General features: G+C 69.7%; 48 protein-coding genes and 2 pseudogenes (2 of these 50 cut by a window edge). 23 read left to right on the top strand and 27 right to left on the bottom strand.

Annotated elements, in window-relative coordinates:
* The 3 genes in view from ACZ7M2_RS30745 to ACZ7M2_RS30735 are tightly spaced (at most 7 nt apart) and all read left to right on the top strand, a layout consistent with a single transcriptional unit that may run on beyond the window.
* Positions 1-1105: the 3' portion of a polysaccharide pyruvyl transferase family protein gene (locus tag ACZ7M2_RS30745; RefSeq protein ID WP_471598060.1), read on the top strand. Its footprint begins 125 nt before the window's first position; only the last 1105 of its 1230 coding nucleotides appear in the window; its start codon lies beyond the left edge, outside the window; its stop codon occupies positions 1103-1105.
* Positions 1102-1653 (top strand): dTDP-4-dehydrorhamnose 3,5-epimerase, encoded by a 552-nt coding sequence (rfbC, locus tag ACZ7M2_RS30740; protein WP_352049652.1) that lies wholly within the window; start codon positions 1102-1104, stop codon positions 1651-1653. The genes ACZ7M2_RS30745 and rfbC overlap by 4 nt, the downstream gene beginning before the upstream one ends.
* Before the next feature lie 7 nt (positions 1654-1660).
* The gene (locus ACZ7M2_RS30735; RefSeq protein WP_471598059.1) at positions 1661-2986 is read left to right on the top strand and encodes a glutamate-1-semialdehyde 2,1-aminomutase; all 1326 of its coding nucleotides are present in this window, start codon (positions 1661-1663) and stop codon (positions 2984-2986) included.
* Between the two features lie 7 nt (positions 2987-2993).
* Here ACZ7M2_RS30735 and ACZ7M2_RS30730 read toward each other — a convergent pair whose 3' ends face one another.
* The 4 genes from ACZ7M2_RS30730 to ACZ7M2_RS30715 form a co-directional block, all read right to left on the bottom strand.
* Positions 2994-3656: a phosphatase PAP2 family protein gene (locus ACZ7M2_RS30730; protein WP_471598058.1), complete on the bottom strand. Its 663-nt coding sequence runs from the start codon at positions 3654-3656 to the stop codon at positions 2994-2996.
* A 929-nt stretch (positions 3657-4585) separates the two neighbouring features.
* On the bottom strand, positions 4586-5758 hold the full coding sequence (locus ACZ7M2_RS30725) for an MBL fold metallo-hydrolase (protein ID WP_471598057.1): 1173 nt from the start codon (positions 5756-5758) through the stop codon (positions 4586-4588).
* Positions 5759-6305: 547 nt separating this feature from the next.
* Entirely contained in the window at positions 6306-7217 is a 912-nt protein-coding gene (locus ACZ7M2_RS30720) for a LysR family transcriptional regulator (protein ID WP_471598056.1), read from the bottom strand.
* Positions 7218-7412: 195 nt separating this feature from the next.
* A complete protein-coding gene (locus ACZ7M2_RS30715; RefSeq protein ID WP_471598055.1) occupies positions 7413-8054 on the bottom strand; it encodes a TetR/AcrR family transcriptional regulator in 642 nt (213 codons plus the stop codon).
* 329 nt (positions 8055-8383) lie between these two features.
* Between ACZ7M2_RS30715 and ACZ7M2_RS30710 the strand changes: the two genes are divergently transcribed.
* The 10 genes from ACZ7M2_RS30710 (at position 8384) to ACZ7M2_RS30665 (ending at position 20386) form a co-directional block, all read left to right on the top strand.
* Positions 8384-9730, top strand: coding sequence for an aminomethyl transferase family protein (locus ACZ7M2_RS30710; protein ID WP_471598054.1), 1347 nt, complete (start codon positions 8384-8386; stop codon positions 9728-9730).
* A gap of 356 nt (positions 9731-10086) precedes the next feature.
* A complete protein-coding gene (folP, locus tag ACZ7M2_RS30705) occupies positions 10087-10980 on the top strand; it encodes a dihydropteroate synthase (protein WP_471598053.1) in 894 nt (297 codons plus the stop codon).
* A gap of 165 nt (positions 10981-11145) precedes the next feature.
* Positions 11146-12489 (top strand): aminomethyl transferase family protein, encoded by a 1344-nt coding sequence (locus ACZ7M2_RS30700; protein WP_471598052.1) that lies wholly within the window; start codon positions 11146-11148, stop codon positions 12487-12489.
* Between the two features lie 134 nt (positions 12490-12623).
* A complete protein-coding gene (locus ACZ7M2_RS30695) occupies positions 12624-13496 on the top strand; it encodes a methylenetetrahydrofolate reductase (protein WP_471598051.1) in 873 nt (290 codons plus the stop codon).
* Positions 13493-14398 (top strand): formyltetrahydrofolate deformylase, encoded by a 906-nt coding sequence (gene purU, locus ACZ7M2_RS30690; RefSeq protein WP_471598050.1) that lies wholly within the window; start codon positions 13493-13495, stop codon positions 14396-14398. Before ACZ7M2_RS30695 ends, purU begins: the two co-directional genes overlap by 4 nt.
* A gap of 322 nt (positions 14399-14720) precedes the next feature.
* Positions 14721-15590 (top strand): bifunctional 5,10-methylenetetrahydrofolate dehydrogenase/5,10-methenyltetrahydrofolate cyclohydrolase, encoded by an 870-nt coding sequence (locus ACZ7M2_RS30685; RefSeq protein WP_471598049.1) that lies wholly within the window; start codon positions 14721-14723, stop codon positions 15588-15590.
* A 129-nt stretch (positions 15591-15719) separates the two neighbouring features.
* Positions 15720-16763: a chorismate-binding protein gene (locus tag ACZ7M2_RS30680; protein ID WP_471598048.1), complete on the top strand. Its 1044-nt coding sequence runs from the start codon at positions 15720-15722 to the stop codon at positions 16761-16763.
* A 334-nt stretch (positions 16764-17097) separates the two neighbouring features.
* Positions 17098-18024 (top strand): LacI family DNA-binding transcriptional regulator, encoded by a 927-nt coding sequence (locus ACZ7M2_RS30675; protein WP_471598047.1) that lies wholly within the window; start codon positions 17098-17100, stop codon positions 18022-18024.
* Between the two features lie 342 nt (positions 18025-18366).
* Positions 18367-19728, top strand: a complete 1362-nt coding sequence (locus ACZ7M2_RS30670) for an aminomethyl transferase family protein (RefSeq protein WP_471598046.1) — start codon at positions 18367-18369, stop codon at positions 19726-19728.
* A gap of 115 nt (positions 19729-19843) precedes the next feature.
* Entirely contained in the window at positions 19844-20386 is a 543-nt protein-coding gene (locus tag ACZ7M2_RS30665; protein WP_471598045.1) for a hypothetical protein, read from the top strand.
* A 332-nt stretch (positions 20387-20718) separates the two neighbouring features.
* On the opposite strand, the gene ACZ7M2_RS30660 is transcribed toward ACZ7M2_RS30665, so the two are convergent.
* Positions 20719-22110: a hypothetical protein gene (locus ACZ7M2_RS30660; protein WP_471598044.1), complete on the bottom strand. Its 1392-nt coding sequence runs from the start codon at positions 22108-22110 to the stop codon at positions 20719-20721.
* 297 nt (positions 22111-22407) lie between these two features.
* Here ACZ7M2_RS30660 and ACZ7M2_RS30655 point away from each other — a divergent pair, with 297 nt between their 5' ends.
* Positions 22408-23796, top strand: a complete 1389-nt coding sequence (locus ACZ7M2_RS30655) for an alpha/beta hydrolase-fold protein (protein WP_471598043.1) — start codon at positions 22408-22410, stop codon at positions 23794-23796.
* Positions 23797-23825: 29 nt separating this feature from the next.
* Here ACZ7M2_RS30655 and ACZ7M2_RS30650 read toward each other — a convergent pair whose 3' ends face one another.
* Positions 23826-24017 (bottom strand): hypothetical protein, encoded by a 192-nt coding sequence (locus ACZ7M2_RS30650; protein ID WP_471598042.1) that lies wholly within the window; start codon positions 24015-24017, stop codon positions 23826-23828.
* A gap of 148 nt (positions 24018-24165) precedes the next feature.
* Between ACZ7M2_RS30650 and ACZ7M2_RS30645 the strand changes: the two genes are divergently transcribed.
* Positions 24166-25806 carry an MFS transporter gene (locus ACZ7M2_RS30645; protein ID WP_471598041.1) on the top strand — a complete coding sequence of 547 codons (1641 nt, stop codon included), beginning with the start codon at positions 24166-24168 and terminating at the stop codon, positions 25804-25806.
* Positions 25807-25912: 106 nt separating this feature from the next.
* On the opposite strand, the gene ACZ7M2_RS30640 is transcribed toward ACZ7M2_RS30645, so the two are convergent.
* Positions 25913-26851 carry a muconolactone Delta-isomerase family protein gene (locus ACZ7M2_RS30640; RefSeq protein ID WP_471598040.1) on the bottom strand — a complete coding sequence of 313 codons (939 nt, stop codon included), beginning with the start codon at positions 26849-26851 and terminating at the stop codon, positions 25913-25915.
* Positions 26852-27137: 286 nt separating this feature from the next.
* Here ACZ7M2_RS30640 and ACZ7M2_RS30635 point away from each other — a divergent pair.
* Both ACZ7M2_RS30635 and ACZ7M2_RS30630 read left to right on the top strand, forming a co-directional pair.
* Positions 27138-27311: pseudogene (locus tag ACZ7M2_RS30635) on the top strand (IS5/IS1182 family transposase); the annotation flags it as partial.
* 105 nt (positions 27312-27416) lie between these two features.
* Positions 27417-27938: a hypothetical protein gene (locus ACZ7M2_RS30630; RefSeq protein ID WP_471598039.1), complete on the top strand. Its 522-nt coding sequence runs from the start codon at positions 27417-27419 to the stop codon at positions 27936-27938.
* 636 nt (positions 27939-28574) lie between these two features.
* Here ACZ7M2_RS30630 and ACZ7M2_RS30625 read toward each other — a convergent pair.
* The 6 genes and pseudogenes from ACZ7M2_RS30625 to ACZ7M2_RS30600 all read right to left on the bottom strand — a co-directional run bounded on the left by ACZ7M2_RS30625 (position 28575) and on the right by ACZ7M2_RS30600 (position 31567).
* The gene (locus ACZ7M2_RS30625) at positions 28575-28739 is read right to left on the bottom strand and encodes a hypothetical protein (protein ID WP_471598038.1); all 165 of its coding nucleotides are present in this window, start codon (positions 28737-28739) and stop codon (positions 28575-28577) included.
* Positions 28740-28791: 52 nt separating this feature from the next.
* A complete protein-coding gene (locus tag ACZ7M2_RS30620) occupies positions 28792-29055 on the bottom strand; it encodes a hypothetical protein (protein WP_471598037.1) in 264 nt (87 codons plus the stop codon).
* 81 nt (positions 29056-29136) lie between these two features.
* The gene (locus ACZ7M2_RS30615) at positions 29137-29388 is read right to left on the bottom strand and encodes a zinc-binding dehydrogenase (RefSeq protein WP_471598036.1); all 252 of its coding nucleotides are present in this window, start codon (positions 29386-29388) and stop codon (positions 29137-29139) included.
* 228 nt (positions 29389-29616) lie between these two features.
* Positions 29617-30345 (bottom strand): annotated as a pseudogene (locus ACZ7M2_RS30610) (ISKra4 family transposase); the annotation flags it as partial.
* Complete coding sequence (locus ACZ7M2_RS30605) at positions 30284-30523, bottom strand: hypothetical protein (RefSeq protein ID WP_471598171.1); 240 nt, start codon at positions 30521-30523, stop codon at positions 30284-30286. The pseudogene ACZ7M2_RS30610 and the gene ACZ7M2_RS30605, both read right to left, overlap by 62 nt.
* Before the next feature lie 336 nt (positions 30524-30859).
* Positions 30860-31567, bottom strand: coding sequence for an alpha/beta fold hydrolase (locus ACZ7M2_RS30600; protein WP_471598035.1), 708 nt, complete (start codon positions 31565-31567; stop codon positions 30860-30862).
* Positions 31568-31692: 125 nt separating this feature from the next.
* On the opposite strand from ACZ7M2_RS30600, the gene ACZ7M2_RS30595 reads away from it, so the two are divergent.
* The 5 genes from ACZ7M2_RS30595 to ACZ7M2_RS30575 all read left to right on the top strand — a co-directional run bounded on the left by ACZ7M2_RS30595 (position 31693) and on the right by ACZ7M2_RS30575 (position 34974).
* Positions 31693-32262 (top strand): TetR/AcrR family transcriptional regulator, encoded by a 570-nt coding sequence (locus ACZ7M2_RS30595; protein WP_471598034.1) that lies wholly within the window; start codon positions 31693-31695, stop codon positions 32260-32262.
* A 376-nt stretch (positions 32263-32638) separates the two neighbouring features.
* A complete protein-coding gene (locus ACZ7M2_RS30590; protein WP_471598033.1) occupies positions 32639-32860 on the top strand; it encodes a hypothetical protein in 222 nt (73 codons plus the stop codon).
* Positions 32847-34157, top strand: a complete 1311-nt coding sequence (locus ACZ7M2_RS30585; RefSeq protein WP_471598032.1) for a helix-turn-helix domain-containing protein — start codon at positions 32847-32849, stop codon at positions 34155-34157. Before ACZ7M2_RS30590 ends, ACZ7M2_RS30585 begins: the two co-directional genes overlap by 14 nt.
* Positions 34158-34185: 28 nt before the next feature.
* The gene (locus tag ACZ7M2_RS30580) at positions 34186-34500 is read left to right on the top strand and encodes an SRPBCC family protein (RefSeq protein ID WP_471598031.1); all 315 of its coding nucleotides are present in this window, start codon (positions 34186-34188) and stop codon (positions 34498-34500) included.
* 93 nt (positions 34501-34593) lie between these two features.
* Positions 34594-34974: a hypothetical protein gene (locus ACZ7M2_RS30575; protein ID WP_471598030.1), complete on the top strand. Its 381-nt coding sequence runs from the start codon at positions 34594-34596 to the stop codon at positions 34972-34974.
* A 246-nt stretch (positions 34975-35220) separates the two neighbouring features.
* Here ACZ7M2_RS30575 and ACZ7M2_RS30570 read toward each other — a convergent pair whose 3' ends face one another.
* The 9 genes from ACZ7M2_RS30570 to ACZ7M2_RS30530 all read right to left on the bottom strand — a co-directional run bounded on the left by ACZ7M2_RS30570 (position 35221) and on the right by ACZ7M2_RS30530 (position 50823).
* On the bottom strand, positions 35221-36402 hold the full coding sequence (locus tag ACZ7M2_RS30570; RefSeq protein WP_471598029.1) for a glycoside hydrolase family 43 protein: 1182 nt from the start codon (positions 36400-36402) through the stop codon (positions 35221-35223).
* A gap of 71 nt (positions 36403-36473) precedes the next feature.
* Positions 36474-38570 carry a hypothetical protein gene (locus tag ACZ7M2_RS30565; protein ID WP_471598028.1) on the bottom strand — a complete coding sequence of 699 codons (2097 nt, stop codon included), beginning with the start codon at positions 38568-38570 and terminating at the stop codon, positions 36474-36476.
* A gap of 11 nt (positions 38571-38581) precedes the next feature.
* Positions 38582-41032: a glycoside hydrolase family 2 TIM barrel-domain containing protein gene (locus ACZ7M2_RS30560; RefSeq protein ID WP_471598027.1), complete on the bottom strand. Its 2451-nt coding sequence runs from the start codon at positions 41030-41032 to the stop codon at positions 38582-38584.
* Positions 41033-41109: 77 nt separating this feature from the next.
* On the bottom strand, positions 41110-42573 hold the full coding sequence (locus tag ACZ7M2_RS30555; protein ID WP_471598026.1) for an MFS transporter: 1464 nt from the start codon (positions 42571-42573) through the stop codon (positions 41110-41112).
* Positions 42574-42926: 353 nt separating this feature from the next.
* A complete protein-coding gene (locus tag ACZ7M2_RS30550; RefSeq protein ID WP_352050689.1) occupies positions 42927-43907 on the bottom strand; it encodes a LacI family DNA-binding transcriptional regulator in 981 nt (326 codons plus the stop codon).
* Positions 43908-44168: 261 nt separating this feature from the next.
* Positions 44169-46439: a glycoside hydrolase family 3 C-terminal domain-containing protein gene (locus ACZ7M2_RS30545; RefSeq protein ID WP_471598164.1), complete on the bottom strand. Its 2271-nt coding sequence runs from the start codon at positions 46437-46439 to the stop codon at positions 44169-44171.
* Positions 46440-47990: 1551 nt separating this feature from the next.
* The gene (locus ACZ7M2_RS30540) at positions 47991-49283 is read right to left on the bottom strand and encodes an amidohydrolase family protein (protein WP_471598025.1); all 1293 of its coding nucleotides are present in this window, start codon (positions 49281-49283) and stop codon (positions 47991-47993) included.
* A gap of 84 nt (positions 49284-49367) precedes the next feature.
* On the bottom strand, positions 49368-49541 hold the full coding sequence (locus ACZ7M2_RS30535) for a hypothetical protein (protein WP_471598024.1): 174 nt from the start codon (positions 49539-49541) through the stop codon (positions 49368-49370).
* Positions 49542-49638: 97 nt separating this feature from the next.
* Positions 49639-50823 (bottom strand): trans-sulfuration enzyme family protein, encoded by a 1185-nt coding sequence (locus ACZ7M2_RS30530; protein WP_471598023.1) that lies wholly within the window; start codon positions 50821-50823, stop codon positions 49639-49641.
* A gap of 153 nt (positions 50824-50976) precedes the next feature.
* On the opposite strand from ACZ7M2_RS30530, the gene ACZ7M2_RS30525 reads away from it, so the two are divergent.
* Positions 50977-51420, top strand: coding sequence for an Lrp/AsnC family transcriptional regulator (locus ACZ7M2_RS30525; RefSeq protein ID WP_471598022.1), 444 nt, complete (start codon positions 50977-50979; stop codon positions 51418-51420).
* Between the two features lie 106 nt (positions 51421-51526).
* Here the strand turns inward: ACZ7M2_RS30525 and ACZ7M2_RS30520 are convergent, their stop codons facing one another.
* The 5 genes from ACZ7M2_RS30520 to ACZ7M2_RS30500 form a co-directional block, all read right to left on the bottom strand.
* On the bottom strand, positions 51527-52369 hold the full coding sequence (locus ACZ7M2_RS30520; protein WP_471598021.1) for a PhzF family phenazine biosynthesis protein: 843 nt from the start codon (positions 52367-52369) through the stop codon (positions 51527-51529).
* A 224-nt stretch (positions 52370-52593) separates the two neighbouring features.
* Positions 52594-54213, bottom strand: coding sequence for an amidohydrolase (locus ACZ7M2_RS30515; protein ID WP_471598020.1), 1620 nt, complete (start codon positions 54211-54213; stop codon positions 52594-52596).
* A 430-nt stretch (positions 54214-54643) separates the two neighbouring features.
* Complete coding sequence (locus ACZ7M2_RS30510; RefSeq protein ID WP_471598019.1) at positions 54644-55591, bottom strand: RNA polymerase sigma factor; 948 nt, start codon at positions 55589-55591, stop codon at positions 54644-54646.
* A 100-nt stretch (positions 55592-55691) separates the two neighbouring features.
* On the bottom strand, positions 55692-57041 hold the full coding sequence (locus ACZ7M2_RS30505; RefSeq protein WP_471598018.1) for a carotenoid oxygenase family protein: 1350 nt from the start codon (positions 57039-57041) through the stop codon (positions 55692-55694).
* On the bottom strand, positions 57038-57291 hold the 3' end of the coding sequence (locus ACZ7M2_RS30500) for an alpha/beta fold hydrolase (RefSeq protein ID WP_471598017.1). Its footprint extends 445 nt past the window's final position; the window shows 254 of its 699 coding nt (coding positions 446-699); the start codon falls outside the window, past its right edge — the gene reads right to left on this strand; the stop codon is at positions 57038-57040. Before ACZ7M2_RS30500 ends, ACZ7M2_RS30505 begins: the two co-directional genes overlap by 4 nt.

Raw genomic sequence — 57291 nt, 5'->3', positions numbered from 1 at the left:
CGTGGACGCGCTGTGCGGCGGACCCGAGGCGGTGACGGCCAAGTTCGGGATCCCCGCGACGCGGCTGCACTGGAACCGCGCGGAGTACCGGACCGCGTCCCGTGCGGGCGCGATCGCGTCCAAGGGACTCGGCAAGCTCGTCGACGTCTTCCGCACCGCCGCCTGGGTACGCCGGCACGACGTGGTGATCGTGCCCGGCATGGGCGTCCTGGAGGCCACGCTGCCGCTGCGGCCGTGGGGCTTCCCGTACTCGCTGTTCCTGCTCTGCGCGAGCGGCCGGCTGCTGGGCACCAGGGTCGCGCTGGTCAGCGTCGGCGCCGCCGAGATCCGCAACCGCCCGACCCGGGCCCTGGTGCGCTGGTCGGCACGGCTGGCCTCGTACCGCTCGTACCGGGACGCCCAGTCCCGTGACGCGATGCGGGCGATGGGCGTGGACACCGCGCGCGACGAGGTCTACCCCGACCTCGCGTTCTCCCTGCCGACACCACGGGCGAGTACGCCCACAGGCGCGCCGGGTCCCGTCTGCCTCGGCGTCATGGACTTCCACGGCGGCAACGACGACCGCGCCCGGGCCGAGGAGATATACCAGCGCTACCTCGACGGGACGATCCGGTTCGTCCGCACGCTCGTCGAGGAGGGCAGGCCGGTCCGGCTGCTCACCGGCGACCAGTGCGACCTGTCGGTGGTCGCCGCGATCCTCGACGCGGTCGACTCACCGCTGGTCACCGCGGCCGAACCGGACTCACTGGCCGACCTGATGAACGAGATGGCGGCCGCCGACACCGTGGTGGCCGTCCGCTACCACAACCTGATCTGCGCGCTGAAGACCGGAACGCCCGTGCTCGCCCTCTGCTACGCGGCGAAGAGCGACGCGCTCATGGACCGGATGGGCCTCGGCGCGTACTGCCACCCGGCACGCGAGGTCGACGCCGACCGGCTGCTCGAACAGTTCCGGGACCTGGAGAAGCACGCGGCGGAGCTACGACAGACCCTCACCGACCGGAACCGGGTCGCCGCACAGCAACTCGCCCAACAGTTCGCCGACTTGACCACGACCCTGTTCCCGGCGAACGACCACGACCACGCCCCGCGGAAGGCTCCATGAAAGCGACCGAAGTCCCGGAGATCGCCGGCGCGTACCTGTTCGAGCCGACGCCGTACGCCGACGAACGCGGCTTCTTCTGCCGCACCTTCGACGTCGACGTGGTCCGCTCGGTGGGCCTCGACCCGCACGCCTTCGTCCAGGACAGCGTGTCCCGCTCGGTCCGGGGCGTGCTGCGCGGCCTGCACCTGCGCTCCGGCGCGGGCGAGGCCAAGCTGGTGCGGTGCTCGTACGGGGAGATCTTCGACGTCGTCGTGGACCTGCGCCCGGACTCGCCGACCTACCGCAACGTGGCCTCTTTCGAGCTGTCCGGTGAGACGCAGAAGACCCTGTACATCCCGGCGGGGTGCGCGCACGGCTTCCAGGCGCTGACCGAGACCGCCGACACCTCGTACCGGATCGACCGCCCGCACGACCCGTCCGAGGACGTGACGATCGCCTTCGACGACCCGGAGCTCGCCATTGACTGGCCGCTGCCGGTCGCAATGATGTCCCAACGGGACCGGGAGGCGCCAAGCCTCGCCGAGGTCCTGAAGCACAAAGAAAGTTGAGGTCCGCGTGGACACCGAAGAGCTCCGCCTGCCCCTCTCGCGGACGGCGAACGAGCGACTGCACGCCCTGATCCCCGGGGGCGCGCACACCTACGCCAAGGGCGACGACCAGTACCCCAAGGGCCTGGCCCCCGTCATCAGCCACGGCAGCGGTGCCCACGTGTGGGACGTCGACGGCAACCGCTACATCGAGTACGGCTCCGGCCTGCGGTCGGTCAGCCTCGGCCACGCCCACCCACGCGTGACCGAGGCGGTCCGGCGGGAAATCGACCGCGGCAGCAACTTCGTACGACCGTCCATCGTCGAAGTCGAGGCCGCGGAACGTTTCCTGGCCACGGTGCCGACCGCCGAGATGGTGAAGTTCGCGAAGAACGGCTCCGACGCCACCACCGCCGCGGTACGCCTCGCCCGCGCCGCCACCGGGCGCGCGAGGGTAGCCATCTGCGCCGACCATCCGTTCTTCTCCGTCGACGACTGGTTCATCGGCACCACGCCGATGTCCGCCGGCATTCCGGCGGCGACCAACGAGCTCACCGTGGCGTTCCCTTACGGGGACCTGGCCGCCACGGAGGAGCTGCTCACCCGGTACCAGGACGAGGTCGCCTGTCTGATCCTCGAACCCGCCACCCACACCGAGCCGCCGCCCGGGTACCTCGCCGGCCTGCGCGAGCTGGCCGACCGGCACGGCTGCGTACTGATCTTCGATGAGATGATCACCGGCTTCCGCTGGTCGGAGGCGGGCGCCCAGGGCCTGTACGGCGTCGTCCCCGACCTCTCCACGTTCGGCAAGGCGCTGGGCAACGGATTCGCCGTCTCCGCGCTGGCCGGGCGCCGCGATCTGATGGAGCGGGGCGGGCTGCGTCACTCCGGCGACCGGGTGTTCCTGCTGTCCACCACGCACGGTGCGGAAACGCACTCGCTGGCCGCCGCGATGGCCGTGCAGACCATCTACGCCGAGGAGGGCGTCACCGCGCGGCTGCACGCCCTCGGGGAGCGGTTGGCCGCCGGTGTCCGCGACGCTGCGGCCGGCATGGGCGTCGGCGACCACATCGTCGTCCGGGGCCGGGCCAGCAACCTGGTCTTCGCCACCCTCGACGAGAACGGGCAGCCGTCGCAGCAGTACCGCACCCTGTTCCTGCGCCGGCTCCTCGCGGGCGGAGTGCTGGCCCCGTCGTTCGTGGTGAGCAGCGCGCTCAGCGACGCCGACATCGATCACACCGTCGACGTGGTGGCCCAGGCCTGTGCGGTGTACCGGAAGGCACTGGACGCCGCTGACCCCACCCCCTGGGTGGGCGGACGACCCGTGAAGCCCGTATTCCGCCGCTTGGCGTGACGTGACGTCAGCGACGCTCGTGCCGACGGGCGTCGGCCGTCCGATCGACCAGCCACGCCGTCGCCGGAATCACCGCCAGCGCGGTGCACCAGCCGCCGAGGACGTCGGTCGGATAGTGCGCGCCCAGGGCGACCTGCGCCCATCCCATCGCGGCGCCGGCCACGAGCGCCGCGGCGAGGACGAGTGACGTGCCGGCCGTCCTGCCCAGGCCGAGCCGGCCGGTCGCGAGCAGCGCCGCGATGAGGGCGAGCGCGGTGAAGAAGGCGGTGTGCCCGCTCGGATAGGACAGGTTGCCGGCGCCGTGGATGGTGCGTCCCACCAGATGCTTGAGCAGCGTCGCCGTCCCCACGGCCACGGCGGCGCCGGCAACGAAGAGCACCGCCGCGCGAGGGCGCCGAAGCAGCAGGCAGCCCGCGACGACGGCCACGACCAGCATCGCCGATCCGGCGGGCTCCCCCAAGAAGTCCAGGGCCAGAGCGACCCGCCTCCAAGGCCCCCGCACACTGTCCGCCGTCGGCTCGACGATCCACCTGTCCACCCTGCCGGGCTCGCTGTGACCGGCGTACAGCACCCCGAGCATGCCCACCACCAGCGCGGCGAGGACCGCGATCGACCCGAGCCACGCGCGCAGCGACCGGGGCAGCACCGCGGGCGCCGGCCGGCCGGTCACACGCCCACCGCGTCCGGTCGACCTGCGATAGTGACCTGCTGACGCTGACCGTGGCGGAGCCGGTGACCGCGTCCCACGACGTCGGGGCGTTGTTCCAGGACGACCCCGATGCCCGGAAGTCCGGGAACGCCCGGGCCCGCGCCAAGGGCATCGCGTTTCGGGCACTGATCGCCGGCTGCTTCCACGGCCGCGGCGAAAGCCCGCCCTTCATCGCCGAACTCGACCGCGCCGCAAGCCCCTACGTGGCCGCGGTCGAGCCCCGTAAGAACTGCCAGGCGATCCAACTCGAGCCCCCCGTCATGTCCGACTCACCCTCCAGCGACCATAACTGCCCCGCGGACACCCGTTCTTGGTCTGTACGACTCCGCAGGAGTCGTCGGCCTGTGCAGCCCCGAACTCGCCGGCCTGGCCATCGCCCTGGTCAGGGGCATTGGGATCCGTCTCCGCTTGTCACCCTAACCAACAATCCGCAAGGAAATAGCGGAGTTGAAGCGGGCCGACAAGATCTTGAAGGCCGCTTTGGTGTTTCTTGCCCACGAGAAGCTGAACCGGCAAGCGCCCGTTCCCATCCCGCCGCAGTTCGCCCGTGCTCATCGAGCAATCCATGCAGGAGTGGGAGCGCGTCAGCCACATCGGAGAACCCGAGCTTCCGCGCCGAGTACGACACCGGCAGGTTCTTGGTGCGCTGATGGTGCAGCGATGTCACCCCGTTGGCCAGGAATTCGGCCAGGAATAGGGTTGGCCTTCGCCGTGCGCGTCCGGGTGCGGCCCGTGCCTGGTCCGGATCCTGGCCGCGCGGCCGTCTGATGTTGGCGTCAGGTGCAGCGCTTTGCCCCGGGAGTACGCCGCCAGCTCTTTGACGTAGTCGAGCGGGATGCCGTACTCCCAGCCGGGCGACCTCAACTGGTTCTGGTCGCGCGCCGGCGCTCCTATCCCCGGCGGGTCCTGCCGCGCCGCACCGGGACGCGTAGCAGGTCCGTCCCGAGGGCCATACGGCCGCCGTAGTCGGACCGGTGTGCGCTCTCACGCAGCAGGCGGCGCCATGTCGCGTCGGGGACGGCGGCCGGGTCCCCCGGGCCGAGGTGCGTGGCGATCAGTGCACCGGCACCGGCCTCGGCGGCGATCCGGCCGAGTTCGGCCACGTCGGTGTGAGTGGCCAGGATGTGGTCGATGAGGGACTGCGGCAGGCCCAGGCCGGCCAGTCCGGCGGGGTAGACGGCCTCGTGTACGAGTACGTCCGCGTCCCGGGCCAGGGTGATGATGTTGGGGGAGAGGGTCGTGTCGCCGGAGAAGACGACGCTGCCGTGGTCGGTGTCGAAGCGGTAGGCGTAGGCGGGGAACACCGCGCCGTGCGGGACGAGGACGGCGCTGACCTTGACGTCGTCGTTCTCCATCACGGTGAAGGGCCGCATGGCGGGTGCGGTGTTCGTCGCGGAGGCGCCGGCTGCAGCCGGCGGCAGCACGTCGTGGACGTCCAGCAGGGTGGCAGGGTCGATGCCTATGTGTTCGGTCATGAAGAAGGTGGGGGCGGCTGCGTACGCCTGCCCGGCCAGCTTGGTCATCGCGACAGTGCCGGGCAGGGGGCCCGGGGCACCGGCCACGGTGGAGGGGATGCCGGCGGGGCCGGGGCCGTAGACGGGCACCGGTGTCCGGAACCCCTGGGCACCGGATGCCCCGGCCGACAGCAGGGGGAACGCGTAGTAGTCGACGATGTGGTCGGCGTGCAGGTGGGTCAGGAAGATGCCGGCCAGCGAGGGCATCGACAGTCCTGCGCGCAGGTACTGCGTCACCGCACCGCGACCACAGTCGACGACGTACGTCCTGCCGTTCACGACCAGGGCGGAGGAGATCCCGTATCGGCCCGCCAGCGGCGGCGGCCCGGAATTGGTTCCGAGCAGGACGAGCGACAAGGCCCCGTCGGAGCCGCTCGCAGGTGTCGCGGCCGCGGCCGGCGCCGCTGAGAGCAACGGTGTGGCGGCGACGGCCGAGGCCGCCACGGCACCCAGTACCGCTCTGCGGGAGGTGTGCTGCGCCTCTCCCTGCGGCGAGATCGCCCCCAGCTCCTGGTGGATCTGCTGTTCGTTCTCTACGGCTCGGCACATGATGGGGCGGCTCCTCTACGGTGCGCCGGATGTGAGGAGGGCGGGCAGGGCGCGGGACACGGCGGGGCCCGACCCACGCTTCGTCCTCGCGCCGCGTACTGCGCCCGCGATCACTTGGCGGAATGCTGCCTGCCGCCGCGCACGGAAGGGGAGAGCACGTCACGCAACCTAAGCTTCCGATCCGTCACCTTGAGCATGTGCCGAGGACGTCTGCGGTGCCGCATGAGTGGAGCGGTCCTCGTCGAAGCAGGCCGAGAGACCAGGCGGGCACCCGTCCCAGAGGCCCCGGGGTGGCCTTCGCGCATGAACTCGTCGGCTCCGCAGCGCAGTTCGTCGATGAGCCAGGCGTTCGTCCCCGTCGGCGTTGGCGTCGGCGCACCGCGTCACCTGGCCATGGCGTGGAGCGAGGTGCCGGCAATCAGCGCGATGGTCGAGCGATGGTCGGCGAGCGCCGCAACAGCCGGGCCAGGGGGCATCCGCGCAGCGGGACGCAGGGCACGAACGTGATGTGCCGCACGCCCAGGTCGACGACCGCACGCAGTACGCCTCACGTCCCGATCACGGGAATGGGATTCTCCTTGAACCAGCGCGAGAGGAATTCGAGCAGGATGACGACCTTGCGCGGCACGGTCCGACCGGGACCGTAGATCGCGTACAGCGGGCGGTCGGGGACGGGAACCTGGGGGAGTTGGACTTGGAGCGCTCCGGAGACCAGGTCCTCGTACGCCGACCGCTGCGGGAGCAAGGCGACGCCGCGGCCCTGGACGGCGGCCTTCTGCAGGGCGATGTACGAGTTCGAGGAGAAGGCCACGTTACGGATCTTGTGCAGGCTGGAGGTGGGGCCGTGCCCGAGCCGCCACACGGGCTCGTTCACATGCACAAGGCAGTCGTGGTCGGCCAGATCGCGGGGGTGGTCGAGGGCGCCGTGTCGTTCGACGTACTCCTCCGACGCGCACAGCGTGAAGGGGAGGGACGTGATCTTCTTGAGATGCACCCGGGAATCCCGCAGGTCACGGGTGTGCAGGGCCACGTCGAATCCGCTGTCCAGGAAGTCGTATGTGCGCTCCGACAGCCCGCCCAGCTCGAACCGCACGGCGATCTTCGGGTGCGCGGCGGCGAAGGAGGCGATGGCGTCCCCGACGTCCAGACTCCCGATCCACTTCGGGCAGATGACATTGAGGGAGCCCTCCGCCAGGTCGTGCAGGTGCCCGAGGAGGGCCTCCTCGGCGTCGACCTCGGCGAGGATGCGGGCGGCGAACTCGGAGTAGCGCAGGCCCGGTTCGGTCAGGCTGACGGAACGGGACGTGCGGTTGACGAGGCGGACACCGATCTGTCGCTCCAGTTCCGCTACGTGGCGTGAGACGAGGGAGCCGGACGAGCCCAGTGCTCGAGCGGCTCCACTGAAACTGCCGAGCTGCGCGACGGTGACGAAGCAGCGCATCAGAAGCAAGCGGTCCATGGAAGTCCTCCAGCGGCCACGGCTCGGGCGTCCCTCCGACCGTGTTGGACATGGGTGGGGAGGTGCTGGAGCACCTTCTTAACTAGAACGTTCTAGTTCGACGCTAACAGAGTGCTGCCGCTTCACGCGAGAGTGAGGAAATATCCCAGGCGACCCGCGACCCGCGACTGGCAGCCGGCGACCGGCGCTTCCGGGTTACGTCGCGTCGCCGTCCGTGGCCATCGAGTCGGCCATGGCGGGCCGCGTGGCCGTGCCGTGGAGGAACACCCGGACCGCGACGGAGATGCTCTCCCGGACCTCCTCGTCGTCGGGCCTGTGCGGCGAGTTCGTCAGCAGCCGCATCTGGGCGTCGCCCAGCATCGCCTGGTAGAGCTGGGCCGCGGCGCGTGCGGGGTTGGTGACGTCGATCTCGCCGGCGTCGCGCGCCTGGCGCAGGTACTTGGCGAGAACGGCCTGGCCGGCGGCGGGGCCGTGTTCGAAGAAGGCGCGGCCCACTTCCGGCATGCGTTCGGCTTCGGCTGTGACCAGGCGGTGCAGGGCGATGGCCTGGGGGGTGAGGACCAGGTTGGCGAAGTGTCCGCCCAAGGCCGTGAGCGTGGTCGCGAGATCGGCGTCGGGAGGGGTGAAGGAGTGCACCGGCTTCGACCATTCGTCGCACAGGGTCTCCACCGCGGCCTGGAACAGTTCGGCCTTGTCGGTGAAGTGGCGGTACAGCGTCGCCTTCGAGCCGCCGACCTCCGTCAGCACGTCCTCCATGGTGACGCCTGAGTAACCCCGGGCGATGAACAGTTCGCTTGCCGCGCGCAGGATCAGCTTCCGCCGGTCTGCCGCCCTCATCCTCTGCACGGTCGACATCGTATAAGTCGCTCTCTGGGCGGGTGGGCATGTGCCTCGCCGTCTCACGTCCATTGCCCGCGCAACGTCTCTTGTGCATCCATGCGACGGAACGGTACTGTACGGTACAGTACCGCTGCTGGTCGGGGTGTGTCCGGCCCGTGCCGCATGAGCACGTCCAGACGAAGACGTTGGCCGAACGGACATCCACGGGGTCGCGCCGCTGCTCCGGCGTCCCTGCCCGAACACCGGCCAGGGTGCCCGGCGACACCCCCCCTTCCCACCCGCTGTCGAAGCGCCCGCAGCCGCGTTGGCACTACATGGAGGAAGCAATGGCACATCTCGAGGATCAGATCCGCCAGGCCGGCGGCCCGCTGGCGCTGCTGCGCGGCGGGCGGTCGGGGGCGTACCCCTTCCCGATCCGCGCCGAGTTCACCAACTGGCGTGACGAGCAGGAGAGCTGGCGTACGAGCGCCGCGCTGATGGACCTCTCCCACCACATGACCGACGTCACGGTGGAAGGCCCCGACTGCTACCGCCTGCTCTCGGATCTCGGCGCGAACAGCTTCGAGGGCTTCGGCCCGATGCAGGCCAAGCAGTTCATCGCGGTCAACCACGACGGCCGCATGATCGGGGACTGCATCCTGTTCTGCCTCGCCGACAACCTGGTCCGCCTCGTCGGACGCCCGCCGGCCCTCAACTGGGTCCAGTTCCACGCCGAGACCGGCGGCTACGACGTCACCCTCCGCCGGGACGAGCGCACCGCGCAGAACCCGAACGGCCGCGAGTTCTACCGCCTCCAGCTGCAAGGCCCCCACGCGGCGCGCATCTTCGAGGAGGTCAACGGCGGCCCGATGCCGGACATCCCCTTCTTCAGCATGGGCCGGTTCCAGATCGGCAAGTACGAGGTCACCGCCCTCAACCACCGCATGTCGGGCTTCCCCGGCCTGGAGTTCTTCGGCCCCTACGCCGACGTCGACGGCATCCGCGACACACTCCTCGCGGCGGGGGAGCCGTACGGGATACGTCAGGTGGGCGCCCGCGCCTACGCCTCGGTGGCCACGGAGTCGGGCTGGATCGCCTCCACCGTGCCCGCCGTCTACTCGGGCGAGAGCATGAAGCGGTACCGCGAGTGGCTGGGCGCACGCACCTTCGAGGCGAACCTGTCGACCGGCGGCAGCTTCACCCCGGACCGGGTGGACGACTACTACGTCACCCCGTACGACCTCGGCTACGGCCACATCCTCAAGTTCGACCACGACTTCATCGGCCGAGAGGCCCTGGAAGCGATGCGTGGGCGCAAGCACCGCAAGAAGGTGTGGCTGTCCTGGCACCGCGACGACGTCGCCCGGATCTACGCCAGCATGTACGAGCAGGACGACCGGCGCTTCAAGTACATCGAGACGCCGGCCGCGTTCTACTCGGCCTCACAGTTCGACCGCGTCGAGAGCGACGGCCGGCTCATCGGGGTGTCGACCCTGTGCAGCTACTCCTCCAACGTCCGTGGCTGGATCTCCGTCTGCATGATCGACGCGGACGAGATGGGCTACGGACGTGAGGTCGATCTGGTGTGGGGCGAACCTGACGGCGGCTCCGCCAACCCGACGGTCGAGCGTCACGCCCAGACCACCATCCGCGCCACCATCTCCCGCAGGCCCTTCTCGAGCGACAAGCGCTGACGGTACCGGCCATGGCACGAGGTCCCCGGGACTCGCGCCCGGGGACCGGGGACCCGCGGCCGTCACCCGCGTCACCAGCGTCACGCGGAAGTGCGCGGAAGCGTCCCTCCAGACGGACGGCGGCGCGTCGGCTCGACCGCGGCGCCGGCGTCTCGGTTGCGCCGGATCAGGTACCCGGCTGAGGGCCCAGGCCCGCTGTACGCATCCGCCCGCCCGGCATGCGGCCCCGGTCCCGTTCTCCGCCAAGGGTGATCACCTGGAACTAGAACGATTTAGCGATCGCCTGCTAACATCTCGCCCAATCGATTTAGCATTCCTTTTCCCAAAGGGACGCGGGATCAAGGAGGTTGCCATTGATGCCAACCATGGAAGGCACCGCCCCGGAGCGGTCGAGAACCCCCGCGGCACTGGAAGGGCTTCCGCGGCCGGGCCGCTGCCTGGTGATGGGCATCCTGAACGTGACGCCCGACTCCTTCTCCGACGGCGGCCTGTACGCGGACACACGCCAGGCGATCGACCGTGGACTGGAGCTTGCCGCCCAGGGGGCGGACATCGTGGACGTGGGCGGTGAGTCCACCCGGCCGGGAGCGCGGCCCGTGTGCCTCGACGAGGAACTGGCCAGGACCATTCCGGTGGTGCGCGAACTCGCCCGGGCCGGGGTGCAGGTGAGCGTCGACACCATGCACGCACCCGTGGCCCGCGCCGCGGTCGAGGCGGGTGCGTGCATGGTCAACGACGTCAGCGGCGGCCTGGGTGACCCAGCCATGACGCGGACCGTCGCCGCAGCCGGTGTTCCGTACGTCGCCATGCACTGGCGTGCGCCCAGTCGCGAGATGGACCGTCGCGCGCAATACGACGACGTCGTGTCCGACGTCATGGCCGAACTCGGCACTCGTCTCTGGCGGTTGACGGAAGGAGGGGTCGATCCCGCCCGGATCGCCCTCGACCCGGGACTCGGCTTCTCCAAGCGCCCTGAGCATGACTGGACGCTCCTGGCCGGTCTGGGAAAACTGCGGGAGCTGGGTTTCCCCCTCATGGTCGGCGCGTCGAGGAAACGGTTCATCGGTGCGGCCCTCGCCGATGGGGGCGCCGGCGAGGTGCCGCCGGGGGAGCGTGACGTGGCGACGGCCGCGGTCTCGGCGCTCGCCGCCGTCGGGGGCGCGTTCTGTGTTCGTGTGCACGACGTGCGCGCGAGTCTCGACGCGGTGCGCATGGCAGCCGCCTATGTCGAGTGCTGTGACCGCACATAAAGATTGCGCGACCAGGGCCTCGCTCGGGCAGGACTGCTTTGCTAGCTTTCGCTAGATCGTTTTAGTTTCCTCATGCGTCAGCTCATGCTGCGTGTTGGTCCATCTCTGCCGCGAACTAGATCGATTTAGCTCTTCCGGGACGGACAGCGACGACAAGGAGCCGTTATGGCAACCCCTTCCCTTCAGGACGGCATCGACAAGGCCGGATCGCCGGTCAAGCTGCTGTGGCAACCGGGCGCCGAGCCGTGGACCCCCGAGGTCGTCGAGCGCGAGTACTCGGGCTGGCGTCAGGAGCAGGCCGCGTGGCACGAAGGCGTGGCCCTGCTCAACCTCTCCCACCACATGTACGACATGTGGATCGAAGGCCCCGACGCCACCCGGGTGCTGGCCGACCACGGCGCCAACAACTTCGAGAAGTTCGCGATCGGCCAGGCCAAGCAGTACGTGCCGGTCACCCGTGACGGAAACATCGTCACCGACGGGATCCTCGCCCGCGAGGGCGAGGACAAGTACCTGCTCAGCGGTATCCCCGCAGCGCAGCACTGGGTGCAGTACCACGCGGAGAAGGGTGGCTACGACGTCGGCTTCGTCACCGACGCCTCCTCCGCCTTCCGCCCCGGCGGCGGTGACCCGAAGCTGTTCCGCTATCAGATCCAGGGCCCGCTGGCCGCCGAACTCGTCGAGCGTGCATTCGGCGGGCCGCTGCCGGAGACCAAGTTCTTCCACTCCACCGCGGTCACCCTGGACGGGCGCCCCTTCCGCGCCCTGCGGCACGGCATGGCCGGCCAGGCGGGCTTCGAGTTCATCGGCGACTGGGAGCACGCCGCCTACGTGCACGAGACGTTCCTGAAGGTCGGCGAGCCGCTCGGCCTCATCCAGGTGGGCGCCCTGGCCTACGCCACGCCGAGCGTGGAGAGCGGCTGGATCCCCTCGCCGGTGCCCGGCATCTACAGCGACCCCGAGCTGGCGGACTACCGCGCATACCTGCCCCTGTTCGGCATCGAGGGCAAGCGGCCCCTGAACGGCAGCTACTTCTCCGAGAACATCGAGGACTACTACGTCTCCCCGTACGAGCTCGGCTACGGAAAGCTGATCCACTTCGGCCATGACTTCGTGGGCCGGGACGCCCTGGAGAAGGCCAAGGACGGGCCGCTGCGTACCAAGGTCACCCTCGTCCTCGACTCCGAGGACGTGCGCACGGTCATCGGAGAGGGCCAGGACCCCGGCTTCGTGCTCTCGTACGCCCGCCACCGGGTGGAGACCGCCGCCGGTCTGGTCGGCGTGACGATGCAGAGCGCGTCCATCGACCCGGTGGGCAGTGTCCTGGCCCTGACGCTGATCGACTCCGAGTACGCCGCACCGGGCACCGAGGTGACGGTGGTCTGGGGCGAGCACCCCGGTTCCGGTACCGACCCCGAGGCCGACCTCGGATTCCCCCGTATCCGTGCCACCGTCCAGCCCGCGCCGTTCAACCAGCACGCGCGCACCCTCTACCGACACGACCGCTGACATACGCCCACTGCACGGCACCGCCCGGGTCCGCCGTTTGACGTGACGTCAGGTCCATGGGACCTGCGGCGATGCCGCGGCCGGGCCCGCCCGCGGACCCGGCCCCCGCAGGCGAGAAAGCGAGACGAAAGACGATGAATCCCACCAGCACGGCACGAACAGCGGTCGGCACCGCACTTCTTGAGGACTTCTCCCTGGAGATGACGGGGAAGGACGTCCCCAAACTCGAGGAGGCCCGAGACTCCATTCCCCAGGGCACCCGGATCAACGTCACCTTCCTCGGCAACGAGGACCTGGAGATGCGTCTGGCCGCCGCCCGCGCGGTCAAACGCCTCGGCTTCGTGCCGGTGCCGCACATATCCGCCCGCCGCCTGGGGTCCCGCGCCGACTTCGAGCGGTTCCTGGCCGGCCTGCACGCCGACGGCACGTCCGACAACGTGTTCCTCGTCGGCGGAGACCCCGCATCCCCCGAGGGTCCCTACGCGGACTCCCTGTCCCTGATCGACACGGGACTGTTGCAGGAGTACGGAGTACGGCACGTCGGCATCACCGGATACCCGGAGGGCCACCCCGCGATCGACGGCACCGCTCTCTGGTCGGCCCTGCAGGACAAGCACGCGGCCCTCACCGCCCAGCCCCTGGAGGGCGGCGTCATCACGCAGTTCGGGTTCGACGTCGACCCGGTGCTCGCCTGGGTGGAAGAGGTCCGTGGCCGCGGCATCGGGGTTCCGATCAGGATCGGCGTGCCCGGACCCGCCGGAGTGCGCCGGCTCATGTCGTACGCCGCCCGCTTCGGGGTCGGCACCAGCGCCTCCGTGGTCAGGAAATACGGGTTCTCCATAACCAACCTCATGGGTACGGCGGGACCGGACCGCTTCCTGCGGGACCTCGCCGCGGCCCACGACCCCGCCCGCCACGGCGACTTGAAGATCCACTTCTATACGTTCGGCGGGCTCAAGGCCACCTCCGACTGGGCCGCCCGCTTCCGGAAGGAAAGCCTGGCATGACCCTCACCCAAGCCGCCCCGGCCCGCGCCGCCACGGGCAAGTCGTCGGCCCCACAGGCGTCGCTCATCGTGCAGGGCGCCGACGCCACGGGGATCGTCGCGGCCGTGACGTCAGTCCTCAGCGGCCATGGCGCGAACATCGTCTCCCTCGACCAGTACTCCGACAACCCGCAGGGCGGCGCCTTCTTCCAGCGCACCGTGTTCGGCCTGGACGGTCTCCAGGCCGCGCTGCCCGCCTTGCGGGCCGACCTCGACCAGCACCTCGTGGAGGGCTTCGGGCTGAGCCACACTCTGCGCGACCTGTCGGTACCCAAGCGGGTCGCGATCTTCGCGTCCAAGTCCGACCACTGCCTGCTCGACCTTTTGTGGCGACACCGACAGGGCCAACTGCCCGTCACCGTCGCGATGGTGATCTCCAATCACCCGGATGTGGCGGAGGAGGTGCGCGGCTTCGGCATCCCGTTCTTCCACGTCCCCTGCCAGGGGCCGGACAAGTCCGCCGCCGAGGCGGAACACCTCCGACTGCTCCAGGGCAACGTCGACTTCGTCGTCCTCGCCCGCTACATGCAGATCCTGTCCGGCGACTTCATCGAGAACGTCGGCGTTCCGATCATCAACATCCACCACTCGTTCCTGCCGGCCTTCATCGGCGCAGGCCCGTACGCCAAGGCGAAGGAGCGGGGCGTGAAGCTGGTGGGCGCCACCGCCCACTACGTCACCCAGGATCTGGACGAGGGACCGATCATCGAGCAGGACGTCGTCCGCGTCACCCACGCCCACTCCGCCACCGACCTGACCCGCCGCGGTGCCGACGTGGAACGCGCGGTGCTCTCCCGCGCCGTGCTCTGGCACGCCGAGGACCGTGTCATCCGCAACGGCAACCACACCATCGTCTTTCCCTGACGGCGAATCGTCCTGGCGACTCGCACCGACTCCCGATGCCGCTTTCCCTCCGGCTTCCCATCCCACTCTCCATCCCACCGAATTCCCACCGATTCCTTTCGGCTTCGCTCGACAGGGAAGCCGCCCGGTGCAGGGACAGGCGGGCTTGTCGTGCGCCACTCCCATCCGACCGAGCCGGCCGCCGAAGAGGCGCCACGCGCGTGCTCCACGTGGCGGCCGGATCGGTCACGGCGCCGTACGGCCGCGGTCATGCCGACCGTACGCAGCACACTCCTTTCAGCCGGGTGAATCGTTCCTCACGACAAGAAAGCGGTTCGCCACCATGACCACCACGATCGACGGCACCAGGATCGCCCAGCGGATCCGTTCACAGGTCGCGGCAGAGGTCGCCGCCACCGCTGCCACGAGATCGGGGACCATCCCCGGCCTCGCGACCATCCTCGTCGGCGACGATCCGGCCAGCGCCGTGTACGTCGCCGCCAAACGACGCGCCATCAGGGAAGCGGGCATGCGTGACTTCCACCGCCACCTGCCCTCGCGCGCCACCCAGGACGAAGTGGCCGCGATCATCGACGAGTTCGCCGCCGACCCGGAGGTCTCCGGCATCCTGCTCCAGCTCCCGCTGCCCCGGCAGCTGGACGCGGCCGCGCTGATCGACCGCGTCCCCGTCACCAAGGACGTCGACGGCCTCACCACCGCCAGCGCCGGCCTCCTCGCCCGCGGGGAACGCGGACTTCGCCCCTGCACACCCAGCGGTGTCATCGAACTCCTCGACGCCGAGGGCATCGCGCTCAAGGGCGCCCGATGTGCCGTGGTCGGCTGGGGCGAACTGGTCGGACGGCCCCTGACCCAGCTGCTGCTCCGGCGTGGGGCAACCGTGTCGGTCGCGCACGAACACACCACCGACCTCGCGGCCGTCACCCGGCCCGCTGACATCGTCGTGGTCGCCACCGGCGTCCGCGGGCTCATCGGCCCCGAACACGTCAGCCCCGGCGCCGTCGTCATCGATGTCGGCATCCATCGCACGCCCTCCGGCCTGACCGGCGACGTCCGCTCCGCCGAACTCGACGGCATCGCCGACCGCATCACCCCCGTCCCCGGCGGAGTAGGCCCCATGACCATCGCCATGCTCCTGGTCAACACCCTGCGTGCCGCCGAATGGGGTGCCGAACGCGAGGCCGTCGCAGCGTAGGGACCGCGCAGAGTGGTTCGGCTCGCACCTCAAGAGGGCCGTTCCGCACCGGACTTCAACGATCCCGCGTCCCCCGGCGAGCCGAGAACCCGCCCGGAGCGCGGCACCGCACCACACAGGAGGCGCGGAATGGACCAGCTCCCTCCCATGGCTCTGCTCGGCGGGCATCTCGCCACCGGTCTCATGGACGTCACCAGCGATCCGTCGGCGCTGGACTCCGAGGGCTTCTGGGCCGTGGCGGCCGACTTCGAGGGCCGCCTGACGTGCGCCCGCTTCCGCGACGTACAGCGGATCGAGGACCGCGAAGTCCCGAGGTCACCGTGGTACGGAGCGCGTACCGACGCATGGTCCACCTCGCTCGACCGCACCGCGTACACGAAGGGAGTGACACGCATCCGCGAGCACATCGCGGCCGGTGAGATCTACGAGGCGAACCTGTGCCGGGTCCTGTCCGCTCCCGTCGCCCGGGGCGCCGACGTCGGGGCGCTCGCCGGACTGCTGGCACGGCACAATCCGGCGCCGTACGCCGGTGTCATCCGCCTTCCGCGCCACGGCGTGGAGGTGGCCTCCGCCTCCCCGGAGCTCTTCCTGCGTCGCGACGGCAGGGACGTCGTCTCGGGTCCGATCAAGGGAACCGGCCGCACCGAGGCGGACCTTCTGGAGAAGGACCACGCGGAGAACGTGATGATCGTCGATCTGGTCCGCAACGACCTCGGCCGCGTCTGTGTCCCCGGTTCTGTGACCGTGCCCGACCTGTGCGCCGTGGAGAAGCATCCGGGACTCGTCCACCTCGTGTCCACGGTGCGGGGGCGACTGTGCGACGGGGTGGGCTGGCCCGAGGTGCTGGCGGCGATGTTCCCGCCGGGCTCCGTCACGGGTGCTCCCAAGGAGAGCGCCTTGCGGATCATCGCAGCACTGGAGACAGCGGCCCGGGGACCCTACTGCGGAGGAGTCGGCTGGGTCGACGCCGACCGTGTGCGCGGTGAACTGGCCGTCGCCATCCGCACTTTCTGGATCGACCGCGCCGAAGGGCTCCTGAAATTCGGCACGGGAGCCGGCATCACCTGGGGCTCGGAGCCGGAGCGGGAGTGGCGGGAAACCGAACTGAAAGCCCGTCGGCTGCTGGCCATAGCGTCGGAGGGACATCCGGACTTCGCGGGGGCGGCGGGGTGAGGGCAGGCGGATCGCCTCGGTTCCCTCGACGAAGGTGTCCGACATGTGAGGGGAGAGATCCATGAAGGCCACGCCCGAGCGCCAGGCGGCCTGCTCCCGGCGCCGGCCCGTGTACTCGCGCATGCTGCACGCCGACGAGCCCGCGTCAAAGGCAGGTGCGGAATGGATCCGGTGACAGGGGTGGAGTACGCGGAGTGTGGCTGCGGACTACTGGAACGATCTAGTCGCGTAGGCTGGCCCTCAGCACTTAATCGTTCTAGAGGTGTGACAGCACTTCTGGTGACACCGTTCGGTGGCTGGCGCGCCCGGTCCGAGGGAGAGGGAGTGTGTCGGCATGAGTCGTTCGGGCCGGGTGACGTTGAGCGATGTGGCCAAGGCGTCCGGTGTGTCGCGGGCGACGGTGAGCTTCGTACTGAACGACGACCCACGGCAGACGATCTCCGTCGCGACTCGGGAGCGGGTCATGGCGGCAGCCCACGACCTGGGATACGTCCCGCACGGGATCGCCCGCGCGCTGCGCGAGGGGTCTTCGCGCATCGTCGTACTCAACGTCGACTGGGGCATGGAGGGCAACTTCTCCCGGAGCTATGTGCGGGGCCTGGACGAGGAGTTGGCCGAACACGACCACGTTCTTCTCGTCCGGCACGGACACGCGGCGCCCGAGGCCACGCAGAAGATCCTCGACGCCATCGTGCCGCGAGCGGTGCTCCGGCTGGGCGAGGTCTACATGCAGGGACACGGGCCCATCGAGGAGGACTGGGAGAGCGGGTTCGCCGCCAACGCGGCCCTGCAGATCGGCTATCTGGCCGAACGGGGGCACACCCGGATCGCGATGGCCCTGCCGGACCACGACTTCCCGCTGACCGAGGCCCGGCTCGGATTCGCCCAGGAGGCCGCACGGCGTCTGGGGCTTCCGCCCCTGGAGCGCTTCGTCGTCCCGCGACCACGGGAGGCCGGCGAGGCCGCCGTCGAGGGGTTCCTGGTGGCGCACCCGGACGTGACGGCCGTGGCCGCCTTCGACGACGACATCGCGCTGCGCACCCTCACGGCTCTCCACGACCTCGGGCGGCGCGTGCCCGAGGAGGTGGCCGTGATCGGCTTCGACGAGACCGAGCACGGCTCCCTGTCCACGCCCGCGCTCACCACCGTCCACATCGACGCCGAAGTCCTCGGACGGCTCGCAGCCCGAGCCGCCCTCGGCATCGACCCGGAGGCCCTGGCCCCGGTGCCCGGCCGGATCGTGGTCCGCGCCTCGGCGTGACGGCCCTGGGAGGGGCCGCTGCCCTGACCGCTCACGGCCGCCTTGTGCGCTCCGCGACCCCGTGGAAATGATCTCCGTCGTATCCGTCGCTGCCGCCAGGCTGGTCTGCTACGGTCTTACTTAACCGATCTAGTAGCTCCTTCGTGACTGGACGAGCGAGGAAGTGTCTACGTGATTCGGTTGGTTTGTGATTCGGTCGGTTTCGACCGCTCCGCCCCCTCGCCCTGCACCCCGCCGACGGGCGGTTGCGTGCCGCGCACCCGCCATGGCCGAACCGCGGACCGGGCAGGGCTGAGTCGCCCGAGACGTCGAAAGAACCCATGAGAGCCGGAGGAATCCCCCGTGGACATTGCCGACGCGCAGCGCAGCACGTACGAAGCGGTCCTGCGGCTGAGGGACGCCCCCTTCGTCGCCGAGCGGCCGGCGTTCTTCAGCCCGGCCGCGGCGGCCCAGCACGAGAGCAACACCCTGGGCGCCTATGGCCATTTCGCCCAGACCCTGTTGCCTCTCGAATACACCAGCTGGATCGAGGAGTGCAGTGCGCACGTCAGTGCCTGCTATGTCGGCGACTGGTCGAGCCTGCACAAGGTGGTCGTCCGGGGGCGTGAGGCGCTGGACTTCCTCGCCTGGCTGGGCATGAGGGACCTGTCCCGCTTCGAGTACGGGCAGATCAAGCATCATGTCCAGCTCGACGAGAACGGCTGGGTGGCGTCCGAGGGGATCCTGTGCCGACTGGACGAGGAGGAGTTCCTGTACACGGCCGGCAGCGGAGACTGGCTGATGTGGCAGCTGAGCCAAGGGAGTTGGGACGCGGAGGTCGTGGATGTCAGCCCCGAGCGGTTCATCTTCGGCATCCAGGGCCCGGCGGCCCTGGACACCGTGGAGAAGCTGACCGGGGAGAGCCTGCGGGACATCGCCTTCAGCCGGAGTCGGATGTCGCGGATCGGCGGAGTGCCGGTACGGGTCCTGCGGACGGGTATCTCGGGCGAACTAGGCTACGAACTGCACGGTCCCGCCGGACACGCCAACGAGATCTGGTCGGCCACCGTCGAGAGCGGTGAGCAGTTCGGTATCAGCCCGCTGGGCCTCAGGTCCCAGCCCGTCCAGCACATCGAGGCGGGCATCGCCACGAACGGACTCGACTATCTCCCCGCCTCCCTCCTCACGCCCGGCGCGCCGAGGCAGTTCAGGCGGGGAACGCCCGGCGGCAGCTTCGTACCGGAGAACGGCGTCACGGACTATTTCCGCAAGCCCGGCGAGCTGGGCTGGGGATTCCGCAAAGGCATCCCCGACCGTGACTTCCTGGGCCGTGACGCGCTGGCCGCCGACGCCGCACAGGGGGAGCCGCGGCGGACGCTCCTGGGTCTGCGCTGGGACGCCGGAGACGTCGCCGGCATCCTCACCGCGCCGCTGGGCGAGGGCGACCTGCCCGACCCGATGGAGGTCCCGCGCGGCCGTGGCCCCGTCTTCGACCAGGTCCTCGTCGGCGGACAGCGAGTGGGCGTGTCCACCGGCCGGACCCTCAGCGTGAACCTGCGGTCGACCATCTCTCTCTGTGTGATCGACGAGACCTACGCGGCTCCCGGCACCGATGTGGTGGTGCTGTGGGGCAGGCCGGGAACCGCACAACGTGAGATCAGGGCGACGGTGACCGCGCTGCCCTTCAAGCCGGACCGACGGCGAACCGACGTATCCGCGCTGTGAGGCGACGCGGGTGGCCCATCCTCGGATGGTCCACCATCGCGGTCTATCATCGCGGTCCGCGTCGCCGCGTCGCCGTCAGGACACGGGCTTGAGCTGCCAGAGCCGGGAGTCTTTGTTGAGCCAGGTCCACCGGCGGACGACGGTGTCGTCGGAGTTTCATGTGAACTTCCGCGCCCAGGTGCTGTGGGTGTTGCCGCAGCCGCCGGTGGTCGTGCCGTTGGTGTGGTGGACGATCCAGCCCTGCGGGCCGTCGGGTGAGGTGAAGAACCCGCTGTGGCCCGACCCGTACACGCCGGCCGAGTCGTTGCGCGTGAAGACCGGCACCCACATCTTCATCGACGCCGCCGGTGCTCCGGCCGTCTTCACCACCGTGATCGCCAACGCCAAGTGGCACGCCAAGCTGGTCATGGTCGGCGTACAGGAGAAGGGTGAGGTCGACCTCGGCGGCATGCTGCGCGGCGAGCTGACCCTCCTCGGCTCCCAGGGCTACCCGACCGAGATCTTCGAGGTCACCTCCGAACTCGCCGAGCACCACGAGCGGTTCGGAAAGCTGATCAGCCACCGCGTCCCATTCGACGAGGCCGACCGCGCCTTCGAGCTGACGCTGACTCCGGGCGCCGCCGAGAAGGTCGTCGTCACCTTCGACGATCAGCCGTAGGAGGCCCCGAGGCGTCTGTGGATTCCTGTCGTGGGGTTCGGTCTGCGTCAGGAACCCGTGTCGCGCGCGCCGCTCGTGTCAGGCTCTGGCACGGTCCGGTTGCCGACGGCTCGCGAGGCGACGAGGCGCACGATGAACACGACCCCGCGCTGCCGCGGCACGTACGCCGGGCCGCGAACCGACCGCCCTCGCCCTGCGCGTGACCGGCTACCAGGTCACCCTGACGGCCGCGGACAGCGCCTGCCGCGCGCCAGCACGGTTCGCCTCGACGGCACGCCCGATCGCGTGTCTCTCCTGTGCGGCCTCTTCCCACACGCCGCGCGAGCCGTTGATCAGAGCGAGTGCAGCATGTCGGCGATCTTCGCCGCCACGGTCTCGGCCGCTCCCCTGGCGTACGACGAGTCCACCGCCTCGTACGTGATGCGGGCGTAACTCCGCGCCTCCGCCATGTTCTTGGCGCCGCCCTCCAGCATCGACATGACGGAGGTGTGCGCGAACGGCGAGTGCTTCTTGATGTCCAGCGAGGTGTCGGTGGACAGCTCGGGCGACACTCCCACGAAGACGCCCTCACCGACTCCGAGTATCCAGATCGGCACCTCGGCCGTGCCGGTCGGAGTGAAGTCGTACGTCTTCGTCGGCCCCGTCGGGTGACCCCCCGCCACCGTGCCGACGGTGACGGAGTCGGTCACCAGGCGCACCGTGGAAGTCCTGCTGCCCGGCGAGGTCTTGATGGTCTGGGCAACACGGACGACCTCGGTGCCCAGCCGTTCGCCCTGCACCGTCAGCAGGATCCAGCCCGCGTCCTTCGCGTCGACCTGGGACCACTCCTTGTCCTTGTCGATGGCGTACCGCTTGGAACGGAACTGCGGTGCCTGGTCGCCGCAGGAGCCCACGAGGAAGAACCCGACGACGCCGTCGCCGTACTGCTCCTCGACGTGCCGCACCGTGGCGCCCGCGAGGTCGGCCGTGATGGGCAGGTCACCGCTCGCCATGACCGATTCCATCATCACCGAGGACTGGACGCTGTAGTTGACGAGAACGGCGATAGGGTTGCCGCTCGCGTCGTCGAAGCGGGTGACACCCACGCTCTTGTCGGAGGGTCCCGTCTCGCCGGTGCCCAGCCACCAGCCGTCGGCCGTGAGGACGTCCCGGTTGACGTTCACGTCGCAGTCTCCGGTGCCGAAGCCGACCCGTGCGGGCCGTAGTCCCTTGACCGCCGCCGCGACCGCCATCGACGTGGCCTGTTTGATCTGCTCCACGTACCGCGCCGCCCCAGTGGAGCTGCCGGCCGCCTGGACGTGCGGGGCGGAGAAGGTGTGCGTGACGGTCACGACGATGTCGGCCGTCGCCACACCGGTCGCCTTGGAGATGATCGTCCGCATGGCCGCGATCGCCTCGGCACTGATCGACGTCAGGTCGAGCACTGCCAGGGCAACGCGCCGCGATCCGCTCTCCACCAGCAGGATCCGCACGTACAGGTCGTCGTGCACGGTGGTGAAGCCGTCGAGGGGGAGGAGCGAGGCCGGGAAGGCGATCGCGGCCCGGCCGGCGCCCGCCTTCAGCACCGCCGAGGCGGAGGCGTCGTGATGCGCCCCTCCGTCGGCCGCCTGTGCTGCCCCTGCGCCGCCTACCAGGGACGCGGCCGTTGCCGCGGCGGCCAGCGAGCCGCTCAGGAACGAACGGCGCTGCAGCGGGCCACTCTTCGACTCCCCGTTCTCTGCCATGGAATCCACCACTGTCCTTCACGCTCGGCAACTGGAAGGCCACCGATGTTCCAGGGAGCAGCGCAGCCGACATAGTCCGTCGTGCGTCAACTGAGATTGCGTACCTTGACGCAGGGTCACGACCAGGAAACCTCTGCGTAACCTGTGAAAACGCGCGTGCTATCTCCGTTTTGCGGAAATCTCTCACAGCTGTCTCCAAACCGGCGTCCCTAGCGTCACCGACGTTTGACTTTCCGGCCCGCAGGGGCCGGAGGCACTCGTGACGCATGCCAGTCACCGACTAAGGAGTCCGCATTGGTGGAGAGGCGCACATTCATCGCCGGATCTGTGGCGGCCGGAGCCCTGGCCGTTGTCGGCGGCGCGACGCTCAGCGCCGCAGCTGAACCTGACGGAAAGGGCTCCACGGACGGTCATGTCCGGAGTGCCACGGCTATCACGAAGGTTTTCGGCGACGGGCAGAAGCTCATCGCGGTGGCCGTCGAGTACGACCGGGACATCGACGGCTCTTCGCTGTCGACGTCGACGTACGCGGTCACGGACCGCACGGTCACCAAGGTCTACGCCAACAGGGCGGCCGAACTCGCGGAACGTAGCAGGGACGGCCGCTACGTGATCGTCGAGCTGTCGGCCGACGACACGGCGGCGGCCCTGTGGGTCACGCAGCAGGGCTCCGGCACCCCGACAGGCGGGGACAGCGCCGGCCCGACCCCGGCACCGAGCAGCTCCAGCGGTGCACCCGGCGGAGGCGGGCCGAAGGTCGGCGACAGTACGCCGGGCGGGACGATCGTGGCGGCCAAGGCTTCGCTCGTCCAGAAGGGCATGGTCACCACCACCCGGGGCGCCCGCTACGAGGCCACCGGCACGACGCTGACCACCGGCGCGGTGGTGAACCTGATCGTCGACGACTTCCAGCAGTTCACGTACGACGATGCCGCGACCGGCCAGACTCTGCGGTACAACCTCTTCGTCCCGAAGAACTACGACCCCCGCAAGCGCTACCCGCTCGTGCTGTTCATGCACGACGCGAGCGTTGTCAACGTTGCGACGGAAGGCCCCCTCGTGCAGGGCCTCGGCGCCGTGTGCTGGGCGAGCCCCGATGACCAGGCCAGGCACGAGTCGTTCGTGCTGGCGCCCGAGTACGGGTCGGTCGTGGTCGACGACGACTACGAACCGTCGGCGCTGTTCGACGCCACGGCCAACCTCGTCAAGGCGGTGACGAAGAAGTACAGCATCGACAGCGACCGGCTCTACACCACCGGCCAGTCGATGGGCGCGATGATGTCGCTCGGCCTGAACATCAAGTACCCCGACCTGTTCGCGGCGGCCTTCATCGTCGCCGGCCAGTGGCCGTCCGACGTGGCCGCTCCGCTCGCCGACAAGAAGCTGTGGATCGCCGTCTCCCAGGACGACGACAAGGCCTATCCCGGCGAGAATGCGATCACCCAGGTCATCAAGGACCAGGGCACAAAGGTCGCCATCGCGGTCTGGGACGGCCAGTCGACCGCCGCGCAGTTCGCAGCCGACGTCCGCGGCCTTAAGGCCCAGAAGGCACCGGTCAACTACGCCTCCTTCCAGACCGGCACGACCGTGCCGTCCGGCTCCACCACCAGTGCGCACATGGGTACGTGGCGCATCGCCTACACCATCCCGGGCATCCGCGACTGGATCATGCGGCAGTCCCGGTGAGGAAGGTGACGTAAAGGGGCCGGCCAGTATCAGGCGGACATGCCCTCGGTCTGGTTCAGCTTAGTTTGCAGGTCCGAGGACATGTCCGGGGCGATGGTCAGGTATACGGTCCGAAGCGGTTTCCCGGTCAGAAATGGCTTACGTCGATGGAGCTTCGAGCCGATCGTGCGGTGCTCGCTGATGCGAACGGCGTGACGCCACGACGCCATGTGCTGGTCCACGGAAATGAATTGAACGAGATGAAGGAGTTGACGGGGCCGCTGCCGTCAGTTCTGCGGTAGACCGCGACGCACGCCCGTCCACCCGGGGCCGGAGCCGACGAATGCTCAACCAGTGCTCTTCCCCGGCCAGTTGCCCACTCATGCCACGATGTTTCGAGGTGCCATGTCGGCCGTCGTTTCCCATGCATCGCCCCAGCCCCCGCAGCCACACAGCGAGTCCCGGCACATCACGGCGACGATCGCCTTGGCCTGCGTAGGAGTGTTCGTGTCCTACCTGCCGGTCGTCGGTGTCTCTGTCGCACTGCCGGTCATGCAGCAGGCGCTCGACGCCTCCACCTCCGGACTCCAGTGGATCACCGATGCGTTCATCCTGCCGACCGCGGCGCTACTCCTGACCTGCGGCATGCTCGGAGACCTGTACGGCCGCAAGAAGGTGTATCTCACCGGGTTGGTGGTTTTCTGCCTCGGCTGCCTGGTGTGCCTGACCGCCGACAGCGTCGTGCAGGTCTGCGTGGGCCAGGCGCTCACCGGTGTCGGCACCGCCGCGCTGCTCCCGTCGACGCTCGGTCTGATCAGTCATGTCTGTCCGGACCGCCACAAGCGTGCGAGGGCGATTGCCCTGTGGACTGCTGCCCTGGGGCTCGGTCTGACCCTCGGTCCGCTGTTCAACGGTGTGATCGTGGAGCATGCGAGCTGGCGGTGGATCTTCTTGCCGTCCTTGGTCATCGGTGCCGTCACGGTCGTGGTCGGGGCCGTGGTCCTCAAGGATTCCCGGGCGGAACGCGAGCGCCATTTGGACGTCCCCGGGCAGCTCCTGGCCATCGTCGCCATCACAGGGCTGGTCTACGGCGTCATCGAGGGTGGCAGTGCCGGATGGGGATCGATCCAGGTCGTGATCGCGTTCCTGGCGGCCGCGGTCGGCCTGCTCGCCTTCGTCCTGGTGGAACTGCGCTCACCCTGTCCGATGCTGGACATGCGCCTGTTCAAGTCCTCGGCGTTCTCCGGCGCCGCGCTCGTGATGGCCCTCACCCTGTTCGCCCAGGTCGGCCTGGTCTTCGCGCTGAGCGAGTACTTCGGCCTCGTCCATCACGCCTCGACCTGGGACATCGGTGTGCGCCTCGTCGCCATCAACGGCTTCACCGTCGTACTGGGCCCCCTGGTCGGACGTCTGATGAACAGGACCACACCCGGACTGCTGCTGGTCACCGGACTCGTGGTCGGTGGCATCGGTGCCCTGTGCGTGAACCTCTTCCACGCTTCCACCGGTACGGGCGAAGCGGCCCTGGTCATCGGAGTACTGGGCATCGGCATAGCCTTGGCCATGGCTCCGGTCACGACGATCGCCATGAACAGCCTGCCGCACCAGCTGGCGGGTACGGCAGGCGCCGCCAACAGCGCGCTGCGCCAGATCGGCAGCGCGCTCGGCCCCGCCGTCTTCGGAGTCCTCCTGACCAACCGCACCCTGAACAGCCTGCCCGGGCACCTCGCCCGGTCCGGACTGAGCGCCGCCGACCAGGGTCAGGTCGACGGCCTGGTGTCGAACGTCGGCATCCAGGCCGGCGCCTTCCTCCACCTGAAAACCCCCGAGGCCACCGGTCAGGCTCAGTCCGCCTACGGTGCGAGCTTCACCGATGCGCTGCACACCTGCGCCCTTGTCGGCGGCATCGGCATGCTCGTGGCGGCAGTCGTCGCCTTCGCACTGATCGGCGTCCGCGCCCGGCCCGCACACAACACCGCGACCGAGGTCACGCCGCTGCCGCATCCCGCCGGATCCGGTGAAGTGAGCTGAGAGCCCGGGGGCCGAGGGTGGTTGCCCGTGGCGGCACTGGCGGACAACCCCCTCCGTCAGCGTAGGAGACGACGCTTCGTGATCCCCTGGCCGGCGGCGTGAACCCTCAGGGGATGGCGGAGGGGTGGTGAGAGAGTGGTGTCACCGTGATGTCCATGTAGGGGAAGAGCGGAAGGCCCCACAGAAGCTCGTTGAGCCGGTTGTTGTCGGTGACATCGAAGACGCTGAGGTTGGAGTACTGACCGGCGCAGCGCCACAGGTGCAGCCATTCGCCGGAATGCTGGAGCTTCTGCGCGTACGCCTTCTCCGCGGCGAGGGTCGACACACGGACCTCGGGGTCCAGGTCGGGGGGCAGCTTCACGGTCATCTGGACGGCGAACAGCACGGTGGGCTCCTGAACAGGCATCACGAGGCGGGGTCGAGGACGAAGTCGTGGGTGACCCGGTTGCCGCCCTCTCCGGTGGGCTGCGGGGCAATCATGAGTTCCGGCTTCACGGCCGAGGCCACGTCGTCCTGGACGTGCACGCCGCCCTCGAACTAGAGCTGCGTGGTGAGCGCCTCGTATCCGGGCGCGGTGACCTTGAGGTGGAGGTGGGCGGGGCGCCAGGCGTGCCAGCCCGCGGCTGCGACGAGCCTGCCGCAGGAAACCGTCCGTGGGTATCTGGTAGGGGGCGGGCTGGACGGTGTGCACCGCGAAGCGGCCCTCGTCGTCCGTCACGACGGCTCCGCGCAGGTTCCACTCCGGGATGCCGGGTGCGAACTGCGCGTACAGTCCGTCGTCGTCGGCCTGCCACATCTCCAGCACGGCACCGGCCAGCGGCTTGCCGGAGACGGCGGTGACCTGCCCCTGGAAGAGGAGCGGGGTACCGGGCTCCTCGTCGCGCATCGGCAGGGCACCGGTGCTGGACAGCGCAGGGGCGCCAGGGACGTAGTAGGGGCCCTCGATGGTGCCCTTGCTGCCCTCGCGGGCCGCGGTGGCGACCTCCTCGACGACGTGCTCGACCCACACGTCCAGGAAGAGCGGCCACTCGCCGTCCTGGCCCACAGTTTCCCGGCATGCAGGCACGGGCGATCGTCGTCGCTGCCGAGGCCGCAGCGGGGACCTCGGCGCCGCCGATGCCTGTTCGCCAGTGAAGCGAAGCCGGTTGCATCGTGCTATTTGTCTCGGTGTGACGGGTCGTCACGGCACCCCGATCCAGGGCAACGATCGGGCCAGTTCGGCAGTCGTAGAAGGTGACATACACCCGTCTGCCGTGCCTTGCAGTCAACTTCTGCCGCTCTGACGGTGGTTGTGGGCGGCACGGCGCGCTATCCCGTGGAGGATTCATGAGGCGCTGGGCTTCGGCTCGGGCGTGACCTGCTGGCGGCGCCTGGCCGCATGGAACGAGGCGGCCGTGTGGGACGAGCTGCATCTTGTGCTGCTGAAGAAGCTGTGGGCCGCGAGGAAGCTGGACTGGTCGCGGGCGGGGATCGACTCTTCCCACGTCAGGGCGGTGAGTCTCGGCTGACCGGCCCGGCCTTCACGGGACGCGGCCGGACCTGGCTCCTACTCGGAGAAGAGATTCGCTCTTCGCCTGCGTCCGGGCGAACTCGCAGGCCACGATGGGTGGATGCCGACCTCTCACGAGCCTGTCATGGAACTGATCCGCGCCTCGATGGATCAGGCAAGCCGCACGGCCCGGCGGCCTGTCGATTCTCCTGCCGGCCGCGTGGTGTCCGCGGCCGCGCGTGCCGACGCGGACGAGAACGGCACCGACCGGATCTTCCTCCTGGCCACCGGCGCGACGGTCTCCGCGACCGGACTCGCGCTCGTGCTGGCCGACGAGACCGAGCAGACGGTCGATGAACTCCTCGCCTCGATCGAGGAAGCCGCCGACCGCCGGGCAGTGCTGGGGGAAGCGAAGCTGAACGCGCTTCCGGTGATCCGGGCTCTTCTGACGGACCAAGCGAGTGCAGGCGAGGTGCTCGGGACGACCTTCGCCCGGGATCAGGGAGAGTTCTTCGATCTGATCCTCGAACTTGCGGACTTCACCGCCACATGCATCACCCTCCGGGATGCGCAGTACGGCACGTCGGTCGCCGACACGTTGGCCGACCTGGAGGAGATGCTCAAGGAGTTCGTCGACGGCTGAGCCCGGCCCGGCGCCTCCAGCAAGGCGATCCTCGGGTCATTCCAGCTCGGCGCGAGGCCGGGCGAGACGCTCTTCTTCCGGCGGCGCGGCCCCGCCTGGTGAGACACCCGGCCGGTCAGCGGCGCATCAGGTCGGGGCGGGCGTCGGCGAGAGCGAGGCCCGTTTGAGCCCCTCCACCAACGCCCGGTCGATGAGGTAGAGCCGCGCTTGCTCGTCCCGCTGGAGCAGTCGGTTTGCGCCGGCCGGGCCGACGCGGCCCGACGCGGCGTCCGCGGGGCACCTGGATTCCGCTGCCATTGTCAACGGAGCCGAAGATCAGAGGCCTGGGGAAGGCACTGCTGTTACAGGTGCTGACATGCCCCCACGTCTGCTGAGGTTCTGCCGCTCCACCATGGGACGCGCACAGCCGCGGGCAGTGACCGTATCCGAGGCGGTGAGTGCGCAGGGCCCCGCCCACGCCCTGCGCACCGCATCGGGCGGGCCCTCCTTTCTGGCGCCCAGCCGCAGATCAGCGGTCTTCATCACACACGAGGCCACGGCCCGACGCACGTGCTGGCAACGGGTGTCAGCTGTGCCCGTTCGGTTCGGTCGGGTACGGCCGGCACCCACACACGACGCGTCGGTGTCCGTGCTCGTTCAGCCGCTGACGGCGGCGTAGACCTTGGCGATGTCGAACATGTTGTGGACCGAGACGAACTTCTCCGACTCGATGTCGATGGTGAAGATCGACGTCGCGGGCAGCGCGAGACGGGTCACCGCCGAGCCGGTGTCGACGGAGAAGGTCGGAAGGGCGGTGGACACGACGGTCACGGTGGAGGCGGACCGGGCAGGCGCCAGGTTCACTGGCACGGCATCACCCATCAGCGGGGTCGCCCATATGTCGATCACGGTGTGCCGGATGCCGGATGCCGGAGACGTCGTGGAGGAACCCTTCCGAGAACTGCTTGATGGCCTCGACGGTCACGATGGGGTCGTCGGCGTTGAACTGCAGCGTCGTGTTCGGCGCGGCGAGGTAGGTGTTGGCGACGCGAGCGGCGTCCCGGGAGTCGACGGAGTCGTAGTACGCCTGGACGATCCGGACGAGGTCGGCGTCGGGGAGCGCGGTCGGGGTGCTCATTTTCGGTTCACTTTCTTGTACTTCTGAAACGGACTGCGGCCCCCGCCGGGCGGACGACGGCGCGGCGGGGTGGCTGACGGGTCAGGGAAGCAGGACGACCTTGCCCTTGTTGTGGTGGGTCTCGATCTCGGCGTGGGCCTGGGCGGCCTTGGTGAGGGGGAAGGTGCGCCACACCGGCACCCCGAGCTCGCCGCGGGCGATGAGGTCGGCCAGGAGCGGCAGGGCCTGCGGGAACCGGTCGGCCGGGTCGAGTCCGGTGAAGCGCACCTTGTGCTCGGCGAAGGTCATGTCGGCGGTGGTGACGACCCGCGCGGGGTCGCCGGTCAGGGCCACGGAGTCAGCCTTGCCGGAACCCGAGGCCGGAGCATGCGCCTTCCGCCAGGTGCGATCTGGGATGGGTGTGGCTCGTCTGAGGGGAAAGGCAGAGCTGGAAGAACGCTGATCGGGACGTGGACAGAGCGGTGTCCTTTGCCATGGCGGTGGAGGAGGAGGCCGATGGGGTCGCTGATCATGGAGGCGCGGGAGGCTGGGGGCGCACCGTTGCTGAGGGAAGATCGTCGTTCAGGCCGTGAGCTGGTAGCGGTGCTGGTCGGGGGTGGGGTAGAGGCGTTCGTGTTCGCGGGCGAGGTGGAAGCGCCAGTACTCCTCGAAGTCGCCGTTGTCGTGCAGGGCGCGGAGTGTGAGGACGGCTTCGGCACCGGCAAGGCCCCAGCGGGCTCCGGTGATGTCGAGGCGGTCGCCGATCAGGTGGCGGCAGGCGCCCTCGATCGCGCCGGTGGCAATGGGCCGGCTGGCCGTGAGGGCGGTGTCGTAGCGGAGTTGGTCGAGGTGACCGGTGAGGTAGGCGACGCAGGCGTAGACGGCCTCGCGTTTCGCGCCGCGTAGCTGGGTCTGGTCGGCCTGGGCGGTGATCTCGGCGGCGGCTCGGGCGGCCTGGCCGTGCAGGATCGTGGTGAGGTGGCCTGCGACCCAGGCTTCGGCTTCGGCGGTGCCGGGCGGGTGGACGGCGTGCGCCGCGGTCCAGACGTACTCACTGACGTGCACGATGTCGAGCAGGACGTGCACGCGGATGTGGCGGCGGCTGGCTCCGGTGTGGATGAGGTCGAGTTGGTGGCGGGCGCCGTCGACAAGGGCGCCGTGCAGGCGATGCTGTGCTTTCTGCGGGACGTGAACGCACTGTGCCAGGCCGCCGTGGCCCTTGAGATGTACAGGTGACCTCCGCGGTCGTCTACCCCGCCCGGAGCGGGTCGGAGGGATCCGGCGCCGCGTCGTCCGTGCGGCCGGCGCCGAGGGTTCGTCGCGGGCTCGGCGGCGCTGCGGGGTGGGCTCCGAGGACTCCGCGGGCTCGCAACTCGCCGAGGTCTGGCAGGTGGACGCCGGGCAGTGCGTCGAGAAGGTCGGCCTGGGCGGCGCGGATGTTCTGCGCGGAAGCCTCGGGGCCGGTGCCAAGAGTGCGGCGGGTGGTCACGGTGATCATGATAAGGGTGGCCCTTGGCCGGAGTGTAGTCGGAAGCCTGGCGCCGCACGGTGGGCACGTCGCCAGGCTCACTTGAGCAACGCCGTCCGGCAGGTGGTTACGGCCCCTTCCACCCTGCCAGGGATCGGCAAGGCCGGGGCCGGCCGGGGTGATTGGCGCTGCTGGTTCCTCCCCGTACGCGGCGATCCACTCGCGGTGGGTGCGAAGCAGTGCACTCTGCCGCTCGGCGGCAGGCTGCCTGCAAAGAACGTAGGGAAGTTTGATCGGCGCTGGGGCCGTCACCGCCACCGCAGCCCATAGACCGTGGTGGCGGTGACGAGGGAGGGGTCAGCGAGTGGCCTTGGCGGCCTCGATGATGAGGTTGGCCACCGCGTCGGGCTGCGAGATGGACGCCGCGTGGGAGGCCTCCACGCGTACGACGTGCGACCCGGCGCGCTCGGCCATGAACTCCTGGGCCTGGGCGGGGATGGCGTTGTCCTGGGTCGCGATCAGTGCCCACGACGGGAGGGTGCGCCAGGCGGGCCGACCGGACAGCTCGGCCGTCAGGGCCTGCTGGCGTACCGGACGCTGGGTGACGGCGAGGACGTCGGTGATCTCGGTGGGCAGGTCGCCGGCGATGACGTCTTGGTAGTGCTGGGGCAGGATGCGCAGCTCGGGCTCGCCGTCGTGCTCGGTGGCGGTGGTGGTGTCCGGTCCCATCTTGGCGCCGGGGAAGCGGGAGGCGTTCTCCAGGGCGCTCTCGCCTTCGTCGGGCTGGAAGGCGGCGACGTAGACCAGGGCCTCGACGTTGGACGCGTCGCGGGCGGCGCGGGTGATGATCGCGCCGGCGTAGGAGTGGCCGACCAGGACGACAGGGCCGTCCACGGCCTCGGTGACGGTGGCGACGTACTGCGCGTCGGACTCCAGGTCGCGCAGCGGGTTCGCCGCGGCGACCGTGGTGTAGCCCTGCCCCTGGAGCTTGGCGATGACCCCCTTCCACATGCCGGAGTCGCCGAAGGCGCCGTGGACGAGGACGACGGTGGGGGTGGTGCTCATGGGTTCCGTACCTCTCAGAGAGAACGATCGGTCTTTCTGGAAGAGAGATTAGTCGTTCTACCTGAGGGCTGCAACGTGGCGGGGGTGACAGTCGAGAACGACTGGTCTTTCTTTATGATGGGTGTATGACGACCGCCTCGGAACTGCACCCCAAGGACCGGCTGCTGCGCACCGCGTCCCGCCTCTTCTACGCGGAGGGCATCCAGGCCGTGGGCATCGACCGCCTGGTCACCGAGGCCAAAGTCACGCGCGCCACCTTCTACCGGCACTACCCCAGCAAGGACGACCTCGTCTCCGCCTACCTCACGGCCACCGCCGAACAGATCCGGGACGCGGTCGGACGGGCGCGGCAGGACAACCCGCCGCGCGAGGCGCTCCGCGCGGTCATGGCCGTACTCGGCGACGCGACCCTCGAAGACGGCTTCCGCGGCTGTCAGTTCCTCAACGCCGCCGCCGAATACCCCAACCGCACCCACCCGGTACGCGCGGTCATCGACGACCAGCGCACCTGGCTGTTCGGCGTGCTACGCGACCTCTCGGCCGACATGGGCCACCCCGACCCAGACCACGCTGCACGCGTACTCGTCCTGCTGCACGACGGCGCGTTCCAGGCCGCCGAACTCGACAACGCCAAGGCCGTCCGCGAAACACTTCGCCGCGCCGTCGACGAGGTATTCCCCGTCCAGGACAGCTGACGACGGTCCGCCGGCCTGGGGTGATCCCCCCATCAGGCTTCCCATCCCTCTAGAAGTGCCCCACGCCATCTTCGTGGCGGACGAGACGGGGCATCGCATCGTGAGTGGAACGCTCTGGACTGCGGTTTTGGGGGCTTGGGGGTTCAAGATTCGCTTGGCAGCGGGATGCACGTTTGTCAGTGCCCGCCGAGACAGTAGTTGACCGTAGCTGAAGACGAGTGGCCCGCCTCTTGTCAGCGCAAATGGACACCCATGTGCGCCGGCAGGGGCGGGCCTTCGTCGTGAAGGTCCCGCAGGGCGAACGAGGTGGGGAGAGTGGAAGAAGTGGGACCCGCATACACGCGTGATCGCTGGAGCACTGCCCGGGCGGTGCTGCGTGAGCATCGAAACGGTGGCAACCCTCGCGTCGGCTGCGACCGCAGTGATCGCGATCTTGTTCTGTGCCGTCCGCAAGGCGCTCAAGGAGGCTGAGGCCTTGCTGCTTGCTCTGGTGCCGGTCATTCTCGCGCTGGGCAAGGTTCGTACCGCCGGGCAGCAGACCCGTCGGCTCCAGGAGGGCGACGTCGAACGGGAGGAGGGGCCCCGTGCTCTCCCGTGAACAGTGGCAGGAGGTACGTCGCCTGCATACCGGGGGCATGCCGATCAAGCAGATCGCCCGCAGTAGACAGCTAGCCCCCAACACGGTGCGCCGCCTGGTCCGCAGCCAGCAGCCGCCCCGGTATCAGCGGCCTGAACGCGCCTCTGCCGCTGCCCCGTTCGAGCCGGTGATCCTGCAGCTGCTCAAGAACGAGCCTGCCCTGACGGCCGCCGACATCGCACGACGGATCGACTGGCCGGCATCGTCCAGCCTGCTGCGCTCGCACGTGGCTCGCCTGCGCAAGAACCTTCCCCTGCCGCCGACGGCGCCCCCGCTGGAGGCACGGCAGCTGTCTCCCGGCCCGGTACTTCGCGATTGCCTCCCGGGCTGCGCGGAAATGGGCCTGTGGTTGCCTGCGCAGGAGATCGACGTCGGTCACGGGCAGAGCCGTGCATGTCCCGTGCCGCTCATCGTCGCCGGTGCTTCCCGGCACCTGGCGGCCTGTCTGCTGCCCAGCACGGCCTTCCGCGACGTGGCGATCGCCCACCACCGTCTGCTGCAGGAATGGGACGCCGTTTCGCACACGCTGCGCTGGGACACCGGCCGCATTACGGCCGTGGTGTCCTGGTTCTTCGACGCACAAGGGTGGGACCTCTCCTGGGACACCTATGTGGCACGAGCCGAACTGGCGGACCTCACCGTCCAGACCAACTTCCTGCTGCCCGCGCTCGGCGATGCTCGCCAGAACCTGCGGGCGTCGTTCCCGGCCCAGCAGCCTGCAATGTCCCCGCAAGCCTTCGCGACAGACCTTGCGTTCTGGGTAGGCAACGCAAACGCCACGGAGGCCTCCACACCGCTGCGCTGGTCCAGGGAGCGTTCTGACACGCGCGCTCCCGCCGATGCGCTGGAACTGCTCGGACTGCGTGCCAAGGGCGGCGCCACTCCCGACGGCGACGGGTTCTTGACCATTGCTGGCAACCACTACCTGGTGGGCCCTTGGGGCGCACGGCGCAGGCTCACTGTGCAGGTCACGGATGCCGAGGTGGTGATCCGCAGCAGCGGCTATCATGCCGGCGGATTCCACGTCGTGACCTACGTCCGCAGCTGGGCCCAAGGCGTACGCCTCACTCACCCCCAAGAGAAGTCCACTGACCCCACCAGCGGACCGCTGGGCCGGCTCGACATCCACCAGCATCGCAACGAGCTACTCGTCCGACACCGTACTCGACGGTGCCTGAACCACCTGCTCGGCCTGCTCGTTCTCCACGGCGGTCTCCGTCATCACACTCATCTCCTTGATCATCAGATCCGCCGTTGATTAGACACTCCCAGTCGAGGAGGGCGGCGTGGGCACGGGCAGCGTCGTCCAATTCAAGATCGACTTTGCCGGAGGCGTCCGGGAGCTCCGGATGCGGGTCACCGAGCCGGAGCCGGGCCGAACCCTGGTCCAGACCGACACCAACGGCTCCGGCCTCGTTAAGACGTTCACCGTGACCCCGCAAGGCGAGCAGGCGCTGGTGAACATCACCTCCAGCTTCGATGGAGAGACCGGCGTCGCCGGCTTCGTCGAGCGGATCATTGCGCCGCGCAGGTTGCACCGCGTCTACGGCAAGGAACTCGCCCGCCTCGACGCCTATGCCCGCGAGCAGCGCGTCGGTTAGCAGCGGCACGTCGGCTGGAACGGGGCCCAGGGCCTCACAGCCTCCGGGACGGTCTGCACCAGTCATCAGTCATCAAGGCATAGGAGTTCAACCATGAAAATGCTCACCTTCAAGGCCACGACCCACAAGGCGAAGCCTGCCCGTATCGGCGCGCCGATCAGCGCGGCGGCCATGGAGTCCGTGATCGACGAGCCAGGCCCGGTCGAGGTCAAGACCATCGGCGCGGACCGGGAGGCCCCCATCACGGGGCTGCTCAACATCAAGCACCCGAAGGCCGTAGCGGCGGGGATCACCGACCACAAGGAGCCAATCAAGATCTACGCCCACGTCGTGCGGCACCCCACGCACGGCTTCTTCCTGGTGGAGGACCCCGTAGGCGTGGGGGAGTTCGACCTTCAGGCCGGCGGTGGTGTCACCAGCTTCGTGGCGCTGGCATCGAAGCCGGCAGCTCAAGCCAGGGTCGGAGGGTCGTGATCGAGCAGGCCGTTCATCTGATCCACGGATGGATCAGATGAACACACCGAAGGCGGCGAGCACCATCAGCCGGACGTAGGAGCCTCCCGCCTCCCGCGCGTTGCCGGAATCCGGCTATCAGTGTCGGCGGTTGCGGGGGAGGGGGCAGTGTCATGGAGACCTTGTGTTCGGCGGGCCGTACGCGGGCGCGCGTACAGACGGGAGGACGAGGCGGGGGAGGCCGAGCGGGGGATGGGGACGGGGAGATCACCGGGACGTCGGGGTGTCCGCGATCGTGATCGTGGTGTCGTGTTCCACGAGGCGTCGTACGACGGCGCGTTCGTCGGGGGTGTTGTTGGGCTGGTGCAGGGTGAGGGCCAGGTCGCCGTCGGTGAGTCGGAAGACCATTCCGTGGCCGCCGTCCGCCGGCCACAGGGCGTGCTCGTCCTGCGTCCACGGTCCGGTGATCTGCCCGGAGGCGGAGTGGGCGAGGCCCATCGCGTAGCCCTGGTCGCCGTGGCTGGACCAGAGCATGAGGAGGTGGCCGCTGCTGAGGCGGAAGAGGAACGGCCCGTCCGTGATGTAGGCGGGGAACCGCTCCGATACCCCGGGCAGGGGGCGGGTCCAGGGGGCGTCGGACGCGTTGAAGAGGAAGACGGGCGTCCCGGTGGTGTGCCGGAGGTCCTCGCTGAGGCGCTGGGCGAAGATCGCCCCGTCGTGGATCTGGGTCCACTCGTGGCAGTACACGATCCAGGGCGCGCCCGACCCGTCGATGTGCAGGGTGCCGTCGAGGCACTGCCACTTGCGCGGTGTGACGGCTCCTTCGCTCCAGGGGCTGAACGGGCCTTGGGGCGTGTCGCCCACGAGGATCTGCGTGCCGCGGTAGCCGTCCGGGCCGGTGAAGGTGGCGAACATGTACCAGCGGTCCCGGTACTCGTGGACCTCGGGGGCCCAGAAGCAGCCCTCGCTCCAGAACCCGGCGGGCGGACGGAAGGCGGCGAACGGGCCTTCCCAGTGCAGGAGGTCGGTGCTGCGGTAGGAGTTGAACCCGATGCCGGGACCGTCCCAGATGTTGGGGTCCGTGCTGCCGTAGAGGTGGTAGGTGGAGGTGGGCCGGTCGTGCAGGACGAAGGGGTCACGGATCTGGATCCGGTCGAGCGTCAGGCCGTGTCGCACGGGTTCGGGGGCATAGGTCCTCCCGGCCGTGGCCGACTCGTCCCCGGTGACGAGCCGGCCGCCGTTCACCGCGCGGACCAGGCCGTCCACCAGCGGCTGTGAGATCTTGCCCTGGCTGAGACCGACGAGCCGGTTCAGGGAGAACACCCGGGCCGGGCCGAGCTGGGAGACGTCCTGGCCCAGCCGGGTGAGCAGCTCCCGGATCAGGGGGCCGCCCGTGGGGTCCTCCAGCCAGTCGCCCAGGGTGCTCCGGCCGGTCAGTGCTGTTTTCACACGTGGTTCCTTGTCATGAGGTGCGGGTACGGCCGGGTCACGGCCACCGGGTGAAACCCCCGTGGCCAGGCTCACGGCCACGGAGTGAAGCCCTCGTGCCGTACCGACCAGCCCTCCGTCGGGAAGCCGGGACACTCGCCGTCCGCCCCGTCCCAGCCGGCGGCCATGAGGGAGACGGCGGCGAGGAGGGAGCCGTTGGAGGGGAGGTAGACCGGCAGCAGGCTGCCGATCTGGGGGGTGTGGCCGGTGGGGAGGTAGTGGTTCTTCGGGGTCTGCATGAGGAGCGCGTCCACCGCGAGGTCGGGGCGGCCGGTGCGGGTCGCGGTCATCGCCATGACGGGGAAGTCCCAGCCCCAGGCGCTGTTCCACTCCCAGTTGTCCAGGATGTCCTGGAGCGTTGCGGTCATGACCGTTGGGTCGATCAGCGGGGTGTCCGGGACGAACCCGAGGGCGCACAGCAGGGCGGGGTGGTCGTCGCGGCGAAGGTACGGCTCGGTGGCCACGGCCGTGTAGAGACCGTCGCGCCGGTGCGGGAGGGCCAGCCCGTCCTGGACGCGCTGCCACTGTTTGTCCCGCTCACGGCCGGCGCGCTCGCGCCAGCGCTGGGCGATCTCCAGCCCCCACCACCAGTAGGCGAGTTCGAAGGTCGGGTCCTCCGTGGTCGGCGCGTCGTAGAACTCCTGCGCGGGGACCAGCGGGGCCGGCAGGTGATAGGTGCCGTCGCGTTCCTCGACGAAGGAGGCCATGAACGCGGCGGTGTCCTCGACGAGTTCGGCGAAACGCGTCACCAGGCCGCTCTCGGGACGGCCGCGGTAAAGCAGTTCGAGGAGGTAGAGGGGGTGGGGCTGCTGCCAGAGCAGGAACACTCCGATGTCGGAGGGGCTTTCGCGGCCGTCGGGACCGGTCTGCTTGGGCCAGCGTGCCCCGTCGTAGCGCTGGCGGCGGGCGGTGGCGCGGGCCTCGGGAAGGATGGACAGGTACCAGTCCAGGCTGCGTTCCAGGAGTTCGGGGCGGCCCCAGGCGGCGAAGTGGGCCGCGTGCCACCAGTGCATCTCCAAGTGGTGCTTGCCGTGCCAGGAGTTGGTGATCAGACCGGTCTCCTGCGGCGGCAGGGTGCCGGAGCAGTTGACCGCCGTGAGGTACTGCGAGAGCACCACCCGTCGCTCCAGCTCAGCGGCCCGGGAGTCGGTGCTGCCGGTGAGGTCGATCGCGGCGCCGGAGGTCCAGAAGTCCTCCCACCATACGGCCGAGGCCGCCGCGAGCGAGGCGAAGTCACCCTCGACGGACTGGACTTCGCCGTCGGGGGAGAAGGACGCGACGAGTTCGAGCGTGTCCGAGTCCGTGGTCAGCAGGTATTCGTGCGGGTTCTCCGTCGGCTGTACGACACCGGCCGGCCAGGTGAGCCGGAGGGTGTACGTGGTGTCGTCGAGGGTTCGGCGGAAGACGCACCCGGTGTCGGTGACCTGGTCGAGGTCGGTGCGGTGGCGTTCCGGCGAGGTCCAGTCGCTCGTCTGGAAGAAGCCGTCACTCGCGTAGGGGAAGCGGATCACGACGCCGGCCAGGCCGTCGGCGAGCAGTTCCGACTCGATCCGGAAGGCGACGCGGGCCCGGTGCGGGTCGGCGACGGTGGTGACCGCCGTCTCGTGGTCGGCGTAGGTGAAGCGGCTGCTGATCGTTCCGGTCCACAGGTCCAGGCACTGTTCGGTGTCCCGCAGGGCCTCGGGGCCGGTCTCGGGCTCGGCGTCGGGGGCGGGGCGCAGCAGGAGGCCGATACGGCCGAGGTCGAGCCGTTGCGGGTTGGCGCTGAGCCAGGCTCCGGGGCGCATCTCCTCGGGCAGGTCGCCGCCCATCATCGCGGCGATGCCGAACTTGTCGGGGTAACTCACCGTCCCCCGAGCCGTGTTGTGCTCGGACATGGCATCCGGGAGGGTGTACTCCCCGGGGTTGGGCATGGCGTGCCAACCCCAGGTGCTCATGGTCGCGGTGTGCACGGCGAGACGGCGCTCGGCCATCGCGGCGCTCTGGTCGTGGTACGCCGGGAACGACTGCATGCCGGTGATGTCGCACGAGTAGGCGAAGTCGCCGTTGCCGACGCTGAGGACGTGGGCGGGGTCCGGCTCGGTCAGACGGACGGTGTGCCGGCGGACCAGCGATTTCCTGTCGATCAACGGGTATTTCCTTATTCGACGGTGATGATGGACTCGACCGGCTCGCAGTCCGGCGCGGTCGCCAGGACGCGGATCTTCCCGGTGCCGGTGGGCCGTACGACGGCCAGGGCACGGCCTTCGTAGGTGTGCCGTTCGGTTGCGTCGAAGCGTTCCTCCGACGCGGGGGCGGCACTGCCGAAGCCGACGAGTTCCCCGGAGCCGGAGACCTCGACGGCGACCGGGCGGTCGGCGGCGGTGTGGACGATGCCCTGCGCGTCGGTCAGGGTCAGGGTGATGTAGGCGAGGTCGCCGCCGGTCGTCCGGATGATCGGGCGGTCGGCCTCGGCGGCCAGAAGTACGGGACCGTTGGCCCACTGCAGGCTGGTGCGGCCGGTCTCGACGCCGTCCCGGTAGGCGACGGCGACCAGCTCTCCAGGCACGTAGACGATCTCGAACTCGGTGCGGAAGCGGTGCTCCGCGCCCACGGGCCGCCGCCCGAACGAGTTGCCGTTGCCGAGGAGTTCGACCTCGTCGGCGTCGGAGTACACCTCGACGGCGATCGGCTTGCCCTCGAAGCCGGGCCAGGTCCAGCTCGCGATGCTGTCGCTCCACGCCCAGGGGCCGCCGATGGGGGTCAGTCCGTGAGTGTCCGGGCGTCGGACGGCGATGTAGGGCTCCGTGCGCAGGCCGAAGACGATCTCGCGGTAGTAGGAGGCGGGGCGCCGGTGGCCGGTGATGTCGATGTCGCCGCAGCCCGCGAGGAGGTGGGGGAAGGGGGCGGTGTGTTCGGGGCGGGGGTTGTCCGCGGTCGCGAACTGCTGCCGTCCGATGCCGACTTCGCCGAGATAGTCCCAGCCGGTCCAGGTGAAGTCGCCGATGACGTGCCCGTGTTCTCGCACCAGCTTCCAGTTGCCGTCGATGCGGGTGGGAAAGGTCTCGGTGCCCAGGATGATCCGGTTCGGGAACAGTTCGCGGTCGAGGGTGTAGCGGGCCTCGGCGTAGTTCATGCCGGCGACGTCGAGGACGGCGAAGGACTCGGCGGTGCGTTGGGTGACCAGGTCGGAGGCGCTGACGTAGTTGATCATGTCACCCGCGTCGGCCATCTGGGAGTTGATCCCCCCGCCCGCTCCGGAGTCCTGGGCCTGCTGCCCCCGCAGGGCGGCCAGCTCGGACATCACGGCGAGGAAGCCGTTGACGGCGTTGGTGACATAGCGGGTGGAGTCGAGGGAGCGGACCTTCTCGGCGAGCTTGCGACCCCAGGCAGCACCGACCGCGGACCCGGTCTCGGGGATCTCGTTGCCGATCGAGTACATGATGACGCTGGGGTGGTTGTAGTCCTTGGCGACCATCGCCTCGACGTCGCGTTCCCACCACTCGGGGAAGTGCAGGCTGTAGTCGAAGCCGTTCTTGGCCGAGGTCCACACGTCGAAGGTCTCGTCGACGACGAGCATGCCGAGGCGGTCGCAGGCGTCGAGCATGGCCCGGCTCATCGGGTGGTGGGACATGCGGATCGCGTTGAAGCCGGCGTCCTTCAGGAGCTGCACCCGCCGCTCCTCGGCGCGGGCGTAAGTGGCCGCGCCGAGCGGGCCGTTGTCGTGGTGGACGCACGCCCCGCGCAGTTTCACCGTACGGCCGTTGAGTCGCAGCCCCTGCTCGGGGTCGAGCCGGAGCGAACGGATGCCGAACTCCACGCTGTCGCTGTCCATCGGGTCGCCCTCGGAGCTCAACGCGACGTGACAGCCGTAGAGATGGGGGCTGCCCACGTCCCACAGGCGCGCCTCCCGCACGTACACACGGGAGCGGACGACGGCGTCCTCGCCGGGCAGCACGGTGACCTTGGTGAGGTCGCCGGTCACGGTGTTCCCGGAGGGGTCGCGCAGGTTCACCGCGAGGTCGAGGGTGCGGATCGCGATCGAGTCGTTGCGCACCCGGGTCGCGACCTCGACCACCGCCCGCTCGCCCTCGACGTCGAGCGTGGTGACGCGGACGCCGTCCGGGACGATGCGCACCAGGTCGCCGGTGAGCATCCAGACGGGGCGGTAGATGCCGGCGCCGGTGTACCAGCGGGAGTCCTGGTGGGTGCGGGCCTCGACGCGGATCTCGTTGTCCTGGCCGTAGCGCAGGAACGGGTCGGCGTCGACGGTGAAGTGGGAGTAGCCGTAAGGGCGTTGGCCCGCGTAGTCGCCGTTGATGTGGACCGTGGCGTCGCGGTAGACGCCCTCGAACTCGAACTGGACACGCTTGCCGCACAGTTCCTTCGGTACGAAGAAGGTCTTGCGGTACTCGAAGACGCCGCCGGGGAAGTAGGCGCCCGCACCGCCCTCGATGGTCACTTCACCGTCCGGGACGATGCGCTCCTGGCCGATCGTCGCGTCGTGCGGGAGGGTGACGTCCTGGAACGGGGCGACGGGGCCGGACAGTTCGGCGAAGGGGTTCACCTTGCGCCGGGTCTGCCAGTGGTCGTTGAAGGAGGTGCGGATCATTTCCTGCCTTGTCTGTCGTACGTGGCCGGTCCGCGAGGGTGGGCCGGCCACGTAGGGAACCGGTTCGGGGGAGGGGGTCAGGCCGCCTGCCCCGCTTCGACCTGGTCGATGCGGCGGGCCTTGGGGATGAGCGCCACCAGTACGGCGCCGAGGGCGCAGGCGCCGGCGACGAGGAGGAAGCCGTTCGCGAACCCGCGGTCGAGGTAGAACTGCGTGCCCTTCATGACCGTGCCGCCCTGGGCCATGACCGTGAACACCAGCTGGCTGACGATCACCTGTACGACGCTCTGGATGAGCCACTGGGAGCCATTGGCCAGGGCCTGCTCCTCGGGTGCCACCGACTCGATGACCATGATCGGCAGGACGGAGACGACCAGCCCCATGCCCGGGCCGGCGATCAGGCCCATCAGGACGAAGTGCCAGATCTGTGTGTGGAGTTGGGAGGCGATGCCGTATCCGGCCGTGGTCAGGACGCCGCCGACGGCGAGGAGGAGGCGTGTGTCGAAGCGGCGGGCCAGCTTTCCGGCGAAGACCGCCGTCACGATCACGAGCACGCTGATCGGTGAGGAGACCGTGGCGCTCTTGGTGACGGACCATCCCAGGCCGTCGGAGACCGTCGGTATGGCGGGCATGAGGGTGAGAAGCATGGTGACGGTGCCCACGGCGAAGGTGGCGCCGTTGGCCACCGAGGTGGTCAGGAAGACGGTCCACACCCGGCGCCGCTTGATCAGTGACAGCGGGAGCAGGGGGTCGGCGGCGCGGGACTCGAAGGGGAGGAACAGCAGCACCGCGAGGATGCCGAGGCCGATCCAGGTCAGGGTCTTGCCGCTGGTCCAGCCCCAGTGGGAGCCCTCGCCGATGCCGTAGACGATCGCGGTGAGGCCGCCGCCGAGGAGCAGTCCGCCGATCCAGTCCATCCGGCGTGCCGCCTCCCGGACCGGGCTCTCGGGGACGCAGAGGATCTGGAGCAGCAGGCACACCGTGGTGGACACGACGAGGAACCACAGGGCGCCGTGGAAGCCGTGGTGGTCGATCAGCCAGGCGGACAGGAACGGGCCGCCCAGCCCCACCAGTCCGATGCTGGCGGCCATGACCCCGCTGGCCGTGGCGACCAGTTGCCGCGGGAAGATGTCGCGGGCCGTGGCGTAGGCGATGAACACGGTGGCCCCGTAGGCACCGGCGATGATCCGTCCGGCCAGCAGGGTCGAGTAGTCGGTCGCGACGGCGGCGATCACATCGCCGATCAGGCCGGTCACGGTGGCGGCGACCATGACACGCTTCTTGCCGTACAGGGCGGCGGCCTTCATCGCGAACGGCGTCAGGAAGGTACCCAGAAGCGCGCCCCCGAGGGTGAACCACGCGATCTGCGTCGTACGGAAGTGGACCGCCACCTCAGCCTGGGAGTTTCCGGCCAGCAAACCCGCGATGGGGTTGAGAGCAACGGTCCACAGCAGGGCGACGAGCGCGAGCAGATGCCGCGAGGAGAAGCGGGTCTTCTCGGCCGGCGGGTTCGAGACCGGCTCGGTTTCGGTGGAGGACATGAGGAGCCTTTCTGACGGGCTGTGCTCTGGCCGACATGATTTGAAACGATTCAGTCATCTTGATGGGGCATGTGGTGAACGGGAGGGCGGGAGTGGCTGGTGTAGGTCGCTCGGCGGGTTGGTCTCCGGGATGCCCGCGATCCGTCAGGTCCAGCTCATAGGCCTCGCGGGTTCCGAGTTTCGGGCGCATGGCGTTGGTGAAGCGCATCAGTGAAGCGCGTCAGTAGAAAACCTCAGCCCGGGGTGGACGGCAAGACCGCATGCGGTAACGAATCGATAACCTGCCGGACGGGCCCGTTGGAGCGCGCCTCACCACTCCGCGGCGGAGGCGGAGGTGCAGGGGTGGACAGGTGTCAGGAAGAGGCGCGCTCGACCAGGCGCAGACTGGCGCGGGGTGTGGGGAGGGAGACGTCCTGTCCGGCGAGGGCCGCCGCCACCGCTGCGGCGCGGTGCTTGCCGGCTTCCTCAAGGTCGAAGTAGACGGTGGAGAGGGGAGGAGCGGCGAAGCGCGCCATGGGGATGTCGTCGGCGCCGATGACCGCGAGATCGTCCGGAGCGGTCAGACCCAGGTGTCGTATGGCCGCGAGCAGGGCGATGGCGTGCTCGTCGTTGAAGGCGCATACGCCGGTGACCTCTTCGGCTTTCCACCGCTGTACGAGGCGTGCCAGGTCGAGGATGTCGAGGTCGGCGGCGCCGAGGGCAAGCGGGGGAGCGATGCCGGCGTGCGCGCAGGCGCCGGTCACTCCCTGGAGCCGTTCCTGGCCCATGCGGTGGAACCTCGCCGGTGAGGGCAGCAGGTATCCGAGTCGGCGATGGCCTCGGCCGATCAGGTGCTCGGCCTGCATGCGGCCCAGCGGCGGCATGGCGGAGAGATGAGCGTCGGTGGGGGGCAGGACGACGCTCACGCCGAGCCGGTTCAGCGCTTGGACGGTCGCTTCGTCGAACCCGTCGAAGCCGAGCACCGCCGAGGCGCCCACGGTCGCGCACACGTCCGGCACCGACCTGCCACGAGCAGCCATGAGGTGGGTCACCAGGGTCAGTCCGTGTTCGGCGAGGGAGACGGTCAGTTCCTCCACGAAGCGGCTGATGCTCGGGCCGATGGGCAGGTCCGGGATCGACAGCAGCACGATGTCGCTGCGGCCGGCTGCGAGGGCGCGGGCGGAGGCGTGCGGCCGGTACTGGAGGCGCTCGGCGGCATCCAGCACCCGCTGTCGGGTGCCCTCGGGGATGGACTGGCCGGCCCTGTCGTTGAGTACGTAGCTGACGGTCGTGGGTGAGACGCCGGCGGCCTTGGCGACATCGGCGCTGGTGATCCGCTTCGCGGGACGCTTCATGACCCTCTGCTCGTCCGGACCGTCGGTGCGGCAGGGTGCATGGCCGCCCTTCCTGCCTCGCCCTGTCACCCGCCGCGGCGTCGGCGGGCGTGTCGATGATACGCGCCGCGTCGGCCTGCCGCTGATGCGCATCACTGGCAGGGGGCGCGGTGTGTGGATCCGGCCACCCCGGAGCCGGCGGCCGCCGGCCCGCTCGCCCGGTGTTCCGGGCGTTCCGTGGCCTGTCCCGGGCCGAGGGGAGGCGCGTGCCCGCCCCGGCCGTCAACCGGCGCAACGGGTGCGGGCCATCAGACGTTCCAATGTCTCGTCCAGCACATCGCCGTCGACCAGGCCCACGACCCTCTTCATCGGGACGTCCTGCACGGCCTGGAGCAGCTCCGGCCGGTCGTTGAGCTGGCTGCCCTGCTCCTCGGGGAGGGCCGCGGTCAGCTCCTGAAGGAGAGTGGAGCCGATGACGGGATGCGCGACCCACTCGCCGAAAGTGGACTCGAGCGTCAGCTCCTGTGCGACGGCGTCTCCGGTGAGGGAGACGCATGCCTCGGCGGTCACTGTGGCGGCGTTCTCGCCGATCTGGAGGAGATAGTCGCCGGGCGCGACGGCCCAGCGGGCGTGCTGGACGTCGTAGTAGGCGAAGGCGCGGCGACCCAGGTCGAAGGTGACCGTGCGGGACTCGCCGGGCTCCAGGTGGATCTTGGTGAAGGCGCGCAGCTCGCGCGTCGGGCGGCGGATGGGTCCGGCGTCGGTGGCGACGTAGACCTGGACGACGTGTTTGCCCGCGCGGGTGCCGGTGTTGGTGACGGTGACCGAGGCGTGGGCGGAGTCGTCCCCGGTGGCCTGTACCGTCAGGTCGCCGACGGCGAAGGTCGTGTACGACAGGCCGTGCCCGAACGGATAACGCACCGGCGTGCGGGTCGTCCCGTACCAGCGGTAGCCCACCATGACGCCCTCGCCGTAGCGGACGTGCCCCTGCTCGCCCGGGAAGTTCACGAAGCTGGGGTTGTCCTCCAGCCGTACCGGGATCGTCTCCGCGAGCCGGCCCGACGGATTGGCCTCGCCGAACAGCAGGTCGGCGATCGCGCCGCCGCCGGCCTGGCCGAGCAGGAAGCCTTCGAGGACGGCGTCCACCTCGTCGTGCCAGCCCTCCAGCGTGACGATGCCGCCGTTGGACAGCACCACGACGGTGCGGGCGGCCGCCGCGGCGACCATGCGGATGAGTTCGATCTGTACGGCCGGGAGGTGGAGGTTGCCACGGTCGAACCCCTCGGATTCCTCGCTCTCCGGTAGCCCGGCGAAGACGACGGCCACGTCCGAGGAGCGGGCGACAGCCACCGCGGCCTCTCGCAGCGACTCGACGTCACCGCCGCCGTCCAGGGGGAAGCCGGGCGCGAATTCCACCGGGCTGCCCCGTTCGGCGGCCAGCTTCCGGATCGCGTCCAAGGCGTTGTCGAGCCGGGTCGGGCGGAGATGCGAACTGCCGCCTGCCTGGTAGCGAGGCGTGAGCGCGAACTCCCCGACCACGGCGATCCGCTGACCGGCGGCAAGCGGCAGCACGCCGCCCTCGTTCCGCAGCAGGACGGCGCACTCGGCCGCCAGCCCCCGGGCCAGCCGATGATGGGCATCGACATCGAAGCCGGCGGACTGCTTCACCGCGAGATCGGCCAGTCCGAGAGCCCGTCGTACGCTCATGTCCACGACGGACTCGTCCAGTTCGCCGCTGCGGACGGCGTCGACGATGCGCCGGGCGTTCTCGGGGGAGGGGCCGGGCATCTCCAGATCCAGCCCCGCACGCACCGCCGTCACCGGGTCGTGGACCGCGCCCCAGTCGGACACCACCGCTCCGGCGAACCCCCACTCCTCGCGCAGTACCTCGGTCAGCAGCCATCGGTTCTGCGCCGCGTGCACGCCGTTGACCTTGTTGTAGGCCGCCATCACCGTGGCCGGCCGGGCCTCGGTCACGATGTGTTCGAAGGCCGGCAGATAGATCTCCCGCAGGGCGCGCTCGTCGACGTCGGCACTGACCCGCATCCGGTCGGTCTCCTGGTTGTTGACCGCGAAATGCTTCAACGACGCACCCACGCCCTGCTCCTGCTGACCGCGGACATGTGCCGCGCCGAGGTGCCCGGACAGCAGTGGGTCCTCCGAGTAGTACTCGAAGTTGCGCCCGCACAACGGGGATCGCTTGATGTTCACGCCCGGGCCGAGGACGACATGGACGCCGAGCGCCCGGGCCTCGCGTCCAACCGCAGCCCCGATACGGGCCGCGACCGCGGGATCCCAGCTGCTGCCCACGGCCACCGCGGGCGGGAAGCAGGTGGACGGCAGGCTCTCGTAGATCCCCATGTGGTCGAACTCCCCGACCTGCCGTCGCACCCCGTGTGGCCCGTCGGTCAGCACGACCGAGGGGAGACCGATCTCCTCCAGCGGGTGGGTGGACCAGAAGTCCTGACCTGACAGCAGAGAGGCTTTCTGCTCCAGGGACAGGCGCGAGAGGTCGATCTGTGGCATCTGGGGATCCTTCAAGGTCGAAGTGATGGAGTCGCGGCGCGAACCGGCCGTCCGCCGGCGCGCCGGGGTTTGCGCGGACGGACGCGGTGACCACCCGATCGGGGCCGGGAGACGGGTGAGGGGCGCCCTCTTCCGGGCCGCTCGTGCACGCCTCGTCAGCTACTGATGCGCATCACTGATGCGCATCAGTGACCCTAGCCGGAGTGTTGCGGAGGAAACAAGGGTCGCTTGAATCGATTTATCGCATTGCCTGCACGAGCACGATGCTTCGGCGCACCGGTCCAGGTCCGGTGCTCTGAAGACGATGCTGAGGTTGGGCCGTTTGTCCGAGGAACCTGCGTAGGCCGTCGGCTGCCGAGGAGGCGCAGGGGGCGCGGTTGGAAGCGATGGCACGGATGGGCCGGGTCCAGGTGGACTACCGGGGGCTGACGGTGGGCGAGTACCCGGCGGCCTGCTCGACGACTTCGCCGAGGACATCCTCGCCGCCCGTGACGAGCGCGCCGCCCTCGACGCCCGGCCCCGGCCGGCCCCGACGCGCTGTCGGCCCTGGCCCGTACTGCTGGACGGATACCGAAACCGGCGCCAACCGCTACACCGTCCCTCCCTCAGGGCCGCCTGCGTCGCAGCCCGGAGCCAGCGCCGTGCCTGAGCCACCTGGCCCGACCGCTGGGTCATGACCGCAACCTGGTGGAGCGCCTGGATGCCGAACGGCTGATCGCCCAGGCCGCGCGCGAGGTCGGCGCAGACTCCGACCGTCCCCTCACGCGCCGCGTCCAAGGTCAGCTGGACGGCCGTCCGTGGCTGACGGCGATCTCGTACTACGACGTGCCGCGATTCGAGCGACTGCTGCAGGTAGCCTGCTGGATCGTGATCGCCTACCTTTCCGGGATGCGCGACTCCGAGGCCAAACACCTCCAGCGCGGCTGCCTGAGCGTCCAACGCAATCCCGACGGCCGCGTCCACCGCCACCGACTGCACAGCCTCGCCTTCAAGGGCGAGGACGCCCACGGCGCTCAGGCCACCTGGATCGTCACCGCCCCGGTCGCCCGGGCCATCGCCGTCCTCGAACACTTCCAACCGGCCGACAAGCCCTACCTGTTCGCCCCGCCGCTGACCTCCCGCAGCTACCGCCAACGCCGCAGCCTCTACGGCGTGCTGGACAGCAACGCCACCAACACGGACATCACCGACCTGATCAAGTGGATCAACGACTACTGCACCGCGCACCAACGCCTGGACGGCATCCCACCAGAGCGCGGGCAGGTGCCGCACCTGACCACGCGGCGCAGGCGGACCCTGGCCTGGTGCATCGCTCGCCGCCCCGGGGGCACCATCGCCGGGGCCCTGCAATACCGCCACCAGGGAATCCAGATGTTCGAGGGCTACGCCGGCACCAGCGACCCCGGGTTCCGCGACGAAGTCGAAGCCGAAGAGGCCCTCGCCACGGGCCAGTTCCTCGCAGAGATGGGCGCCGACAGCGACCGCCCGACGCCGGCCGGCCCGGCGCGCTGCGTTCACGGACCTGACCCCACGAGCGTCGATGCGGACGGGGCGCAGAGTTCTCGAAGCCGAGTGCGCTTACTCCGTTGCCGGCCGTGGGCGCCATGCGCCGTCGAGCGGGATGCCGGCGGAGGCTGCGATCCGGTTGCGGGAATCGACCAGCCGGGCCCTGAGCGCGGCCAGGTCGACGTCCACCAGTACGCCTTCGCGTTTGACCACGCGGCCGGCGACGAGGACGGTGTCGACCAGGCCGGGGTGGCCGGCGCTGACGATGGTGGCGGCCGGATCGGTGACCGGGAAGACGGTCAGGTCGTCGGCGCGCAGCAGGATGATGTCGGCGTCCTTGCCGGGTGTGAGACTGCCTGTTCGGGTGGCGAGTCCGCACGAGGCGGCGGCGTCGATGGTGGCGAAGGCGAGCAGGTCGCGGGAGCGCAGTTTGCCGTCCAGGCCGCGCTGCACGGCGAAGGCGGTACGCATGGTGGAGAACATGTCGCCGCCGACGGAGGGGACGTCGTCGATGGACAGCGTCGGGCGCAGGCCGGCGGCCAGCGCCCGGCCGGTCATCGGGTTACCGAAGCCCATCTTCAGCTCGACGTCCGGGCTGATCGACAGCGAACTGCCCGCGTCAGCGAGCATCCGCAGTTCCTCGTCGCTGAGCCCGTTGCCGTGCACGAATGTGGTGGTGTTCCGCAGCAGACCGTGCTCGCGCAGATCGGCGATCGCGCCGCTCACGATGTCCACGTGGAGGCTGGTGCGCAGGCCGAGTTCGGCCGCCAGTTTCAGCTCGCGGGCGACGGTGTCCATGCTGGTGGCCTTGGGTCCGCGCAGCCCGAACGCCATGGTGACCAGGCCGTCGGCGGCCAGGTCGGAGCGGACGCGGCGGATGGCGGCGTCGACGGGGTCGGGGGTGCCCCAGCCGGCGCCGAGGCAGAAGATCGACCGCCCGGGCGCCTCGCGCAGCGCGGCGATGGCGGCGTCCTCGTGCTGCGGGGTTTGCGCGACGTGGTACCAGTCCAGCATCGTGGTCACGCCGGAATGGAGGGCCTCTAGGCGGCCGAGCAGGGTGCCCGCGTAGACGTCCTCGGGCTGGTAGTGGGGTTTGACCGTGCCGTGCATGGCCTCGGCCCACTCCGGGAACGTCCAGTCCGCGCCGACGCCTCGGAACGCGGTCTGCCAGGTGTGGCGGTGGTTGTCGACGAAGCCGGGCATGACGATCCGGTCGGTCGCGTCGATCACCTCGGCGTCCGGTGCGTCGATCCGTTCGGCGACCTCGACGATCACGCCGTCCTCGATGAGCACGTCACCGCGGGCGAGATCGCCTACAGCTGGGTCCATGCTGACCACGATGCCGCCGGTGAGCAGGGTTTTCATCGGGTGAACTCCTTTGTAGATGTTATTGGTTGGTTCGAGTTCGTGCCGTGGAGGCCGTCGCGGTTTCGCGCGAGTGGGCGCGCATCAGGCGCGGGCGGTCAGGGCCTTCTGCCGCAGGTAGCCGATGAGGGAGAGCGCCAGGGCCAGGCCGCCGGTGAAGTACAGCTGGGCGCGGGTTTCGCCCTGGCGGGCCATGAGGGCCAGGATCGCCACCACTCCGGCCAGCGCCACCCAGGTCAGGGCCGGGAAGGCCCACATCTCCCTAGGGCTGGTTGTGGCCAGACCCGCGCCGGTCACGAGTGGGGCACGGGCCGAGGGCGTCGCCGCAGCACGCGGCCGGCGCTCTGGTGGCGGTTCAGGCACTCGCCGCCGTGGCGTGTACGGCGTCGGCCGCGGCGAGCGCGTCGGCGACCAGGTCGGCGGTGTCCTCGGTGCCCGCGGCCAGCCGGACAAGGCCCAGCGGAACCGAGTCGGCGATCTGGTCCTCGCTGAGCATGCCGCGCCACATGGACGCCGGATGCACGGCCAGCGACTCCACACCGCCGAGGCTGGCCGACCGCAGGGAGTAGCGCAGCCGGCCCAGGAAGGCGTCGGCCATCTCAAAGCCGCCGGTGAACTCGATACCGAGCACCCCGCCGAAGCCGCTCATCTGCTCGGCCGCCAGCTTGTGCTGCGGATGGGTCGCCAGACCGGGATAGTGCACCCGGGTCACGGCGGGATGCTCGTTCAGCGCCTCGGCGAGAGCCAGGCCGTTGGCGTTGTGCCGTGGCACGCGCAGCGGCAGAGTACGTATGCCGCGCAGCAGCAGCCACGCGTCGATCGGGCCGAGGGTGGCACCGGTGAGCAGGCCGACGTCCCAGATCCGGTCCAGGAGCCCGGCGGGCCCGGCGATCACTCCGGCAGAGACGTCCGAGTGGCCGTTGAGGTACTTGGTCGCGCTGTGCCAGACCAGGTCGATGCCGAACTCCACCGGGCGCTGGTTCAGCGGGGTGGCGAAGGTGTTGTCCGCCATGGTCAGCACGTCGTGCGCGCGGGCCAGGTCCGCGACGGCGCGCAGGTCGGTGATCTGCAGCAGCGGATTGCTCGGCGATTCCACCAGGATCAGGCGGGTCCGCGGGGTCAGTGCCTTCGCGAACGCCTCCGGGTCGGTCTGGTCCACCAGAGTGGTCGACACACCGAGGCGCGGCAGCAGGTTCAGCAGCACCGAGCCCGTGCCGCCGTAGGTGGACTTCTGCCCGATGACATGGTCACCGGCGGAGACCAGGGCCAGTACGGCGGTGGTGAGCGCGGCCATCCCGGACGCGGTGACCATGGCCGCCTCGGTGCCCTCCAGCTCCGCGACGACGGCCGCGACCTGAGCGTGGTTCGGGTTGCCGAAGCGGGTGTAGAAGTCCTTGCCGCGCGGTTCGACGGCGCCCTGCGCGAACGTCTCGCCGTCCTCGGCCCAGAACGTCGCCGTCTGGTAGATCGGTGGTGCCACGGCACGGCTGGGATGGATCCCGCGATCGGCGTGGACGGTGATGGTGCTCTTGCCCGGCATGGCTGCCCTCCGTGGACCGTTGGGGTGACGCCATCAAGCGTCGGCGGCCGACGCCCAGAACTGGACTGATCACAGCAACTTTGGCAGCAAATTGCGCCCGCTACGGGCGCATGATTGTGGTACTCAGCGGCCAGGCGCAATAAACTGCCCCCCATGGACGAGGTGGACCGATCGATTCTGGCCGTGCTCGAACAGAACGGCCGGATCAACAACAACGAGCTCGCCGCCCGGGTCGGGCTGTCACCGTCACCCTGCCTGCGGCGGGTGCGGCAGCTGGAGGAAGCCGGCGTCATCCGCGGTTACCGGGCGCTGATCGATCCCGCCGCGGTCGGCCGCAGCCTGCGGGTGTTCGCCGGGGTCCGGCTGATGCGGCACACCCGCGCGCACGTGATCGCGTTCGAGCGCGGGATCACCCAGCTGCCCGAAGTGGCCGCCTGCCACCACATCACCGGCAACTTCGACTACCTGCTCCAGGTCGAGGTGGCCGACCTGCCCTCCTATGAGGACTTCCACGCCAACCAGTTGGCCGCCTTGCCTGGCGTTGCCACGGTGACCAGCTACGTCACCATGAAGACGCTCTCCCCCGACACCACCTGACGGCCTGGCCCCAACCGCCGCCGGTGCGACACATGGACCGCGGTGTGATTGCCCGCGCTCCGGCACCTGGGGCCAGAGCGGGGGCGACGGTGGGGCGGTTGAGTGGTCAGAGGGTGATAGTGCCGCGGATACAGACGGTGGCGGCGCCGCTGACCCAGACGGTGCCGTCCGGATCGGCGGTGATCTCGATACTGGCGGCGCGCCCCAGCCTGGTGCCTTGGGAGACCCGGTAGGTGGAGGGTGCGGCGCCGGTGGAGGTGAGCCACTGGCCGACGCCGGCGTTCATGCTGCCGCACGCGGGGTCCTCGGGGACGCCGGCGCCGGGGGCGAAGGTGCGCATCTCGAAGTGGTGCTCGGATCCTGCGGGGTGGGCCCCGATGGCGCCGACCATCGCGGTCGGGATGAGGGACAGGTCGGGTTCGAGGGCGAGCACCTCCTCGGCCGTGGCCAGTTGGACCACGGCCCAGCCGGGACCGTTGTCCACCCACTGGTGGGCCAGGACCCGCTCCCGCGAGATCCCGAACGCGGCCACGATCCGGTCCAGATGGGAGTTGTCGAGGGAGCCGACGCGGACCCGCGGCGGAGCGGCGAAGGACAGTGTGCCCTCGTCGCGGCGCACGGTGACCAGGCCGGCGGCGCACTCCTGCACGATCCGGTCGGCGTGCTGCGGGGTGCCGCCGCCGTCCATCCAGGCGCGCGCGGAGCCGAGGGTGGGGTGCCCGGCGAACGGCAGCTCGCCCTGGGGCGTGAAGATCCTCAGCCGGTAGTCCGCTTCCGGCATCGTCGGGGGCAGGACGAACGTGGTCTCGGACAGGTTTGTCCAGCTCGCCAGGCGCTGCATGTCCTCGTCGGCCAGATCCGTCCCGTCCAGGACGACCGCGACGGGGTTGCCGCGATAGGGGAGCGTGGAGAACACGTCGACCTGCACGAATGAGCGTGAACGCGGCATGGTCATCGAGGGCCTTTCGGTAGCGGTGGAAGCGGATCTCTGTCCGTCCGCCCGTTGGCGGGAGCGTGTCCATCCCAGCGGGGCCCGCGCGGCCGGGACAGAGCCAGTCGCCACACAGTGGACCGATTTGGAGGCGCTGAGGTGGGGCCTGCGCCGCTCGCACCGTCGTGAGCTCGATGGAGTCTCGGCCAGGTCGGCAGATCCCAAGGCGACCCCGTCGTCGGTTACTGCGCGTCGGCAGGTGTGACCAGGAGACCGCCGACGAAGGTGTGGGTGGGAGTGAGGTCGCGCAGGGTGTCGCTCGGGCAGTGGGCGGGATCCTGGTCCCAGATGGTGAGGTCGGCGAGGCGGCCGGGGGTGAGGGTGCCACGCAGACCCTCCTCATCGGTCAGACATGCGGCGTTGAGGGTGTGCAGGGTGACCGCCTCGTCGTAACTGATCGCGTGCTCCGGGCCCTTGACGCCGATGACGGTCTGCCTCGTCGTCATGCCCCACACGGAGCGCATCGCGCCGAACTGGCCGACGGGGAAGTCGGAGCCCGCGCTGACCTGGGCGCCCAGGTCGATCCAGCCGCGTGCCGGGAAGAGGCGGGCGACGCGTTCCGGGCCCCAGAAGGTCTCCTCCACCTCGGCGGTGTCGTGCAGCAGAGGCTGCTGGATGGTGACGGGGATGCCGAGGGCGACCGCGCGGGCGCGCTGCTCAGGGCCGGCGAGGCCGCCGTGCTCCATCACCAGCGTGCCGGCGGGCAGGCCGGGGTTGCGCTCAAGGACGCGTTCGTAGACGTCGAGGAGGGTACGGACGGCGCGGTCGCCGTAGGCGTGCGTGCCGACCCGCCAGCCGCGCCGGACCACCGCCTCGACTGCCTCGATCATCGCGTCCGGCTCCCAGATCAGCATCCCGGAGAAGGAGTGGTCACAGGCGTACGGCTCCTCGGTGGCGCCGGCCTCGAGGCCGCCGTCGAGGCCGAACTTCACACCCCAGACCGACAGCCAGGAGTCGGAGTCGTTGCGCCACTGCTCCATGGTGTCGAGAAGGTCCTCGACCTGGGCCGCGCTGGTCATGCCGAGCGCCGAGATCAGCGCCCGCACCCGGGTCTGGAGGGCACCCGCTTTCCGGGCGGCCAGGTACACGGCGTAGTCCTCGGGGGTGACCGCGCAGTCCCGGACGGTGCCGATGCCGGTGGCGGCGTAGTCGCGGGAGGCCAGGCGCAGTCCCTCGATGCGCTGATCCCGGTCGGGCGCCGGGACCAGGTGTTCCACCAGGTGCAGGGCATTGTCGATCAGCCGGCCGTCCAGCTTGCCGTCGGCGTCGCGGCCGATGGTGCCGCCGGGCGGTACCGGGGTGTCCTCGGTGATGCCGGCCAGACGCAGCGCGTAGTGGTTGACGACGTCGTTGTGGCCGCCGCGCTTGACCAGGACGGGGTGCTTGTCGGTGGCCGTGTCGAGTTCGGCCGCGGTGGGCATGCGGCGCTCGGCGAGGTTGAGTTCCTGCCAGTTGGTGGTGGTGCGGATCCACTCGCCCTCGGGGGTGACGGCGGCCCGCTGCCGGATCAGGTCCAGGAACTCGGGGATGGTGCGGGCCTGGTGGACGGGCACGTCCTGGGCGCCGAGCCCGGCGAAGACGAGGTGGGTGTGGGTGTCGTCGAAGGCGGGCAGCACAGTGGCGCCGGGCAGGTCGTGAACCTCGGTGCCCGCGCCCACCAGGTGCTCCAGGCCGTTCGGGTCGGCGGACACGGCCATGATCCGGTCGCCGCGCACGGCCAGTGCCCGCTGCGGGGCCTGTCCGGGCACCAGGGTGTGTACCGCGCCGGCGCGGATCAGCAGGTCGGCTGTGTGGTCGGTCATCGTCTTCTCCCTCAGCTCGCAGCGTTTCGAAGGTCTCGCTGACAAGACAGTTGTACGAACTGCTCGGCGATTTGCTGCCATATTCAGATCTGGGGATCAGGAAACACGTCATGAATAGGGTCTGATTCGCAGATCATGCGCCATTCGCCATCCGGATGGGCGTCGGAGAGCAGCCGCCTGTTCGCGTCGCAGCGTGCCTCCTGACGCGAGGCACAACCGCTGCCTGGTGCTGCTCGACACATCGGGATGCGGCGCGTCACCCACCTGTACGCCGACCGCGCCTGCGCGCTGGTGCGCCGGGCTGGCGCTGTCGGCCCGATCCTCGGCGGCAGTGACGAGGTCTCCACGACCGATCCTCTTCCGCGGCGGCCCAGACACCCACCATGCCCTCCGGCCGCGCGACCGGTCCGCTAGCGAATCCGTCGGCCCTTCATCGTTGTGGCTCGGGGAATACCACGCGGAGGGTCTGGACTCGCCTGTTCCGGCGGAGCATGAGCCAGGCGAGGGTCGGCGGGCAAGGGTCGGGGATGCCGACGGGGTTGGTGACGTCCATTTCCCAGATGGTGACGGTGCGGCTGGCCACCACATGACGTAGGTGCTGGGCCACGCCCTTTTCGCGGTTCCTTCGCATGGCGGGGATGGGATGGCAGCGTTCGCCGGGCGTGCTCAGGACGCCGAGCAGTTCGGTCTCGGCCGGCCAGAGCTCCAGGATCTCCCTGGGCTGACGGCCGCGCCGGGCACCCTCCAGCGTGGCCTCGGCCTCCTGCCGGCTGTCCTCGGTGAGCCGGGTGGCGTCGTCGTGCAGGTGTGTGGCGGTCGTGAGCAGGACCTGGGCGAGCTTGGCCCGGGCCTGGTTGAGGCGGCTGCGCACGGTACCGACCGGGATCTCGCAGGCGTGGGCGATCTCCTGGTAGGAGGTGATGTCGCTGAAGTGGCGCAGCATCAGCACCAGCCGCAGTGGTTCGGGGAGTTGTTCCAGCGCGTCCCAGATCCAGTCGCGCATCGCGTGCTGGTCCACGACCCGCTCGGGATGTGAGGGATACGACGGCTCGTGCTCATGGGCGTGCAGGTGGTCGAGGCCGTCCAGGCCCGGTGTCTCCCGGGCGGCGCGCAGTCGCATGCGGGAGGTGTTACGCACGATCGCCCGCAGCCACGCGCCCACGGCCGCGGGGTCCTGGACGTCGCCGATGCGGCGCAGTGCCGTCAGTGCGGCGTCCTGCACCGCGTCCTCCGCGTCGGGGCCGTAGCCGAGCAGGCTCAGCGCCACCGCGCGCATCGGTGCGTGGTGGCGGGCGAGCAGCAGCCCGAGCGCCGCGGTCTCACCGGCCTGGGCCCCGCGGGTGAGTTCCTCGTCCGTGGGCGGGTTGAGGGCGGTCATGGTGTGCGAATGCCTCCATGGCGACGTGGTTCGCGCCCGCGGGGCTTCGGCGGCTGCCGGCCGAGGACTTGGAGTGGGCCTGTGCTGCATCATGCCCCGGTCACCGCAGGTCTGGCAGCCAGCTGCCGTGGAAACCGGCCGGGACGGGGTACGGCAGCTCCACCACCGCTTGGACGGCAAGCTCCCGGGCGTCGAGCACGAGCAACTCGCCCGCCCTGCCGTGGTCGTCCGAGACGAGGGACAGCAGCCAGCCCTCGTCCTCGCCGGTGCCGTCCGCCGCCGGTATGAAGACCGCCTCGCCGGCATGGCGGCCGCGGGGTGTCTTGTGGAGGTGGCTGGTGCCGGTCGTGAGGTCGTGCTTGGCGATGCCGTCGCCGGAGACCGTGTACAGGTAGCGGTGGGGGTGTCCGGTGAGGGCCTCGTTACGGGTGGGGAACTCCGCCTCGCGGTCGTCCAGTTGGGATTCGGTGACGCGACGGGTGGCCGGGTCCAGGGTCCAGCGGTACAGGACGGAGAGGGCGACGGCCGGGGAGCGGCCCGGTTCCCGTACCGCGACCGGGCCGCCGATTGCGGACCATGCGGTACGGAAGCCCGTGGGGTCGTGGCGTACCGCGTCCAGCACGATCCGGCCGTGGGTGTCCTCGTAGGCGTTGCCCACGTGGAAGATGTAGCAGTCGTCGATGTCGTACCACCGCACGTCGGTGCTGCCGGGCGTGCGGGACATGATCCCGAGCCGGGCGCCGTACGCCTCGTCCCACCGGTAAGGCATGCCGCCGCGTCCGGCCAGGGCGAAGTCAAAGACGACGGGGAGGTCCATCCACACGATGTGGTGCTCGGTGATGGCGAAGTCGTGCATCATCGTCGGCCCCGGCACCTCGACCGGCCGACTGTCGAGCAGTTCGCCCTGCGCGGTGACCCGGTGGGAAGTGAGGTACGGCGGGGTGAACCCGGTGCCGAACAGGTGCAGTTCGCCCGTGACAGGGTCCTCCTTGGGATGCGCGGTCATCGCCGTCCGCAGCCGCCCGCCGAAGTCGTACGGCCCCACGGTCTCCAGCTCGTCGGTGACCCAGTAGGGCAGGCCTGCCTCGCACAGAGCCAGGACCATGCCGGCGTGCCTGATCACGTGTGTGTTGGCCGGTGTCGCCGCCAGGTCGAGAGTGAGGTCCTCGCGGATGAAGGGGTGCCCCGCCAACTCCCGGGTGTGCACCCACCGGTTGCGGTACCACTTGGCGCGTCCGCCGCACAGCCGGATGCCGTGCAGCATGCCTGAGCCGGTGAACCAGTGCCCGCTGACCTCGCCGGGCAGCGGGTTGGGGCCGTTGCGCAGATAGCGCCCGTCCAGCTCGGGCGGCAGCGAGCCGCGCACGGTGAGACCGGCGGCCTCGCGCTCCTCCGGGACCGGTGCGAAGCGGCCCCGGAGGTGGCGAGGAAGGGATGTCCCTTCGGTCATGCCCGTGTTCCGGGCGACGCGGCCTTCCTGACCAGGGCTGCGACCTCGGCGGGCTTGGACACGTACACGGCGTGGCTGCCGCTCGTCTCGGTCACCGTCGCACCGGCCCGTTCGGCCATGGCGCGCTGGGCCGGCGGCGGGATCATGCGGTCGTCGGTGGCGACCAGGTAGAAGCTCGGCCTGTCGCGCCAGGCGGGGTGGGTGACCATCTCGCCCAGCGCGGCCACGCCCCAGGGGACCTGGGAGTCAG

This window comes from Streptomyces sp. NPDC111507 (assembly GCF_055638955.1).
This window is presented reverse-complemented; position numbering and strand designations above follow the sequence as displayed.

Excerpts from the sequence above, each read along its gene's own strand:
- rfbC (WP_352049652.1), top strand. The coding sequence starts at position 1,102 with ATGAAAGCGACCGAAGTCCCGGAGATCGCCGGCGCGTACCTGTTCGAG.
- ACZ7M2_RS30680 (WP_471598048.1), top strand. The coding sequence starts at position 15,720 with ATGGACCAGCTCCCTCCCATGGCTCTGCTCGGCGGGCATCTCGCCACC.
- ACZ7M2_RS30630 (WP_471598039.1), top strand. The coding sequence starts at position 27,417 with ATGCCGACCTCTCACGAGCCTGTCATGGAACTGATCCGCGCCTCGATG.
- folP (WP_471598053.1), top strand. The coding sequence starts at position 10,087 with ATGCCAACCATGGAAGGCACCGCCCCGGAGCGGTCGAGAACCCCCGCG.
- ACZ7M2_RS30700 (WP_471598052.1), top strand. The coding sequence starts at position 11,146 with ATGGCAACCCCTTCCCTTCAGGACGGCATCGACAAGGCCGGATCGCCG.
- ACZ7M2_RS30505 (WP_471598018.1), bottom strand. The coding sequence starts at position 57,041 with ATGACCGAAGGGACATCCCTTCCTCGCCACCTCCGGGGCCGCTTCGCA.
- ACZ7M2_RS30710 (WP_471598054.1), top strand. The coding sequence starts at position 8,384 with ATGGCACATCTCGAGGATCAGATCCGCCAGGCCGGCGGCCCGCTGGCG.
- ACZ7M2_RS30510 (WP_471598019.1), bottom strand. The coding sequence starts at position 55,591 with ATGACCGCCCTCAACCCGCCCACGGACGAGGAACTCACCCGCGGGGCC.
- ACZ7M2_RS30725 (WP_471598057.1), bottom strand. The coding sequence starts at position 5,758 with ATGTGCCGAGCCGTAGAGAACGAACAGCAGATCCACCAGGAGCTGGGG.
- ACZ7M2_RS30530 (WP_471598023.1), bottom strand. The coding sequence starts at position 50,823 with ATGCCGGGCAAGAGCACCATCACCGTCCACGCCGATCGCGGGATCCAT.
- ACZ7M2_RS30675 (WP_471598047.1), top strand. The coding sequence starts at position 17,098 with ATGAGTCGTTCGGGCCGGGTGACGTTGAGCGATGTGGCCAAGGCGTCC.
- ACZ7M2_RS30575 (WP_471598030.1), top strand. The coding sequence starts at position 34,594 with ATGAAAATGCTCACCTTCAAGGCCACGACCCACAAGGCGAAGCCTGCC.
- ACZ7M2_RS30645 (WP_471598041.1), top strand. The coding sequence starts at position 24,166 with ATGTTTCGAGGTGCCATGTCGGCCGTCGTTTCCCATGCATCGCCCCAG.
- ACZ7M2_RS30595 (WP_471598034.1), top strand. The coding sequence starts at position 31,693 with ATGACGACCGCCTCGGAACTGCACCCCAAGGACCGGCTGCTGCGCACC.
- ACZ7M2_RS30555 (WP_471598026.1), bottom strand. The coding sequence starts at position 42,573 with ATGTCCTCCACCGAAACCGAGCCGGTCTCGAACCCGCCGGCCGAGAAG.
- purU (WP_471598050.1), top strand. The coding sequence starts at position 13,493 with ATGACCCTCACCCAAGCCGCCCCGGCCCGCGCCGCCACGGGCAAGTCG.
- ACZ7M2_RS30515 (WP_471598020.1), bottom strand. The coding sequence starts at position 54,213 with ATGACCGACCACACAGCCGACCTGCTGATCCGCGCCGGCGCGGTACAC.
- ACZ7M2_RS30540 (WP_471598025.1), bottom strand. The coding sequence starts at position 49,283 with ATGAAAACCCTGCTCACCGGCGGCATCGTGGTCAGCATGGACCCAGCT.
- ACZ7M2_RS30550 (WP_352050689.1), bottom strand. The coding sequence starts at position 43,907 with ATGAAGCGTCCCGCGAAGCGGATCACCAGCGCCGATGTCGCCAAGGCC.
- ACZ7M2_RS30660 (WP_471598044.1), bottom strand. The coding sequence starts at position 22,110 with ATGGCAGAGAACGGGGAGTCGAAGAGTGGCCCGCTGCAGCGCCGTTCG.
- ACZ7M2_RS30560 (WP_471598027.1), bottom strand. The coding sequence starts at position 41,032 with ATGATCCGCACCTCCTTCAACGACCACTGGCAGACCCGGCGCAAGGTG.
- ACZ7M2_RS30685 (WP_471598049.1), top strand. The coding sequence starts at position 14,721 with ATGACCACCACGATCGACGGCACCAGGATCGCCCAGCGGATCCGTTCA.
- ACZ7M2_RS30715 (WP_471598055.1), bottom strand. The coding sequence starts at position 8,054 with ATGAGGGCGGCAGACCGGCGGAAGCTGATCCTGCGCGCGGCAAGCGAA.
- ACZ7M2_RS30535 (WP_471598024.1), bottom strand. The coding sequence starts at position 49,541 with ATGTGGGCCTTCCCGGCCCTGACCTGGGTGGCGCTGGCCGGAGTGGTG.
- ACZ7M2_RS30520 (WP_471598021.1), bottom strand. The coding sequence starts at position 52,369 with ATGCCGCGTTCACGCTCATTCGTGCAGGTCGACGTGTTCTCCACGCTC.
- ACZ7M2_RS30600 (WP_471598035.1), bottom strand. The coding sequence starts at position 31,567 with ATGAGCACCACCCCCACCGTCGTCCTCGTCCACGGCGCCTTCGGCGAC.
- ACZ7M2_RS30525 (WP_471598022.1), top strand. The coding sequence starts at position 50,977 with ATGGACGAGGTGGACCGATCGATTCTGGCCGTGCTCGAACAGAACGGC.
- ACZ7M2_RS30720 (WP_471598056.1), bottom strand. The coding sequence starts at position 7,217 with ATGGACCGCTTGCTTCTGATGCGCTGCTTCGTCACCGTCGCGCAGCTC.
- ACZ7M2_RS30620 (WP_471598037.1), bottom strand. The coding sequence starts at position 29,055 with ATGAGCACCCCGACCGCGCTCCCCGACGCCGACCTCGTCCGGATCGTC.
- ACZ7M2_RS30695 (WP_471598051.1), top strand. The coding sequence starts at position 12,624 with ATGAATCCCACCAGCACGGCACGAACAGCGGTCGGCACCGCACTTCTT.